At 37.4% G+C, this 52,286-nt stretch carries 40 protein-coding genes; 22 read left to right on the top strand and 18 right to left on the bottom strand.

All coding sequences use genetic code 11. The features are described 5' to 3' along the window. Positions 1-437: 437 nt before the first annotated feature. Both BM084_RS16140 and galK read right to left on the bottom strand, forming a co-directional pair. The gene (locus tag BM084_RS16140; protein WP_093306076.1) at positions 438-1,478 is read right to left on the bottom strand and encodes a UDP-glucose--hexose-1-phosphate uridylyltransferase; all 1,041 of its coding nucleotides are present in this window, start codon (positions 1,476-1,478) and stop codon (positions 438-440) included. Between the two features lie 10 nt (positions 1,479-1,488). Then, on the bottom strand, positions 1,489-2,652 hold the full coding sequence (gene galK, locus BM084_RS16135) for a galactokinase (RefSeq protein ID WP_093306079.1): 1,164 nt from the start codon (positions 2,650-2,652) through the stop codon (positions 1,489-1,491). A 175-nt stretch (positions 2,653-2,827) separates the two neighbouring features. Here galK and BM084_RS16130 point away from each other — a divergent pair, with 175 nt between their 5' ends. From BM084_RS16130 to BM084_RS16095, 8 genes are all read left to right on the top strand, one after another. Continuing rightward, entirely contained in the window at positions 2,828-5,554 is a 2,727-nt protein-coding gene (locus BM084_RS16130) for a substrate-binding domain-containing protein (protein ID WP_093306074.1), read from the top strand. A gap of 242 nt (positions 5,555-5,796) precedes the next feature. Further along, positions 5,797-7,116 carry a sugar porter family MFS transporter gene (locus BM084_RS16125; protein WP_075325003.1) on the top strand — a complete coding sequence of 440 codons (1,320 nt, stop codon included), beginning with the start codon at positions 5,797-5,799 and terminating at the stop codon, positions 7,114-7,116. Between the two features lie 33 nt (positions 7,117-7,149). Next, on the top strand, positions 7,150-8,742 hold the full coding sequence (locus BM084_RS16120) for a glycoside hydrolase family 32 protein (protein WP_093306072.1): 1,593 nt from the start codon (positions 7,150-7,152) through the stop codon (positions 8,740-8,742). A 10-nt stretch (positions 8,743-8,752) separates the two neighbouring features. Next, positions 8,753-11,851 carry a SusC/RagA family TonB-linked outer membrane protein gene (locus BM084_RS16115; protein WP_093306070.1) on the top strand — a complete coding sequence of 1,033 codons (3,099 nt, stop codon included), beginning with the start codon at positions 8,753-8,755 and terminating at the stop codon, positions 11,849-11,851. A 19-nt stretch (positions 11,852-11,870) separates the two neighbouring features. Continuing rightward, positions 11,871-13,565: a RagB/SusD family nutrient uptake outer membrane protein gene (locus tag BM084_RS16110; RefSeq protein ID WP_075325000.1), complete on the top strand. Its 1,695-nt coding sequence runs from the start codon at positions 11,871-11,873 to the stop codon at positions 13,563-13,565. 217 nt (positions 13,566-13,782) lie between these two features. Then, a complete protein-coding gene (locus BM084_RS16105; protein ID WP_075324999.1) occupies positions 13,783-14,670 on the top strand; it encodes a carbohydrate kinase family protein in 888 nt (295 codons plus the stop codon). Positions 14,671-14,779: 109 nt separating this feature from the next. Further along, complete coding sequence (locus BM084_RS16100; RefSeq protein WP_075324998.1) at positions 14,780-15,667, top strand: bile acid:sodium symporter family protein; 888 nt, start codon at positions 14,780-14,782, stop codon at positions 15,665-15,667. Positions 15,668-16,151: 484 nt separating this feature from the next. Continuing rightward, positions 16,152-16,772: a DUF4403 family protein gene (locus BM084_RS16095; protein WP_093306068.1), complete on the top strand. Its 621-nt coding sequence runs from the start codon at positions 16,152-16,154 to the stop codon at positions 16,770-16,772. Here BM084_RS16095 and BM084_RS16090 read toward each other — a convergent pair. Together BM084_RS16090 and gldJ are read right to left on the bottom strand one after the other, a co-directional pair. Continuing rightward, entirely contained in the window at positions 16,762-18,060 is a 1,299-nt protein-coding gene (locus BM084_RS16090; protein ID WP_093306066.1) for a UDP-N-acetylmuramoyl-tripeptide--D-alanyl-D-alanine ligase, read from the bottom strand. The two genes, BM084_RS16095 and BM084_RS16090, sit on opposite strands and share 11 nt — an antisense overlap. A 114-nt stretch (positions 18,061-18,174) precedes the next feature. Continuing rightward, positions 18,175-19,866 carry a gliding motility lipoprotein GldJ gene (gene gldJ, locus BM084_RS16085; protein WP_449415958.1) on the bottom strand — a complete coding sequence of 564 codons (1,692 nt, stop codon included), beginning with the start codon at positions 19,864-19,866 and terminating at the stop codon, positions 18,175-18,177. Between the two features lie 432 nt (positions 19,867-20,298). On the opposite strand from gldJ, the gene porV reads away from it, so the two are divergent. From porV to BM084_RS16040, 9 genes are all read left to right on the top strand, one after another. Continuing rightward, positions 20,299-21,453, top strand: coding sequence for a type IX secretion system outer membrane channel protein PorV (gene porV, locus BM084_RS16080; RefSeq protein WP_093306064.1), 1,155 nt, complete (start codon positions 20,299-20,301; stop codon positions 21,451-21,453). Positions 21,454-21,525: 72 nt separating this feature from the next. Further along, on the top strand, positions 21,526-22,008 hold the full coding sequence (gene cdd, locus BM084_RS16075; protein WP_093306062.1) for a cytidine deaminase: 483 nt from the start codon (positions 21,526-21,528) through the stop codon (positions 22,006-22,008). Positions 22,009-22,115: 107 nt separating this feature from the next. Further along, positions 22,116-23,117: a pyruvate dehydrogenase (acetyl-transferring) E1 component subunit alpha gene (gene pdhA / locus BM084_RS16070; protein ID WP_075324993.1), complete on the top strand. Its 1,002-nt coding sequence runs from the start codon at positions 22,116-22,118 to the stop codon at positions 23,115-23,117. A 3-nt stretch (positions 23,118-23,120) separates the two neighbouring features. Further along, entirely contained in the window at positions 23,121-24,785 is a 1,665-nt protein-coding gene (locus tag BM084_RS16065) for a pyruvate dehydrogenase complex dihydrolipoamide acetyltransferase (RefSeq protein WP_093306061.1), read from the top strand. Positions 24,786-24,855: 70 nt separating this feature from the next. Further along, positions 24,856-25,839 (top strand): M20/M25/M40 family metallo-hydrolase, encoded by a 984-nt coding sequence (locus tag BM084_RS16060; protein WP_093306059.1) that lies wholly within the window; start codon positions 24,856-24,858, stop codon positions 25,837-25,839. After that, the gene (locus tag BM084_RS16055; RefSeq protein ID WP_075324990.1) at positions 25,836-26,516 is read left to right on the top strand and encodes an SDR family NAD(P)-dependent oxidoreductase; all 681 of its coding nucleotides are present in this window, start codon (positions 25,836-25,838) and stop codon (positions 26,514-26,516) included. Before BM084_RS16060 ends, BM084_RS16055 begins: the two co-directional genes overlap by 4 nt. Positions 26,517-26,519: 3 nt before the next feature. After that, positions 26,520-27,119 carry a SprT-like domain-containing protein gene (locus BM084_RS16050; protein WP_075324989.1) on the top strand — a complete coding sequence of 200 codons (600 nt, stop codon included), beginning with the start codon at positions 26,520-26,522 and terminating at the stop codon, positions 27,117-27,119. A 10-nt stretch (positions 27,120-27,129) separates the two neighbouring features. Further along, the gene (locus tag BM084_RS16045; protein ID WP_075324988.1) at positions 27,130-28,212 is read left to right on the top strand and encodes a mannose-1-phosphate guanylyltransferase; all 1,083 of its coding nucleotides are present in this window, start codon (positions 27,130-27,132) and stop codon (positions 28,210-28,212) included. Between the two features lie 6 nt (positions 28,213-28,218). Then, positions 28,219-29,661, top strand: a complete 1,443-nt coding sequence (locus BM084_RS16040; protein ID WP_075324987.1) for a DUF389 domain-containing protein — start codon at positions 28,219-28,221, stop codon at positions 29,659-29,661. Here BM084_RS16040 and BM084_RS16035 read toward each other — a convergent pair. Both BM084_RS16035 and BM084_RS16030 read right to left on the bottom strand, forming a co-directional pair. Then, positions 29,658-30,422: an ABC transporter ATP-binding protein gene (locus BM084_RS16035; RefSeq protein WP_075324986.1), complete on the bottom strand. Its 765-nt coding sequence runs from the start codon at positions 30,420-30,422 to the stop codon at positions 29,658-29,660. The two genes, BM084_RS16040 and BM084_RS16035, sit on opposite strands and share 4 nt — an antisense overlap. Beyond that, positions 30,422-31,159, bottom strand: coding sequence for an MlaE family ABC transporter permease (locus BM084_RS16030; protein ID WP_075324985.1), 738 nt, complete (start codon positions 31,157-31,159; stop codon positions 30,422-30,424). The genes BM084_RS16035 and BM084_RS16030 overlap by 1 nt, the downstream gene beginning before the upstream one ends. Before the next feature lie 117 nt (positions 31,160-31,276). On the opposite strand from BM084_RS16030, the gene pafA reads away from it, so the two are divergent. Further along, a complete protein-coding gene (gene pafA / locus BM084_RS16025; RefSeq protein ID WP_093306058.1) occupies positions 31,277-32,932 on the top strand; it encodes an alkaline phosphatase PafA in 1,656 nt (551 codons plus the stop codon). Here pafA and BM084_RS16020 read toward each other — a convergent pair. From BM084_RS16020 to gcvP, 4 genes are all read right to left on the bottom strand, one after another. Further along, a complete protein-coding gene (locus tag BM084_RS16020; RefSeq protein ID WP_093306056.1) occupies positions 32,924-33,772 on the bottom strand; it encodes a glycosyltransferase family 2 protein in 849 nt (282 codons plus the stop codon). The genes pafA and BM084_RS16020 overlap by 9 nt on opposite strands. Positions 33,773-33,810: 38 nt before the next feature. Continuing rightward, a complete protein-coding gene (locus BM084_RS16015) occupies positions 33,811-34,332 on the bottom strand; it encodes a methyltransferase domain-containing protein (protein ID WP_075324982.1) in 522 nt (173 codons plus the stop codon). Then, on the bottom strand, positions 34,333-35,391 hold the full coding sequence (locus tag BM084_RS16010) for a 3-oxoacyl-ACP synthase III family protein (protein ID WP_093306054.1): 1,059 nt from the start codon (positions 35,389-35,391) through the stop codon (positions 34,333-34,335). It abuts the gene before it with no gap. 167 nt (positions 35,392-35,558) lie between these two features. After that, positions 35,559-38,405, bottom strand: a complete 2,847-nt coding sequence (gcvP, locus tag BM084_RS16005; RefSeq protein WP_075324980.1) for an aminomethyl-transferring glycine dehydrogenase — start codon at positions 38,403-38,405, stop codon at positions 35,559-35,561. A 130-nt stretch (positions 38,406-38,535) separates the two neighbouring features. On the opposite strand from gcvP, the gene BM084_RS16000 reads away from it, so the two are divergent. Further along, the gene (locus BM084_RS16000) at positions 38,536-39,354 is read left to right on the top strand and encodes a UbiA prenyltransferase family protein (protein ID WP_075324979.1); all 819 of its coding nucleotides are present in this window, start codon (positions 38,536-38,538) and stop codon (positions 39,352-39,354) included. A 250-nt stretch (positions 39,355-39,604) separates the two neighbouring features. Here the strand turns inward: BM084_RS16000 and BM084_RS15990 are convergent, their stop codons facing one another. From BM084_RS15990 to purK, 4 genes are all read right to left on the bottom strand, one after another. Further along, positions 39,605-40,156: a sigma-70 family RNA polymerase sigma factor gene (locus BM084_RS15990; RefSeq protein ID WP_075324977.1), complete on the bottom strand. Its 552-nt coding sequence runs from the start codon at positions 40,154-40,156 to the stop codon at positions 39,605-39,607. 240 nt (positions 40,157-40,396) lie between these two features. Then, on the bottom strand, positions 40,397-42,430 hold the full coding sequence (locus BM084_RS15985; protein ID WP_075324976.1) for a M3 family metallopeptidase: 2,034 nt from the start codon (positions 42,428-42,430) through the stop codon (positions 40,397-40,399). A 290-nt stretch (positions 42,431-42,720) separates the two neighbouring features. Next, a complete protein-coding gene (purE, locus tag BM084_RS15980; protein WP_037319155.1) occupies positions 42,721-43,206 on the bottom strand; it encodes a 5-(carboxyamino)imidazole ribonucleotide mutase in 486 nt (161 codons plus the stop codon). Positions 43,207-43,237: 31 nt separating this feature from the next. Beyond that, positions 43,238-44,395: a 5-(carboxyamino)imidazole ribonucleotide synthase gene (purK, locus tag BM084_RS15975; RefSeq protein WP_093306052.1), complete on the bottom strand. Its 1,158-nt coding sequence runs from the start codon at positions 44,393-44,395 to the stop codon at positions 43,238-43,240. 118 nt (positions 44,396-44,513) lie between these two features. Between purK and BM084_RS15970 the strand changes: the two genes are divergently transcribed. From BM084_RS15970 to BM084_RS15960, 3 genes are all read left to right on the top strand, one after another. Beyond that, entirely contained in the window at positions 44,514-45,626 is a 1,113-nt protein-coding gene (locus tag BM084_RS15970) for an adenylate kinase (protein ID WP_093306050.1), read from the top strand. Positions 45,627-45,698: 72 nt separating this feature from the next. Beyond that, positions 45,699-46,706, top strand: coding sequence for a GTPase ObgE (gene obgE / locus BM084_RS15965; protein WP_075324972.1), 1,008 nt, complete (start codon positions 45,699-45,701; stop codon positions 46,704-46,706). Positions 46,707-46,846: 140 nt separating this feature from the next. Next, positions 46,847-47,368 carry a DUF4136 domain-containing protein gene (locus tag BM084_RS15960; protein WP_093306047.1) on the top strand — a complete coding sequence of 174 codons (522 nt, stop codon included), beginning with the start codon at positions 46,847-46,849 and terminating at the stop codon, positions 47,366-47,368. Between the two features lie 117 nt (positions 47,369-47,485). Here the strand turns inward: BM084_RS15960 and BM084_RS15955 are convergent, their stop codons facing one another. The 4 genes from BM084_RS15955 to BM084_RS19225 all read right to left on the bottom strand — a co-directional run. Further along, positions 47,486-49,105 carry an OmpA family protein gene (locus BM084_RS15955; RefSeq protein WP_093306045.1) on the bottom strand — a complete coding sequence of 540 codons (1,620 nt, stop codon included), beginning with the start codon at positions 49,103-49,105 and terminating at the stop codon, positions 47,486-47,488. Between the two features lie 12 nt (positions 49,106-49,117). Beyond that, a complete protein-coding gene (locus BM084_RS15950) occupies positions 49,118-50,059 on the bottom strand; it encodes a PorP/SprF family type IX secretion system membrane protein (RefSeq protein ID WP_093306043.1) in 942 nt (313 codons plus the stop codon). A 26-nt stretch (positions 50,060-50,085) separates the two neighbouring features. Beyond that, on the bottom strand, positions 50,086-51,462 hold the full coding sequence (locus BM084_RS15945; RefSeq protein WP_093306041.1) for a T9SS type B sorting domain-containing protein: 1,377 nt from the start codon (positions 51,460-51,462) through the stop codon (positions 50,086-50,088). A 90-nt stretch (positions 51,463-51,552) separates the two neighbouring features. After that, positions 51,553-52,286, bottom strand: a 734-nt coding sequence (locus BM084_RS19225; RefSeq protein ID WP_177195724.1) for a hypothetical protein, incomplete at its 5' end; no start/stop codon positions are given.

Raw genomic sequence — 52,286 nt, 5'->3', positions numbered from 1 at the left:
AGCTGGATCAGGAGAAGGTTACGAATGATGGTGATGAAAAGCTGGAAAAGCTGGAAACCTCTTCACCGACAACTAAGGCGTATGGGTTATAAGGGGAATTTTCTGAAGATATCGGTAACCCGATGGAGAAACTCCTCCACCAATTTAATACACTATGCCCTGCCAAATAAGTACTTCTCAGAATTAGGGTTGTACGCAATGGACACAGTTGAAGGGAACACTTTGCATCAGTACTATCAAACAGTACTGAATAAGATTTAACATGAGCCGTGTACGAGACCCGTATGCACGGTTCTGGAAGAGGGATGAAGATAATAAATGCTCAAATATTTATTATCTTCACCCTACTTGATTATAGCTTAGATTTACCGGTAATTTAATTCAGGTGAACAAGAATAAATTGTTTATCAGTAAATGAAAATCAAACCCATAATTGTCTACCGCTCTAAATAATGAACATCAGGGAGTTCCTGTAAATTATGAGCTGCCTGTTCTGCGGTAATATCTCTTTGTGGGCCGGCAAACATTTCGTAACCTACCATGAATTTCTTAACCGTAGCCGATCTTAATAGTGGAGGATAAAAACTCATATGAAAATGCCATTCCGGATACTCTTTACCATCAGTTGGAGCCTGATGAATTCCTGAAGAATAAGGAAAAGAAGTTTCAAAAAGGTTATCGTATTTTATAGTGAGCTTTTTAATAATTTCAGCAAAAGCTTTTTCTTCTTCAGCATTCAACTGCCCAATATGTTGATGTTGTTTTTTGGGAATAATCATCGCCTCGTAGGGCCAAACTGCCCAGTATGGAATAAGCACAACAAAATGTTCATTTTTTGCTAAAATACGCTCATTTAATTCCAGTTCTTGCTTTAAATAATCGCCCAATAAACTGCTCTTATTTTTATTCCAGTAATCTTTAAAATGTTGCGATTTCTTTAAAATTTCTGTAGGAATAGATCTTTGAGACCAAATTTGGCCGTGAGGATGCGGATTGCTGCAACCCATCATGGCGCCTTTATTTTCAAAGATTTGAACATAATTTATATTCTCTTTGCTACCCAGTTCTTCAAATTCTTTCTTCCATAAGCCCACCACTTTTGTGATATCTTCTACCTCCATTAATGGGAGAGTGAGGGAGTGATCTGGAGAAAAGCATACCACTTTGCAAATTCCGGTTTCACTTTCTGCTTTTAAAAGTCCGTTTTCAAAATCATCAGTGGGGCCGCTGGGGAGAAGTGCGGGAAAATCATTTTCAAAAGAATGAACACCTTTATAATCGGGATTGGTTTCTCCACCCATTCTTGAATTTCCAGGACATAAATAGCAGGATGCATCGTAACTTTCCCGTTTTTCCTGGTTATTTTTTTCGGTTTTTCCCTGCCAGGGGCGCTTGGTTCGGTGGGGTGATACCAAAATCCATTCCCCGGTTAAAATATTATATCTTCTATGCGGGTGCTTGTTTAGTTCTGTGTTCATTTTTCGCTATTTAAACTTTAGTAATTTGGGTCCCTTCATCAGGTACCACCGTTATTGGCGTTGGAGTAATATTAAATTTCTCCTGGTAAGCTTTTGTTACTTCGGTGATATATTCATCAATTTTATCACTTTCAATTAAATTTATGGTACACCCGCCAAAACCACCGCCCATCATTCGGGAGCCGTAAATAAAACTTTTATCTTCAGAAAAATCAACCAGAAAATCCAGCTCGGGGCAGCTTACTTCATATTGATGTTGCAAACCGCGGTGGGAAGCATACATTAATTTCCCCAACTCTTTTAAGTTTCCGCTACTTAACGCTTTCTCGGTTTTCATAACACGTGCATTTTCTTTCAGTACGTAGCGGCAGCGTTTTAAACTTACAGGACCAATTTTTTCTTTAAATTCTTCTAGCATTTCAAAACTTACGTGCCTTAAAGCTTTTACTTTCGGATATTTTTGCTGAATAATCTGCACTGCATTTTCACATTGCTGCCGGCGGGAATTGTATTCGCTATCGGCCAGGTTATGGGACACATTGGTATTTAAAAGTAGCAATTTACAATTCTTGATTTCTGCCGGAATAAATTCTGCTTCCAAAGATTCGCAATCCAGTTTGATAAAATGATTCTTTTTGCTCATTACTGAAGCAAATTGGTCCATAATTCCGCAGTTACTGCCCACAAAATTATTTTCTGCCCGTTGGGAAAGTTTTACAATTTCCATTTGCGGCAGGTTTAAACTGAATAATGAATTTAAACCGCCTGCAAAACCACATTCTAACGCTGCTGAAGAGCTAATCCCTGCACCAATGGGTAATTCGCTCTTTAAAATACAGTCAAAACCTTTAAGAGTTTTCCCCAGTTTCTGAATTTCATCAATTACACCAAGCAAATAATTCTCCCAGGAATTTTTACTTTTTAAAATTTTATCCAGGTTAAATTCTACATAGGTTTCAAAGGTTTCACTATAAATTCGGCATAGATTATCATTATTATTTTTCCTGAATTTAAAATAGATTTTCTTGTCTATGGCCGAGGGCATAACAAAGCCCTGGTTATAATCGGTATGTTCGCCAATTAAATTAATTCTCCCAGGGGAGGCGACTTTTACTTCGGTTTTAAAATTCCTAAAATCTTCTGGAATAGTATGATTATTCTCTACTGGTTTCAATTGCAATTGCTTTTTAGAATTCAAAGATAATAAATGTAAAATTTACGTTCATTTAAAATTGAATGAAATTTACAAGTCTTAAAAGCGGTTTTTATTTATCCAAATTCATTTTCTATCTTTCATTAATTAATTTCCCGGGTTTTTTAGAGGAATTTTTCCATTCAATATTTTGTTTATGAGGTTTTTAGGTTTGGTGTTGGTTATTGCCGGATTCTTGTTTTTTGGTTCCTGTACTGACGAACCAGAGCAGGATGAATTCCAGATTGGTTTTGTACAGGCAATGACTACCGATAATTGGCGGAAAGAAATGAACAGAGCGATGGAGGTAGAAGCTTCTATGCACCCCGGTTATAAACTTCACATTAAAGATGCTCAAAATGATGTCTCAAGACAAATTAAGCAAATAGAAGAGTTTATTTCTACTGAAGTAGATGTTTTAATCGTCTCTCCCATTCAATCGGTTCCTATCACCCCGGTAATAGAAAAAGCCATGAATGCCGGGATTCCAACCATAGTGATAGACCGTAAAATTGAAGGAAGCAACTATACCGCATATGTGGGAGCAAATAATGTTGAAATAGGTAAAAATGCAGCAAATTATATTGTTTCCAATTCAAAGCCTAATCAAAACTTAGAGCTGATTGAAATAACCGGACTTCAAACTTCTTCCCCGGCTTTTGAACGTAGCCAGGGATTTAATGAAGTCGTGACCAATCAGGAGAACGTGGATATTGTGGCGTCCATTGCAGGGGATTGGGAAAAAACTTCAGTAGGTGATAATTTGAAATCTATTTTAGATTCAGTGGGAAGTATAGATTATATTTTTGCGCATAACGACCGTATGGCAATGGGTGCCTGGGAAGTGGCACGTAGCAAAAATCTTGAAGATAGCATCCAAATAATTGGAGTAGACGGGCTTTTTGGCCCTAGCGGAGGAATACAACTTGTAAAAGAAGATGTTCTCGCAGCTACCGTGCTTTACCCCACTGGTGGTGCTGAAGCCATTAAGCTTGCTGTTAAACTACTTGAGGGAGACCAGATTGACAAAAATAATATTCTGAGTACTGTAGTTATAGATAAGGTGAATGTGGAAATCATGCAGAATCAGTTCAATAAAATGAACCAGCAGCAAAATGATATCGAACAGCAACAAAGAATAATCACAGAACAGGTAGCTACTTATAACTCACAGTTCAACCTTTTAAAAATTATGGTTGGCCTAATTGTTTTACTCTTATTGCTTGGATTTTGGGCAGTTTATTTGGTATTTAAGTTAAGGAAGCGAAAACGCAGACTGGAACTAAACAATGAGAAAATAATTACCCAACGCAATCAAATAGAAAAATTTGCAGAACAATTAAAGGTCTCAAATGAAGTAAAGATCAATTTCTTTACAGCTCTTTCTCACGAATTTAAAACTCCGCTAACATTAATTACCAGCGCGATAGAAAGTATATCACAAAATCCTTATAAACAGCTTAAAGATTTTGCTTATGAAACTAACCTTATAAGCAAAAATTCGGGTAGGTTGCTTAGGCTTATCAATGAACTTCTAGATTTTAGAAAACTGGAAAGCGGGAGCTTTAGGCTTAAGCCATTAAAAACTAATTTATACGAATTTATAAGTAATATATATGAAGATTTTGAAACCGAAGCGCTAAGAAAGTCTATTGATCTTCGTCTGGAGACCAACAATAAGGAGATTATGATTTATATGGATAGAGATATGATGGACAAGGTGTTTTTTAATATGCTTTCCAACGCTTTTAAATTCACTCCTAAAAATGGACAGATTAGTATTAAGGTAGAAGAGAGAGGCGAAGATAAAGTTGAAGTGCGTTTTAAAGATTCTGGGATAGGAATTCCAAAAGAAGATTTTCAAAAAATATTTGATCCATTTAGACAGGCCGGTAATAACACCAAACCCAGTTCCGGTCTCGGACTTTATATTACCCGACAATTTGTTGAACTACATAAAGGTAATATTTCGGTTTCATCGCATCAGGGTGCGGAATTTAAAATTGAATTATTAAAGGGTAAAAATCATCTTTCTGAATATGAATTTTCAGAAGATACTTCAGAAATTAAGAAAGAAGAGTCAGAAAAGGCATTAAAAAGTACTTTTATTCCGGAAGAGCTTTCGCAGTCCTTAAATGGAAATGCTGAAACTATTTTAATTATTGAAGATAATGAAGATCTATCTTATCTCTTGAAGAAAAGATTGCTGGGAGATTACCGGGTAGAACTTTCTGATGGAACAGACGCTATTGAAAAAGCATTGGAAATTATTCCGGATGTAATTATTTGTGATATCAACCTTCCAGAAAAAAGCGGTTTTGAGATCTGCCAGGAACTTAAGAGGGATTTGCGAACTTCCCACATTCCAACTTTGATTCTTACAGCATTAGGCGATGAAGAATCTCGCATAAAGGCCTTGAAAGCGGGAGCCGACTCTTATATCACCAAACCCTTTAATTTTGAAATTTTAAAGGAATCATTACGTTCAGCGTTGTTTAACAGGGAAAAATTGCGGTATTATTATACCAACAAGATAGATCAGGTAAAAGACAATAAATTTGAAGATTCTGAACAGAACTTTCTTAAAGATCTGAATCAAATTATTGAAAAGAATTTAAAGCACGCTAATTTTAATGTAGAAGATTTAGCGCAACAAATGGGAATCTCGCGGGTGCAACTTTATCGAAAGGTAAAAGCGATAATGGGAATTAGCATAAGCGATTATATAAATTCACAAAGATTGAGTAAAGCTAAGAGTCTTCTACAGGAAACTAATTTAAATATCTCTGAAATTGCCTATGAAGTAGGTTATGCTTCTCCGGGCTATTTTTCCACCTCCTTTAAGAATAAATATGGAACTACTCCAAAAAAGTTCAGAAACTAGCTTGAATAAACTATATCGATTTCGAATAGTATTTTTATTTAGGTATCAAAATTAAACTTTTTGTATCATATGTTAAACTATAACGGTTTCGTAAATTTTTATGAATTCCTGTAAGGCCCTGTATATAAAGTACTTTACAATTTATTTCGATTTAATTAACATTTTTGTAATCATTTTAAGGATTCCTAAAATACAGGCAGGAGTTTTAAACATAGCTTAGTTTCTCACTTAGAAATTACGATATGAGTAAAATTTTTGCCTGGTCAATTAGTGCTGCATTAGCAGGTTTTCTTTTCGGATTTGACACCGTAGTTATTTCCGGAGCCGATAAACAGCTACAGGAATTATGGGGAACCTCAGATGCTTTTCACGGCTCTATCGTTATGGCGATGGCGCTTTGGGGAACTGTAGTGGGTGCTATTTTTGGAGGAATCCCCACAAATAAGTTCGGAAGAAAAAATACCCTTATAATAATAGGAGTACTATATCTCCTTTCGGCCCTGGGTTCAGCCTTCGCTAATGATCCTATTACCTTTGCTATTTTCCGGTTTCTGGGAGGATTAGGCGTTGGTGCTTCAACAATTGCCGCACCTACTTATGTTTCCGAGATCGCACCGCCTAAAGATAGAGGTAGGCTAGTATCCCTTTATCAATTCAATATCGTTTTAGGGATTTTAATCGCTTACCTTTCTAATTATTTACTTCGTGACACCGGAGCTCAACCCTGGCGATGGATGGTAGGTGTAGAAGCGATTCCTGCATTTATTTATATCCTTTTTGTGGTATTTATTCCCAGAAGTCCGCGTTGGCTTATCTCTAAATCCAGAAACGAAGAGGCAGCTAAAATACTTCAGGATATTAATCCAGAGGCCGATCTGGAAAAAAGAATGATAGAAATTAAAAAGCAATCTGAAAGTCAGATTACCGGCGAGAATATTTTTATGAAAAAGTATCGCTTTCCATTAATCCTGGCGTTCCTGGTTGCGTTTTTTAATCAGCTTTCCGGTATAAATGCTTTTCTCTATTACGCTCCGCGGATTTTTGAATCGGCCGGCTTAGAAGCCAACACAGCCTTATTAAGTAGTATTGGAATAGGCGTGGTAAATCTACTTTTCACCCTTCTTGGAGTTTTTCTAATCGATAAAGTAGGGAGGAAAAAACTTATGTTTGCGGGCTCTATAGGCTATATCATCTCCTTATCCCTGGTAGCTGCAGCATTCTTTCTAAATTGGGGCGGACTTTGGGTGCCTATTTTTCTATTCCTGTTTATCGCGGCGCACGCCATAGGACAGGGAGCGGTAATTTGGGTATTTATTTCTGAAATATTCCCGAACCACTTAAGAGCCTCGGGCCAGGCATTTGGTTCTTCTACACATTGGGTCCTGGCGGCAATCGTACCGTCTTTAGTACCTGTGCTTTTTGCTACGATAGGTCCCGGTTACGTATTTGCATTTTTTGCCTTTATGATGGTGCTACAGCTAATCTTTGTGATTTTTATGATGCCCGAAACCAAAGGAAAAACTCTCGAGGAATTAGGTGAAGAATTATCCCCCGAGTACTAACAATCAAGCTTTTCAACAATAAAATAATCTATTATGAAAAATAAATTTATATTTCTTTCTTCCTGTCTGTTAAGCGCGATGCTGATGTTTTCGTGTAAGGATAACATTAAAGAGACTAATGAGGAAACGCCGGAAGTTACCGCTCAAAACGATACCGACTTTAGACCGGCTTTTCATTTTACTCCCAATGAAAACTGGATGAACGATCCTAACGGGATGTTTTTCCTTAACGGAACTTACCATTTATTCTTTCAATATTATCCTGAAGGAAATACCTGGGGCCCTATGCATTGGGGTCACGCTACCAGTAAAGATATGATTAAGTGGGAAGAACAGCCCATAGCACTGAAGCCCGATGAACAAGGCTATATTTTCTCAGGAAGCGCGGTAGTAGATACTGAAAACACATCTGGCTTTGGGGATGGAGAAACCGCGCCGGTAATTGCGATGTTTACCTATCACGATCCTAAAGGAGAAGAAGAAGGCCGGGAAGACTACCAAACCCAGGCCATTGCTTATAGCCTGGATGAAGGAAAAACTTTTACGAAATATGAAGGAAATCCAGTAATTGAAAATCCCGGGATTCGTGATTTTCGCGATCCAAAAATAACCCGCGATGAAGTACACGATCAATGGGTTATGGTACTTTCTGCGGATGATATAACGATGTTTTATACTTCTCAAAATTTGAAGGATTGGGAATTAGCTTCTGAATTCGGCAAGGGGATAGGTGCCCATGGAGGAGTTTGGGAATGCCCCGATTTTATACAGATGAAAGTGGAAGGATCTGAAGAGAAAAAGTGGGTTTTGATCCAAAGCTTAAATCCGGGTGGTTTCAATGGAGGCTCCGGGACTCAATATTTTGTGGGTGACTTTGATGGAAAGACCTTCACTTTAGATGATTCTATGCAGGATTTGGGTGAAGATCATCATTACTGGTTGGATTTTGGAAAAGATAATTATGCCGGGGTAACCTGGGCCAATATTCCAGAAGAAGATGGCCGGCATTTGTTTATTGGCTGGATGTCTAACTGGCAATATGCAAACGAAGTTCCCACCGAAACCTGGAGAAGCGCCATGACTATTGCCAGGGAAATTAAACTTAACAAAACAGGAGATACTTACCGTATAGTTTCCACTCCTGCAGCGGAACTTCAAAATTATAAGGGTGAAAAATTCACTAAAAGTACTGTTTCAGTTGAAGGGAAAACGCAAATAGCAACTTCAGAAGAAATAGATATTTCAAATTCAGTGATCTCCTTTGAAATACAGGATTTAAAAGATCAGGAATATCATTTTAGCCTTTCCAGTGAGGGAGATGATGTTTTGAAATTTGGCTACGATCATAGTACAGAAGAATTTTATTTAGATCGAAGCAATTCTGGTCTGACCGATTTCAATGAGAATTTTGGTGATAAAGTTTCAACAGCACCACGACTTTCAAAAGATTCAAATTTAAAAGTAAAAGCGATAGTAGATAATATGTCTATAGAACTCTTTTTCGACGATGGTGAAACCGTGATGACTGAAATTTTCTTTCCGGAGCAGCCTATTAGAAACTTTAGTGCTGAAGGAAATGAATTCAATTTAAAGAATCTAAAAATTAATCAAGTAAACCTCAACTAACCCATAACCTATGAATTCCAAATTATTAATACTATTTCTTTTACCCCTTTCTATGTGGGCACAGGGAATAGACGTATCAGGAAATGTGATTTCTGATGATGATCAAATGCCATTACCCGGAGTTTCTATTCAAGTGGAAGGAACAAATGAAGGTGTGATTACAGATTTTGATGGAAACTATATAATTGAAAACATTGATCCCCAGGCTACTTTAGTCTATAGTTATTTAGGTTTTCAAACTAAAAGAGTAGCTGTAAATAATCAAATAAATATTGATGTTTCGCTAATTGTGGATGATCAGCAACTAGATGATGTGGTGGTAACGGGATACACCTCTCAAAGGAGAACAGACATTACAGGAGCAGTATCTGTAGTAGACATGGATGAATTAAATAAACAGCCCGAACCAAATCCTATTAGAGGATTACAGGGGAGGCTTCCTGGAGTTCAAATAACTTCAGATGGTTCTCCCAGTGGTGCAAATACTCAGGTAGTAATACGTGGAGTTGGTACTCTTAACAATACAGACCCTTTATATGTGATTGATGGAGTTCCTACAAAGGCCGGCATGCATGAATTGAATCCGAACGACATTGAATCTATACAAGTATTAAAAGATGCTTCTTCTGCAAGTATTTACGGTTCCAGGGCTTCCAACGGGGTAATTATTGTGACTACCAAAAAAGGTAAAGAAGGTAGAATGCAGGTTAACCTTAATACTTATGTTTCAGCCTCGAATTATGCTAACAGACAGGATGTGCTTAATGCAGAGCAATATGGTCGTGTTCTATGGCAGGCACAGGTTAATGACGGTATTGATCCTAATTCTAATAACCTGAGATACCAATTTGATTGGAATAATAATGAAAATGGTGGGGCGGTTCTAAACAATATTATTGTACCTGAATATCTAGATGAGGAACAAACTTTACTATCAGCGGATACGGATTGGTTTGACGAAATTTCTCAAACAGGCTTCGCACAATCTTATGATTTATCTGTCTCGAATGGAACAGAAAAAGGGAACTATCTTTTTTCCCTTGGATATTATGATAACCAGGGAATTGTAAAAACTACTGAATTTAACAGGATTTCCGCGAGGATGAATAGTAGCTATAAATTATTTAATGACCGACTGGAAATAGGGGAAAACTTCACCTTTAATAAAACTAATGAGATCGAAAATCCAGGAGTTTTGGACCTGGCATTGAAAGCATCTCCTATTATTCCTGTTCGAACCGCAGATGGAAAAGGATGGGGAGGACCAGTTGGCGGGATGAACGATAGGCAGAATCCTGTACGTTTGTTGGAATACAATAAGGATAACGGTTATGAATATCACCGAATATTCGGGAATGCCTACGCCGATCTTGAAATTATTGAAAATTTGCATGTAAGAACAAACCTGGGAATTGATTACAGCAACTTTTATCGTCGTTCACTTCAGAGAAGTTATAAATCGGGTTATTTGCAAAACGATGAAACTGCAGTGAATATCGAAGATTGGAAAAGCTTAAAATGGACCTGGACTAACACGGCTACTTACGAGTTAGATATGGAGAAGCATAACTTGAATTTGCTCGCCGGAACAGAGATGTTTAGAGACGACTATAAAAATATAAATTTAAGAAGAGAAGGTTTTATTCTTGAAACTCCAGAATATATGTATCCAGATGCGGGAAGTGGAGAAGCCTATAATGGTGGTTCTGCCACTTCATACAGTTTACTTTCTTTCTTCGGGAAAATAGATTACACTTTTGATAGAAAATATCTGCTTTCGGGTACCATACGTCGGGATGGCTCTTCAAGATTTGGGGAAAACAATCGTTTTGGAACTTTTCCCGCTTTTTCTGCCGGTTGGCGTATTAGTGAGGAAGATTTCATTCCGGATAACTATTCATTCCTATCAGATTTAAAACTTCGTCTTGGATGGGGACAAACAGGGAATCAGGAAATAGATAACAACGCTATTTACTCATTATATGTTTCAGATTATGCCGGAGGTGATCCCACCTGGGGAACTTCTTATGGAACTGCTTACGATCTCTCTGGAGCCGGTTCTGGTTTATTGCGTTCAGGTTTCAGAGGAATTCAGTTAGGAAATGACAATTTGAAATGGGAAACTACTACCCAAACCAATGTTGGGCTTGATTTCGGCTTCTTCGGGTATAAATTATTTGGAAACATTGATTACTACTTCAAAGAAACTGAAGATATCCTGGTATTACCTCCATATCTTGGGACAATAGGTGAAGGTGGAAATAGATGGGTGAACGGAGCTTCTATGGAGAATGAAGGCTGGGAATTTGCACTAACTTATCGTGATAAAACCGAGGGAGATTTCAGCTATGAGATTTCTGCTAACATTGCTACTAATAGAAATGAAATAACTTATCTGCCAGAGGAAGTACAGAACAATTATGGCGGAGATGGTGGTGAAGATAATATTCTCGGGAGACCTATTAACTCAATGTATGGTTATGTTACTGATGGTTTGTTCACTTCTGAGGAAGAAGTAATGAACTCTGCGGAACAGGCAGGGAAAGGTCTTGGCCGTATCCGTTACAGAGATTTGGATGGCGATGGTGTGATTACCGATGATGACCGTACCTGGATAGGAATACCACATCCAGACTTTAGTTATGGATTTAATATTACACTTGGATACAAAAATTTCGATTTTACATCTTTCTGGCAAGGGGTTGGAAATGTAGATGTGATCAATAACCGAAAATTTCAAACAGATTTTTGGAGTGTGGATGACGTAGGATCGAATAAAGGAACCCGGCTTCTTAACGCATGGTCTCCAGAAAACGTGAACTCTTCTGTTCCGGCTCTAACAACTATTGATGATAACGCCGAATCGAGATTTTCAACTTATTATGTTGAGAATGGAAGATATCTGAAATTGAGAAACTTACAAGTTGGATATAGTCTATCGGAAGAACTTCTGGAAAGAATGAATTTCACCAATGCAAGATTATACGTGAGTGGCCAGAATTTACTAATGATAACTTCTTCAGATTTTACCGGAGTTGATCCTGAAAACGCAGGATGGGGTTATCCTCAACCACTTACACTAACTCTTGGCTTAAACCTATCACTTTAATAACATCAAACTCTTTATTATGAAGAAAATAAAATATTTACTAGGCATAGTTCTTCTAACTATTTCTACTGCCTGTTCAGATTTTCTAGAGGAAGAACCTTATGGAGTATTATCTGAAGAACAATTAACAACTCCAGAAAATGTAGATGGTTTTGTGACCTCAGCTTATGCTGCATTGGGTAATGATCATTATGACATACCCTTTAGTCTTTGGCCTTATGGAAATGTCCGCTCTGATGATGCTTACAAGGGGGGAAGTGGTACAAATGATATACAGGTTTTTCATTTTTTTGAAGTATCAGAGAACATAAGAACAGATTTTGGTGAACTGGATGCTTTCTGGTATAACAGTTTTATTGCTATTTCCAGGGTAAACAAAGCTTTGGCTGCATTAAATCAAATCGACGAGGTAGAATTTCCTGAGAAATCCACAAGAATCGCAGAAATGAAGTTTTTAAGAGGACATTTCTATTTTATGTTAAAAATAATGTACAAATATGTTCCATATGTGACAGAAGATATCCCAGTGGAAGAATATGGAACAATCTCTAACCGGGCTCTTAGTAATGACGACTTATGGAGTGCTATTGCAGGTGATTTTGAGGCCGCAGCACAGGTTCTTCCTTCTTCTCAGCCTCAAGTTGGGCGTGCAGATAAAACAGCAGCATATGCATATTTGGCAAAAACACGACTTTATCAGGCTTATGAACAGGATGAAAACCATAATGTAGTAAATATTAACCAGGAAAGATTGCAGCAGGTTTTAGATGCAACAGAGCAGGTAATGGGAATGCACCAACTTGAAGAAGATTTTGCCTATAATTTTCTTCCCGGTAGTTTTGAAAATGGGCAGGAAGCAGTTTTCTCCATTCAGTTCTCCAATAACGATGGTACCCTACATGGAAGACTAAATTATTCTGATGTGCTTGCTACTCCACAGGGAATTGGATGTTGCGATTTCCATAAACCAAGCCAGAACCTTGTAAATGCCTACAAGGTTGATGAACAGGGATTACCTCTTTTTTCAAATTATAACCAATCTAACCTTGACTTCAACAGTCTGGAGAATTACAGGGTTGACCCTCGATTATACCACACTGTAGCAATACCTGGTCTACCCTGGAAATACGATCAGGAAAATATTTACCAGGAAAACTGGGTTAGGTCTCCTAGTACGTATGGCTATACAGCCTCCTTAAAAGAGAATGTAACTGAAGATTCGGAATACCTTGTGAATATTGATCCTTTTTATGGAAATTCTAAAAACAGGATTGAGATTCGATATGCTGATGTATTGTTGATGAGGGCGGAAGCTTTAATTGAACTTGGAAGACAAAATGAAGCTCTTCCTCTGATTAATGAAGTTCGGGAAAGAGCTAATCAAAGTACGACTTTAATATCTTCATATGCTACTAATACTGGGATAAGTCCTTATTTAGACGGAGAAAACATCAACTGGACTCAGGATGTAGCCCGTGAAGCCTTACGTTGGGAACGCAGGTTAGAACTTGCCATGGAAGGAAACCGTTTCTTTGACCTTGTAAGATGGGGTATTGCAGAAGAAACTTTAAATAAATATTATAGTGAAGAAGCAGAAGAGGCTACGTACTACGAAGGCGCCTCTTTTGATGAAGGTCGGGAAGAATATTTACCCATCCCACAGGCCCAAATAAACTTTAGTCAGGACGTATATGTACAAAACACAGGCTACTAAAACATTATAATTATGATGCACTTTAATAAAATAAAAGCTACATCATAATTTATTCAGTAGAAAACCGGCGAGTAAAACTGGTGGGGCATACTGCAGTGGTTGGTAGGGATAATCTTTTCTACGTAGTTTGTATACCAATAATATTGATGGGCTACCGGGGCCAAAGAATTAAGTCTGGACTTTATAGTCCTTTTCAGAAAAAAATAAGTTTAATAAGATGGTAAATAGAAAAGCCGTTTGCTTCGGCGAAATATTATACGATGTATTCCCAGACCGGGAGAGAATTGGCGGTGCACCGCTTAATGTGGCTTCAAGGTTATCGGGATTAGGAATTTTAACAGAAATGATTAGTAAAGTGGGAGACGATGAAAAAGGCGAAAAGCTAATCTCTTATCTGGAATCAAAGAATATTAAAACTGAAAATATCTCCAAAGATCCTAATTTCACTACCGGTGTTGTAAACGTAAAACTTTCAGAAAGCGGTTCGGCTACTTACGAGATTGCACATCCTGTGGCCTGGGATAAAATTGAAATTTCAGAAGCGATAAAAAATTCGGTGAAAAATGCTGATGCTTTTATCTTCGGAAGTTTAATTTGCCGCGATGAGGTTAGTCGTAAAACACTTTTTGAACTTCTGCCGGAAGCAAAGTACAGAATATTTGATATTAATTTACGTCCGCCGTATTATGAAAAGGAAGTTTTGGAAAAACTAATGGAGCAGGCAGATTTTATAAAATTCAATGACGACGAATTATTTGAAATTGCTGAAATGATGGGTTCTAAGCACAATTCGTTAGAACAAAACCTGCATTTTATTTCTGAAAAAACCAATACCAAAACTATTTGTGTAACTAAAGGTAGACACGGTGCAGTTTTGCTAAAGGATGGGGTGCGCTATTATAATAGTGGTTTTAAGGTTAAGGTAAAAGACACGGTAGGCGCGGGAGATTCATTTCTTGCCAGTTTAATCGCCGGATTATTAAAAGAAGAAGAATCGCAAAACACCCTGGATTTTGCCTGTGCAGTAGGTGCTCTGGTAGCTGGGAAGGAAGGTGCGAATCCCGAAATTTCCGGGGATATTATTAAAAAATTTATGTTTCCTTAAAAACAGTCGTATTTGATTTTTAAAGAGATGGCCAAAAATTAATTTCGAAATTCTTAACGGTTCCTGCCTTTTAAAAAAAATACTATCTTGAGTTTCTTTTTAAAAGAATATGCAGCAATTTGCCGATATTTTTATGCCCCTCTCTATCGCTCTAATTATGTTTGGGATAGGCCTGGAATTATGTTTAAAAGATTTTAGAAGGGTTTTTGCTCATCCCAGAGCTATTATTACCGGTCTTGTTTCCCAAATATTTTTATTGCCGCTTATTGCTTTTCTATTAATTTTTTTCTGGCCCATAGATCCTATATATAAAATTGGAATTATGTTGCTTGCCGGCTGTCCCGGGGGTACCGCTTCAAATCTCGTGACAAAAATGCTGAAAGGAAGAGTGGCACTTTCGGTTTCACTTACGGCTTTTAATAGTTTGATTATATTGTTTAGTATTCCGCTGGTAATTGAGTTGAGTTATGCGGTGTTTGGAAATAATGGAGCTAAAGTCCAACTGAGTTTTGGGCAAACCATGGGAGACGTTCTCTTAACTGTAGTTTTACCTGTAATGAGCGGGATTCTAATAAACGAATTATACGGGCATAAGTTCGGAGAAAGTTTTCATAAGGCTTTACGCTATATTTTACCGGGGATAATGCTACTCGCTTTTATTGTAGTTATTTTCTTTGACGAAAATCAAAAAGGGGTGGAATATCTAAAACATTTAAACCTTCTAATTCCCCTAATTATTTTGAATTTCGCAACAATTATAGCCGGTTATTTCGCAGCCAGGCGTATGAAATTAAAACATAGCGCTGCTTACACAATTGCGGTAGAAATGGGCTTGCAAAATAGTGTGTTGGCGCTATTTATAGCCAATCAGTTATTAAAGGATCAGGATATTAGCCTGGTGGCTATTTTATATGGTAGTTTTTCGCTAATTATAACTTTCCTGGGAGGATGGATTCTTAAACATTACTTTGGAAAAGAGAACATTGAGAAAATTTAAATAAAAATGCCGGCCACATAAAGCTCAAACAGACCCTACTCAGTTTTATGCTTTTGCAGCCGACATGTTTTAATTGCCAAATTAAAATAAGTTCAAATACAGATCTATTTGTACTTATGTGTCCCGAATTTAGAGCTTTTGTTACTTAGTATTTTACGGATTTCCGTAATTACAAGTTAACCTTCTGAGAGTGAGAAGTATAAAAATTTATTTTTTCTGAAGTAAATATTTCGATTTCATTTGATTCCCTTAAGCTGAATGAAAATTAAAATGAAATTTGAAGGAATTTTATACGGAATATGGTTTTTTATTTCTTCGGTTTCTCTTACTTCTTAAGCAAGTTTTAAATACTCCGCGGTGCGCTATTTTTAATTGAAAGATCTTTCCTGTATTTAAATTTAACTGCGTTTTCAGAATATTTCAGCAGAAAAAACTTAAGTTGTATCTATGGTAAGACCATACTAACTAAACTGAAAATTTACTCATGAATAAGCTTTTTGATGACGATAATATTAAACTCAATTTGCCGGTAAAAATTAGCTACCGGGTTTTAGAAGATGTACTTCAGGAAAAATTAGTGGGAGAGCAAATAGGAATGGAAGATTCTAAAGGCACGGTAAAAAATTATGCCGAGGTATTGGGCGCCAATCTAGGTAAAAGTCAGGAACCCAATTTTGATCTTTCCCTCACTTTAAGACTGAAAACACTCACCACACTTTTTAAAAATAAGGAGGTTACTTTGTTAGTCCATTTAAGACTGGGATTTGATGAAGTAGAGCAGGTGGTAGATGTAGAAGAGTACGAACTGGAAGGTCAAAGTAAAAGTTGGCTTATGGATAATTCTCTTGAAACCCTGGCCAATACTTTAATTTATAAAAAGATTAAAAATAAAATGAAGCTGGATCTCAAGCCACATATTAATGAACATTTGGGAAAAGCAAATAGAAAGCTGGGAGACGAAATGGAAGCTGCCCCGGGAGTATTCCTCTCAGGAAATGTAAACACGCTAAAAGTTGCCGAAATAATCCCCGGAGATAGTTTGTTATTAATCCTTTTGGAAATTAGTGCCTATGGTTTTGTGAACGTAAAAGAGATTAAGCTTTAGGTTCAAAAACTTCAAGAATTTCTTCTAGCGCCATAGATCTGGATCCTTTTACTAAGATGCTGCAATTCTTTAATTCAGCCAGTTGTAGGTGCTTTTTAATATTTTCGGTATTCTCAAATTTTATAATGTTTGGCCTATTGGTAGTCGTTTTTTTGAACTGTTTACCCACAAGGTAGATTTCAGAAATATCAGCATTTTCAAGGTAATTTACCACAACCTGGTGTTCGGTTTCTGAAGCCGCACCAAGTTCTCCCATATCACCCAAAACAGCAATTTTAGTAGTATTGGTTTTTGAATAATTAAAGTGCTGTAATGCTGCCATCATACTGGTAGGATTAGCATTGTAAGCATCTAAATAGATCTTATTTGAATTTCGTTCTATTAATTGCGAACGGTTGTTGGAAGGAACATAATTTTCTATTGCCTCTTTTATCTCGTTAAAGGGAACTTTAAAATATAGACCAACACAGAGCGCAGCCGCCATATTCTTTGCGTTGTAACTTCCGCTTAATTGACTTTTAAACTTAGTATCGTTAAAGATTAACTCAGCAGAATCAGAGGTGTCGGGATAATCTACTTTTACCTGGGCTTTTCTATTATTTCCGAAGCTAAAAGTATGTTTATAATTTATTTCTAACCTTTGCACTTCATCGTCAAGGTTTAAAAATATCAGTTTTTTGTTATCTTTTAGGTGTCGGTATAATTCGGTTTTTGCCTGTATCACACCAGCTAAGCTTCCAAAACCTTCAAGATGTGCTTTTCCAAAGTTGGTGATAAGTCCATAATCTGGCATCGCAATATTTGAGAGAAATTCTATTTCGCCGGGATGGTTAGCCCCCATTTCAATTAATCCAATCTCCGTTTCTTCATCCATTGCCAGTAGACTAAGTGGCACTCCAATATGATTATTTAAATTCCCCTGGGTTGCGGTAACAGCATATTTTTTTGAAAGCACATTATATATAAGTTCTTTGGTGGTAGTTTTTCCGTTACTTCCCGTAATACCTATAATTGGAATACTTAAAAATTTTCGGTGAAATTTAGCGAGGTTTTGGAGCGCTTCCAGAGTATTTTTTACAACGATGTACTCTTTATCATTTAGCGCGGCTTCCTTATTATCTACAATGGCGCAAATAGCTCCTTTAGCAATTGCCTGTGCTGCAAATTCGTTGCCGTTAAAATTTGCTCCTTTTAAAGCGAAGAAAATGCTTCCTGGTTCAATATTTCGGGTATCGGTAGAAATTCCTGTACTTACCAGGAATCTTTGATGAATTAATGCTGTTTTCATATTTAGCGTTTTCTAAGTCTGAAATTAAGTTATTCCAGGGCTTTAAAATTAAAGCTATAAAAAAAGCCCTAAACAAATAGGGCTTTTATCATAATTTTTAGAAGATTAGAATTTCTAATTTCTTGCTTTTTTATTGTCATCTAAAGATTTTGAACCAACTCTGGACATTGCATTTCTAAATCCAATATAGTCGGTTGCCATATCTTGTGGGAAATATCTACGTTGTGCCGGGTCTAGCCAGTAAGCACGATCTCTCCATGAACCACCTTTGTAAACTCTAACTTCGTCACTAATAAGGGTAGTTCTGTCTGCAGTGTCATATCCACGTCTTGTTCCCGTAGTATCTGTAGTATTTGCTACATTATAAGTTGGGGAGTTATACATACGTTCCGATTCTTCGTCTGCTTGCTGAAATGATTGATAATAACGGCTAGAGCTCTTATCACCATCTCTAAAGTTGCGTTGATCACTATCGGTGTAGTTGGTACGCATATAAGTATCTTCTTCGGTAACTGGTATTTGAGCAATGTCTCCCGGGTAAGATCTGGCAACCAGTCTACCGGTGGCGAGAGTATCAAATTCAATTTCATCTACACCAACTACTTTTACAGAACCGTCTTCGTTAATAGCGTGTTTTGTATAAACATTCCCTCTATAGTAGTTGAAATCGTTAAATTCATCATCAACTATTGGTCGGTATACATCGGCAACCCATTCGGCTACGTTACCGGCCATATCATAAAGACCAAAATCGTTAGGCTCGTAAGATTTTACTTCAGCGGTAATATCGGCGCCATCATCACTCCAACCTGCAATTCCTCCGTAATCTCCGGCACCTTGCTTAAAGTTAGCTAATTGGTCTCCCTGTCTTTTTACATCACCAGAACGAGTATATTGACCATCCCACGGATATTTTTTTCTTCCTCTGTAAACATTATAATCTCTAATTCCTACTAAAGCAGAGGCGGCATATTCCCACTCAACTTCAGTTGGTAATCGATACTCGGGAAGTAGAATTCCGTCTTTACGTTGTACATAAGTTTGCCCACCAAGAGCATTTCCTTCTGCATCAGTATTTTGATTATCTATCATGTCCTGAGATGCGTCTCCTCCCTGGCTTATTTCGGTATTTCCACCGTATGCCTGGCTTGGTGCGTTTAAGTAGGTTTCGGTATTAAATGTAGTACCGGCTTGAACATCGGTATAACGGGCTCCTTCTTTAGTGTAGCCGGCTTCCTCCAGTAATAATTCGTTTACCCTATCGGTTCTCCATTTACTAAATTCAACAGCTTGTACCCAACTTACTCCAACTACAGGATAATTTCCATAAGCAGGATGACGTAAATAGTTGTTTACCATTGTTTCGTTGAATCCTAATCTATTTCTCCAAACAAGGGTATCTGGTACTGCACCATTATAAATATTTCTGAAATTTTCCTGGGTAGGAGGGAAAACTTTTTTCAACCAGTCCAGGTATTCCATATACATCATATTGGTAACCTCTGTCTCATCCATATAGAAGGACTGTACATGTTGCTGGGTAGGAGTATTGTTCCAATCGTGCATAACATCGTCCTGCACCTGCCCCATAGTAAAGGTTCCTCCTTCAACAAAAACCAGCCCCGGGCCGGCTTCCTGTTCCTTATAATCTGTGTTATATTGAAATCCGCCTTCATCTGAATTAATGTCCCATCCAGTAGCTCTGGAGTTGTCTTCATAGTCCCGGGAATTATTACAGCTTAGTAAACCAACGCCAAGAACGAGGGTTAAAAAGGCTCTAAAAGCAATATTGATTCTCATATTCATCATCTCTTTTGGTAGAAATATTAGGCTTTGCAATATAGTAATTAACGCTAAAAGTACAAGTTTATTTTATGTTCTCTCAAAGGCTTTGGTTTTCTTTAAAACCCTGATGTCCTTAGCACTTAGGCTAGACAAAGCTCTTTTTGATTTCCTGTGTACCGTTAATTTTTGCTCCCGGTAAAGCAGGAAGCAGCAAAATTAATTGTTTTTTATTTAACTGAAGGTTACTGTACTTAAAAAAGTAGCTAAAATTCAAAACGTACAATATTACACCTATTTTAAAGTTGTGATAGACCTACTCTATTTACTTTTATAAGTTTTATTATTCCAGATAAACTTCTGGCCTTGTTTTAATCTGCCTTTAGAATTATTTAAACTTAAGGTCTTTTCTTAACAAGATTATTAGTATATATTTGTTAATCATTAATTAATATGATGAAAAAAATTACAATCTTATTGCTCGGGTTAATTTTAAGCTCTCAATTTAAAATGACAGCCCAAGAAGAAAGGGATAGAGTTATAACAACCGCAGTCCCTTTTTTACTAGTAGCTGCTGATGCACGGGCAGCTGGAATGGGAGACCAGGGAGTAGCAACATCGGCTGATGTTTTTTCCCAGCAATGGAACCCAGCGAAATATGCTTTCGCTACCAGTGAACACGGGATAGGGGTTTCTTATACACCATACTTAAGTGATATTGTTAGTGATATCTTTCTTGGGAATATTAGTTATTACCATAGAATTAATGAAAGGAGTGCCGTTGCTTCAAGCTTAAGATATTTTAGCCTGGGTAGTATAGAACGTAGGGCAAGTTTTGAACAGGCTCCTTTAGTGGTTAATCCAAATGAACTTACCTTTGATGTTTCTTATTCTTTGCGCCTAAGTGATAATATTTCTATGGCAGTAGCCGGGCGTTACTTGCATTCAGATCTTGGCTTGCAGGACGAAGAAGATTTAGGTGCGGCCAATAGCTTTGGGGTAGATGTGGCAGCATACTACCAGAGTAATCAAATGGTTTTTTCAAATTTTAACGGAGTTTGGAAAGCTGGCGCAAATATTTCTAATATTGGCCCTAAGATGAAATATGAAGATGCAGGGCAGGAAAATTTTATCCCAACAAATTTTAAAGTAGGAACTGGTTTCGACTTTATTTTTGATATAGAAAATCGTTTAGGTGCTTATGTTGAATTCAATAAACTTTTAGTACCAACGCCAAGAGATTTTAATGATGATGGAGAAATTGATGCTGAAGATGATGCCGAATATAATGATATTGGTGCTATAGAAGGAATTTTCACTTCCTGGGGAGATGCGCCGGGTGGTTTTGGAGAGGAACTTCGTGAAGTAACCTGGGCGCTTGGCGCCGAATATATGTATCGCGAGGCTTTTGCATTTAGAGCCGGGTATTTTAGTGAAAGTCTTACCAAAGGTTCCAGGAGATTTGCTTCTTTTGGCGCAGGTTTTAAATATGAGCAGGTAAACATAGATATTTCTTATTTATTCTCTACCTCGCCGGTACCAAGTCCGTTGGAGGGAACCCTTCGTTTTGGTTTAACTTTTAATTTTGGAGGCCAATTCCCTGTTTATTAAATTATATTTCAGTTAATTTAATATTTGCAGCTTAGCAGGTTTCTATTATCTTTCCCTTCCAATAATTTTTATATGAAGCCATTAAAAGTTACCTCAAACTTTGAGGTCTATGATTCTGTTGAAGAACTTCCGCAGGCCATTCAGAGTTTGATGAAAACCGCCGTAGAAGCCCGGGGTAAAGCCTATGCGCCTTATTCGCAATTTAAGGTAGGCGCTGCTATAGCATTAAATAATAATGAAGTTGTTACCGGAAGCAACCAGGAAAATGCTTCGTATCCTTCAGGTTTATGTGCCGAACGTACCGCAATTTACTACTCAGGTGCCGCGTTTCCCAAAGCTCAAATTCAAAACATTGCCATTTCAGCTAAATCTATGAAGCACTTGGTAGAAGCTCCTGTGCCACCTTGCGGGGCTTGCAGGCAGGCGCTGGTAGAATATGAAGTTAAACAGGAAACCGATATTGCGGTCTATTTTATGGGTGAGACCGGTAAGGTGATGAAAGCAAATTCTATAAAAGATTTACTACCTTTAATCTTTGAGAATTCGGTCTTATAACGTTTTCGTTATTTTTGCTTAAAAACTGTTTTCCATTCTTATTGAAAATAGTATTTTTGTTATCCGCTTGGCAAACCCATCTGTCTGGCCTAAAATTAATAAGTTAAATGAAGAAAGTAACAAAAGCCACGTATTTAAAGTGGTACGAGGATATGCTGTTTTGGCGTAAATTTGAAGATAAACTTGCGCAGGTTTACATTCAGCAGAAAGTAAGAGGTTTTTTGCATTTGTATAATGGGCAGGAAGCTATCCTGGCTGGTGCCCTTCATGTAATGGACCTGGAAAAGGATAAAATGATTACCGCTTATCGTAACCACGTGCAGCCAATTGGTTTGGGAGTAGATCCTAAACGAGTAATGGCGGAACTTTACGGAAAAGCTACAGGAACTTCTCAAGGTCTTGGTGGTTCTATGCATATTTTCTCTAAAGAACATAACTTTTATGGAGGTCACGGTATTGTTGGAGGTCAAATTCCACTTGGTGCCGGTCTTGCATTTGCAGATAAATACTTTAAGCGTGATGCAGTAACTCTTACCTTTTTAGGAGATGGTGCTGCAAGACAGGGGTCTCTTCATGAAACTTTAAATATGGCCGTAAAATGGAATTTACCGGTTGTATTTTGTGTAGAGAATAACGGGTATGCAATGGGGACTTCTGTAGCCAGAACTTCTAAGGGAACAGATATCTGGAAGCTTGGTAATGGTTACGAAATGCCTTGTGGACCTGTAGATGCTATGGATCCTGTTAAGGTTGCAGAAGCTTTAGACGAAGCAATAAAAAGAGCTAGAAAAGGTGACGGACCAACATTTTTAGAAATGAAAACTTACCGTTACCGTGGTCACTCTATGAGTGATGCTCAAAAATATAGAACAAAAGAAGAAGTTGCAGAATATCAGGAATTAGATCCAATCACTACGGTGTTGAATATAATTAAAGATAAAAAGTATGCTTCGGAAGATGAAATAAAAAAGATCAACAAACGCGTTAAAGATAAAGTGTCTGAATGTGAGAAATTTGCTGAAGAGTCAGATTTCCCAGAAAAGAACGTGATGTATGATGTTGTTTACGAACAGAAAGATTATCCGTTTTTAGCACATAAACCTCAGTAAATTATGGCAGAAGTAATTAATATGCCGCGTTTGAGCGATACCATGGAAGAAGGTGTTGTTGCGAAGTGGCTAAAACAAAAAGGTGATAAAGTTGAAGAAGGAGATATCCTTGCAGAGATAGAAACCGATAAAGCTACCATGGAGTTTGAATCTTTTTACGAAGGGACCCTGCTTCATATTGGTATCGAAGAGGGCGAAACTGCACCTGTAGATACTTTGCTTGCTATTATTGGTGAGGAAGGTGAAGATATTTCTGATTTACTAAAAGGTGACGGAGATTCTAAAAAGGACGAGAAAAAAGATAAAGAAGAAGATAAGTCAGATTCTGATGAAGATGAAGACGAGGGCGAAGACGAAGCTGAAAGTGATGGCGATAGCGATGACGGGGGGATTCCTGAAGGTGTAGAAATTATTACTATGCCTCGTTTAAGCGATACCATGGAAGAAGGTACTGTTGCTTCCTGGTTGAAAAAGGAAGGCGATAAAGTAGAAGAAGGAGATATTCTTGCCGAAATCGAAACCGATAAGGCTACCATGGAATTCGAATCTTTTTACGAAGGAACTTTGCTTAAAATAGGTCTTGAAGAAGGCGAAACAGCAAAAGTAGATAGTCTTCTTGCTATTATAGGACCAGAAGGAACAGATGTTTCTAATGTTTCAGTAGACGGGAAGTCTAAAAAGAAATCTTCAGGAAAATCAGAGAAGAAAGAAGATAAATCTGAAGAAAAAGAAGAAATCAAATCTTCTGAAAAGAAATCTTCAGATTCTACAAAAGACGGTGGAAGAATTTTTGCTTCTCCATTGGCCAAAAAAATGGCAGAAGATAAAGGTATAGATCTTTCAGATGTCAAAGGTAGCGGCGGCAATGGTCGTATCGTGAAAAAAGACATTGAGGATTACAAACCTTCAGACAAACCTGCTGCTGCAAAAGAAAAAAGTAAAGGAGACGCAGCTGCTGCACCACAACCTTATGTGCCTGCAGGAGAAGAAAGCTTTGAAGAGATTAAAAACTCTCAAATGCGTAAAACCATTGCCAAACGACTTGGGGAATCTAAGTTTAACGCACCGCATTACTATCTAACTATAGAGGTAGATATGAGTAATGCAATGGCTTCACGTAAGCAAATTAATGAAATGCCAGATGTTAAAGTATCTTTTAACGATATGGTAATTAAGGCAAGTGCGATGGCACTTCGTAAGCACCCACAGGTAAATAGCCAATGGACAGGAGAATCTATGAAAATTGCTAAGCACATTCATATGGGTGTTGCAGTGGCCGTAGAAGAAGGTCTTGTGGTTCCTGTTTTAAAATTTGCCGATCAAATGTCTATGACCCAAATTGGGAATAATGTAAAAGACGTTGCCGGTAAAGCCAGAAACAAGAAATTACAGCCAAAAGATATGGAAGGTAGTACCTTTACCGTGTCTAACCTGGGAATGTTTGGGATAGTTGAATTCACCAGTATTATTAACCAACCAAACTCGGCAATCCTTTCTGTAGGAACTATTGTTGAAAAACCGGTGGTTAAAAATGGTGAAATTGTAGTAGGAAATACTATGAAATTAACCCTTGCCTGCGATCATAGAACAGTAGACGGTGCAACCGGTGCTGCTTTCTTAAAAACGCTTAAAACTTATATGGAAAACCCGGTAACTATGTTAGCATAATCCCGGTTTTTTAAAAATAACTAATTATTAAAATCCCGCAGCTTTGCGGGATTTTTTTATCTTTAACAGTATGAGAAAAATTACACTTAGTTTCACTTTGTTAGCCGCAATTCTGCTAATTTCTTCCTGCGGAAATTCACAATCTGCTACAACTTCAAAAAAAGTAAAAACCAGTTTAAATACTAATGTTCAACAAGCTGAAGTTGAAGAATTACTAAAATATTTATCTTCAAATGAATTAAAAGGAAGGGAAACCGGGACAGAAGGAATTGAACTGGCCGCGCAAAAAATTGAAAGCATTTTTGAAGAAAATGGGATTCAAAAATATTTCGACACATATCGGCACAATTTTGAAATAAAGGGTGTTGAAGGATTTAATGTGGTTGGAATGTTGGAAGGAAACGATCCTAAGCTTAAAGATCAATTTATTATTCTGGGAGCACATTACGATCATATAGGGATCCAGGAATCCGTAGAAGGAGATTCTATAGCTAATGGCGCCAACGATAATGCTGCAGGGACCGTTGCGGTTGTAGAGTTGGCTAAGAAATTTGCCAAAATAGATGATAATAAGCGAAGCATTATGTTCGTATTATTTTCTGCGGAAGAAATGGGGCTTGTAGGAGCAAGAAAAATAGCGCAACAACTTAAGGAAGATAAGCTTGATCTTTATACTTTATTCAATTTTGAAATGATTGGTATACCTATGCACAATAAAGATTATATAGGTTATCTCACCGGTTACGAAAACTCTAATTTTGCCGAAAAATTCAATGAATATTCTGGCAAAAAAGTTCTTGGATTTCTCCCACAGGCCAAAGAATATAATTTATTTAAACGAAGCGATAATTATCCGTTTTTTGAGGAATTTAATGTTCCTGCGCAAACAATTTCAACTTTCGATTTTACCAATTACAATTACTATCATCACGTAGCCGATGAAGCAGAAAAGCTTGATGTAGTACATATGACCAATGTAATTGAAAGCGTAATTCCCGGAATTTTGAAAATGGCGAATACGCCTCAAAAAGAAATAAAACTATTAAAAAAATGAAACATATTGTCATAACAGGAACCAGCCGGGGAATGGGCTACGAAATGGTAAAATTTTTTGCCGAAAAAGGGCATAAAATACTGGCACTTTCCCGAAACGACAAGCCGGTTTCTGAATTAAATCTGGACAACGTAACTACTTTTTCCTGCGATATTTCAAAGCCGGAAGATATTGAAAAAGTTTCAGCATTTATCGATGCAAAATGGGAAAAAGTTGACGTTGTTATTAACAACGCGGGGGCGCTTATCAATAAACCTTTTGAAGAAATTTCAGCAGAAGAATTTCAGAAAATATATAGTACAAATGTTTTTGGGGTTGTCGGTTTAACTCAAAAATTATTGACCTTTATGAAGAAAGATTCGCACGTGGTAAATATTAGTACCATGGGTGGCGTACAGGGCAGTGTTAAATTTCCGGGGCTTTCAGCTTATAGTTCCAGTAAAGCCGCAATAATTACTTTAACCGAGCTTTTAGCTGAAGAATATAAAGAAAACGGACCTTCTTTTAATGTTTTAGCATTAGGAGCTGTACAAACCGAAATGCTGGAAGAGGCATTTCCCGGGTTGGAAGTTCCACTTTCAGCCAGAGATATGGCAGAATACATTGCCAATTTTAGCCTCACCGGGCATAAATATTATAATGGTAAATTGCTCCAGGTATCTAACAGTACTCCGTAGCCAATGAGAGAAATTCTTGAAAGATATATTCCTGAACGAGCGGTTCCCCCGGTTTTTGAAATGATTAAAGCCAATAATGTTCATTTAAAAATTGTAAATGAACGTAAAACAAGGCACGGCGATTACCGCAGAATGCCCAATGGTGCTCCGCAAATTACGGTAAATGCCAATTTAAATAAATACCGGTTTTTAATCACTTTGGTTCATGAAATTGCCCATTTACTGGCTTTTGAGAAATTTGGCAGACAAATAAAACCACACGGGCAGGAATGGAAATTTACTTTCAGGGAGTTAATGTTGCCATTTATAAGACCGGAAATTTTCCCGTCAGGATTGCTTCCGGTAATTGCGCAGCATTTTAGAAATCCTAAAGCCAGTAGTGATACCGATGCAAAATTATCGGTAGCGCTTAAAAGTTTTGATCCTGAGAACGATAAAAACTATATTTTTGAAATTCCGTTTGGAGGAATTTTCCGAATATATAACGGGAAAACTTTTAAAAAAGGGGAAAGAAGAATAAAACGCTACGAATGTCTGGAAGTAGATACGGGTAAAGTTTATTTGTTTCAGCCCAATGCAGAAGTGGAGTTGCTAAAAAATTAATTCCTTTTTTATGAAAAACACAAATCACTACGCAATATTAATGGCCGGCGGGATTGGTTCCCGTTTCTGGCCGGTAAGTACTTCCAAATACCCTAAACAATTTCAGGATATTTTAGGTGTTGGTTCAACGCTTATTCAAACTACTTTTCATCGTTTAGTGAAGCTTATGCCTGTAGAGAATATAATTATTCTAACGCATAAGGAATATAAAGATGTTGTAAAAGAACAGTTGCCACGAGTTAAAGAAGAGCAAATTGTTCTGGAGCCAAAGATGAGAAATACAGCTCCAAGTATTTTACTTGGTGCTTTAAAAATTAAAAAGAAGAATAAAGATGCGCTGATTTTGGTTGCGCCCAGTGATCACTGGATTCAGGGTGATTTAGAGTTTCAGGAAAATATAGAAGAAGCTTTTCAAATTGTTGCTGAGAATGATAAATTAATAACACTGGGAATTGAGCCTACTTTCCCTAATACCGGTTACGGTTATATTAAGTATAACGAGGAAGAAGGAAATGGCGCTAAACCGGTTTTAAAGTTTACCGAAAAGCCTACTTTTAAAAAGGCTGAAACATTTCTCAAAGAAGGAAATTACGCCTGGAATGCCGGCATTTTTATATGGAGCGCCGAATTTATTTTAAAAAGTTTTAAAGAACATCAACCAGAAACTTTTAGGCTTTTTGAGGCGGGGAACGATGTTTATAACACTAATGAAGAGCAGAAGTTTTTGGATGAAAATTATCACAAAGCACAAAATGTTTCTATAGATTACGCTATTATGGAGAAATCTGATAGCGTATTTGTGATTCCTGCCAAATTTAAATGGAACGATTTAGGCACCTGGAAATCCCTGGAAGATGAATTACCGCAAGATGAGTATAATAATACCATTGTGAACGGCCGACTATTACCATTTGAGTCCACCGGAAATATTATTAAAACTCAGAATAATAAGGCAGTAGTTTTGGAAGGCCTTAATGACTATGTGGTGGTAGAAAATGATGCCGTTTTATTAATCTTCCCAAAGGAAAAAATACAGGATATTAAGGAAATTAGAGAAAAGGCTATAGAGAAATTTGGAGAAGATTTAGGTTAAGTATATATGGAGAATAATCAGAAACCTGAAAATAATCAAAACCTTGCTTCACAGGAAAACTCTGAAGATTTGGGTAAAAGTGCCAAGGGGATTTGGCAAAATATAAAAGCGCTTGTAAAAGAACTTCTTGAAATTCGGCACGATACCGATAGGGAATCTACTGTTGAAGCGGTAAAAAAAGATATTTCTTTTAAAGGTCACAATGCCTGGATTCTTATATTTTCAATATTTGTGGCTTCTGTAGGCCTTAATGTAAGTAGTACGGCGGTTGTTATTGGAGCGATGCTTATCTCTCCTCTAATGGGTCCTATTGTGGGCGTGGGAATGTCTGTAGCCATAAACGATGTACTTACCCTTAGAAAATCTTTTATCAACCTTGGTTTAATGGTTGGCTTAAGTGTACTTACCGCCTATATTTATTTTCTTGTTTCTCCCGTTAAAACCGAGACTCCTGAACTTATTGCGAGAACTTACCCTACAATTCTGGACGTCCTGGTGGCAATCTTTGGTGGTTTGGCGTTAATTGTAGCTAAAACCAAAAAAGGAACTATTGCAAGTGTAATTCTAGGGGTTGCTATAGCCACAGCACTTATGCCGCCACTTTGCACCGTAGGTTATGGGTTGGCTATTGGTAACTGGTCTTATGCCGGTGGTGCTTTGTACCTATTCTCAATTAACGCGGTATTTATTGCGCTTTCCACCTTTGTAGTAACTAAAGTGCTTGGTTTTCCTTTAGTAAAATATGTAAATAGTAAAAAACGCCGAAGAACGGCGCAAATAGCTTCTACTATTGCTGTAATTGTTATGATTCCCAGTGTGATTTTGTTTGTTTTCTTACTTCAGGAACAATTATTTGAAACCAAAGCTAAAGAGTTTATCGCTACTGTTATGAGATATGATGGTACTGAAACTATTAAATCTTCGTACGATTATAATGAAAAAAGTATTGAAGTTTATCTTATTGGAAACCGGGTGCCGCAGGCTACAATTTCTACCTGGCAGCAGCAAATAGACGATATTGAGGCTTTAAAAGAAACTGAATTAATAGTACACCAGGGAGCAGATCCCACTGGTAATATAGATCAGCTTTCTACTCAGGTTAGGAGCGGAATCCTGGAAGATCTTTATATTAAAAACCAGGAGTTAATTGAAGATAAAGATGAAAAAATAGCACTTTTAGAAAAAGAAATTTCCAGGTATCGGGGCGACGGATTTTCATTTAGTGATTTAAGTCAGGAAGCAAAAATAAATTATGACGGAATAGACGAGTTAGGCTATTCTAATTTGATTACTACTAATTTTGCAAAAACCGATACAATTCCCACTTTTACAGTAGGCTGGAAAGATAATTTAAATAACCGACAAATCACCGAGCAAAAGCAACGTTTTGAAAAGTGGTTAAAAGTGCGTTTAAAACTGGATACGCTGCAGGTAAAATCTGTTAATTAAAGGCCTTGTTGTTGTGCTTCTCTTACCTTCTGAAAAAGGTTAGAAGAATAAACAAAATCGGTGACGGTTTCATCATCGGTTTTAAATATTTGAGATTTATCACCTTTCCAGGCTAAAACCCCATCTTTTAGAAAGGCAATTTTTTCGCCTATTTCTAAAACCGAATTCATATCGTGAGTAATAATTATAGTGGTGATATTATATTCGTGCGTAATTTCCTGAATAAGATTATCTATTACCGTAGCAGTTTTGGGATCCAGCCCAGAGTTTGGTTCATCACAGAATAAATATTTTGGTCGGTTTACAATGGCCCGGGCAATAGAAACCCTTTTTTGCATTCCTCCACTAATTTCTGAAGGCATTTTTTTCTCAGACCCATCTAAATTTACACGTTTTAAAACCTCTCTTACACGCTCCAGGTTTTCTTTCTTTTTCTTTTTAGTAAACATTCTCAGCGGAAACATTACATTTTCTTCAACCGTCATAGAATCAAATAGTGCCCCGCCTTGAAAAACCATTCCTATTTGCTTACTAAGGTCTTTCTTTTCGTCTTCAGTAAATTCAGTATAAGGTTTCCCGTCGTATTTAATCACTCCTTTTTCAGGTGTAAATAAGCCTAGCATACATTTTAGAAGTACACTTTTTCCTGATCCAGATTCACCAATTATAAGGTTTGTTTTACTTTTATCGAAAGTAAAGTCTATCCCTTTTAAAACTTCCTCGCCATCAAATGCTTTATGTAAATTTTCAACTTCTATCATTAACTTAGTAATAATTGGGTTACTGCGTAATTTGTGATAATTATAACTACACTTGTCCACACAAAAGATGTGGTACTGGCTTCGCCAACTTCCAGCGCGCCACCTTTCATATAATAGCCATGATAAGCGGGAACTGTTGCCAAAATAAAGGCAAATAAGAATGTTTTAATAAATGCATACACCAGGTGAAACGGAATAAAGTCTTCCTGAAGTCCCTGTACAAACTGATCTGGTGGTACAAAACCACCAAAAACCGCTGCCGCATAAGCTCCAAAAACTCCTAAGAACATGGAAATAGCGATTACAAAAGGGTAAAAAAGCATTGCTATTATCTTAGGGAAAATAAGATAGTTTAAAGAATTAATACCCATTACTTCCAACGCATCAATTTGTTCGGTAACGTTCATAGAACCTATACTGGATGTAATATAAGAACCCACTTTCCCCGCCATAATTATAGAAATAAAGGTAGGTGCGAATTCCAGGATTATAGATTGCCTGGCCGCGTAGGCAATAAGCGTTTTGGGAATTAAAGGATTATTTAGATTTAAAGCAGTTTGCAAAGCAACTACAGCTCCAATAAAAAAGGATAAAAAGGCTACAATTCCCATGGAGCCAATAATCAGGTCATCTAATTCTTTAAGGATTAAACCTCTTAAAACCGAACCTTTTGTCATTCGGTGAAAAGTTCCTTTCAGCATTAAAAAATATTCCCCAATGGAGTGTAGATAGTTCATTAAGCAATTTTTGTAAAGCTAAAATACTAAAAAATTACTCCAAAGTATTTAACGTAGAATTAATCTTTAGCCTAATAAGTTTAGTATTTTTGGGCTACTTCTATAAAACAAAATATGATGAAGCGATTTACATTTTTATTATTGGCCACATTTTTGGCATTTCAGGGTTTTTCCCAGGAAAATGAAGAAGAAAAACCTAAACTGGTTGTAGGAATTGTGGTAGACCAAATGCGCTACGATTATCTTACGAGATTTTGGGACAGGTTTGGTGAAGACGGTTTCAAAAAGTTGATAAATGGCGGTTATAATTTTAAGAATAATCATTTTAATTATGTGCCTACCTATACCGGGCCGGGACACGCTTCGGTTTATACTGGTACCAGCCCTATGAATCACGGCATTATTGGTAACGGCTGGTATGATAAATTTATACACGAATCGGTTTATTGCGCAGGAGACGATTCTGTAGAGCCGGTTGGAACTAAAGATGATGCCGGGAAAATGTCTCCGCATAGAATGAAAACCACTACGGTAGCCGATGAAAACCGCTTGCATACTCAAATGCGCGGAAAAACAATTGGGGTTTCTATTAAAGATAGAGGGTCTATTCTTCCGGCAGGTCATACTGCGAATGCAGCATACTGGTTTCACGGTGACGACGAAGGGAAATGGATTACCAGTTCATTTTATATGGAAGAATTACCACAATGGGTTAAAGATTTTAATGATTCAGATAAAGTAGAAGCTTATCTAAAGCCGTGGACTACTTTATATGATATTGAAAGCTATAACGAAAGCGGAAGTGATAAGAATAATTTTGAAGGTGGTTTTAGAGGAAAAGAAGATGCTACTTTTCCATACGACCTTGAAGAGTTGAGTAAGGAAAATGGTGGGTTTGATATCATTGAAAATTCAGCTTATGGAAATGATATTACCCTGGAATTTGCTTTGGCGGCAATTGAAGCTGAAGAGTTGGGACAGGATGTAGATACCGATTTCCTTACGTTAAGCTTCTCCAGTACCGATAAGGTAGGTCATAATTTTGGAGTGAATTCTAAAGAAGTTCAGGATACTTATCTTCGGCTTGATAAAAATATAGCTCAACTTTTAAAAGAATTAGACGCGAAAGTTGGCGAAGGTAATTACACTATTTTTTTAACGGCAGATCACGGTGGAGTTGACGTCCCTTCTTATCTTGAATCTGTAAATATTCCGGCCGGGTATTTCGAGTCTGATGAATTTAGAGAAAAGATTGAAGAATTTGTTTCAGAAGAATTTGATGAAGATAAGCTAATAGAAAGCGTTTATAACAGTCAGATTTTCTTTAATTATGAAGTGATGGAAGAAGCGGGAATCAGCTCTTCAGACTTACAATCAAAATTGGCACATTATATTCTTCAATTAGATCAAATAGATAAAGTATACACCCGAGATCAGCTTAGCAGCGGTAGTTTTGTATCTGGTGCAGGCGCAGCTATTCAAAATGGATTTAATCAAAAAAGGAGTGGAGATTTGGTGTATGTTTTAGATCCTGCAACTATTGTATATTCTGAAACTGGTTCTACCCACGGTAGCGGATTGATGTATGATACCCATGCGCCTTTAATTTTCTATGGAAACGGAGTGAAAAAAGGCAGTACCACCCAAAGAACAGAAATTGTAGATATCGCACCAACGGTCTCAGCACTTTTAGGAATCTCATTTCCTAACGGAACTACCGGAAAACCACTATATATGATGCTGGATGCTGAAGAAACCGAAATTTCAGAATAGTTTCTCCTGTATTTTTTTCCAGCGTAAATTCTTTATAAAACGACCTTCATCTTTATTTACAAGATAAGGTCGTTTTTCATTTTTAGCATATAAGAATCCGGTGATACAGTTTAGGAAAAAGCCCAAATCTTTCTTTTTAAGGGCGAGTTTAGCTGAAGCTATAAAAGTGATCACAAAGCCATATCTCAAGCTGTAAAAAGCTTCTCCCTGCTTATATTTTGAAGTTTTAGTATAATTTTTCCCGGTAGGTTTAAGATGTTTTACCCTTAGGTTTTCATCGGTTTTTATTTCCCAACCGTGATACTGTGCAAGTAGTTCATCTGCGGTATCCCAACCCATAGCCGGTTTAAGACCACCAATATCCTTAAAACAGGCCTTTCGATAGGCTTTTAACGCACCGCGAATATGATCTTTCCCCGTTAGATTTTCCAGGATCCAGTCTCCATTTTTTTGAATTTCACAAAATCCACCGACCATACCGATTTTAGAGTTTTCCTTAAAATGAAGGCTAATTTTCTCTAAATAATTCTTCGGAAAAATTAGATCGGCATCAAATTTACAAACGATATCAAAATCTTCGTCAAGTGTTTTAAAACCTAAATTAAAAGCTTTCACTACTTTGCTGCCGGGCAAATGCTTGCCTTTTGAAAAATTCTTTATCAGCGAGATTTCAGGATGTTTTTCAATAAATTCTGAAACGATTTCTGGAGTATTGTCGGTAGAGCCGTCATCTACCACTACAATTTTATCAGCCGGTTGACTTTGGTCGATTAAAGCCTGAAGAGTTTCGCTAATAAATTCAGCTTCATTATATGCCGGAATAATAATATAGGTCCTCAAGTGGCGAAATTTAAAGGTTCTGCAAAGATTAATTTCGCTTAAATCCTTTCGGCATAAACCGCGTAATATCTAGGCGTGAAATATCTTAAAATTGGTCTAATTCCCAATTTGTTGACAGGATTGGTCCACTTTTTTCTGCTAATAATTTTCCAACCTGCTTTTTCTAAAAGCCAATCAAATTGCCAGTCTTCAAACTCGTGGTAATGCCGGTCGCGCATATCTGTTTTGCTGCGATATGCGCTGGAAAACCACAATTTAAGCGGAACGGTGGCTACTAGTTTATCGGCTTTAATATTTGATAAAACGTTATAAGGAGAAACCAGGTGCTCAAAAATTTCGAAAGCGGTTACCACATTATAAGCGGTAGTTTCTACGGCTGTAGTGTTTATGTCCAGATCTTCCCCTTCAGTATTTTGCACCTTGTAATTATGTTTTTCCATAATTTCTGAAAAAGGGTTTTTTACACCTAAATCAAGAATTTTTTCAGGGGCGGGTACATTTGCTTCTAAAAACTCTAAAGTTTCCTTATATCGTTTATTGGGGAAGCTATTTTCGTACATCTAGTATTGGTAAACTATCGCATTCACATTCATCCCAGCACCAACGCTAGCGAACATCACCACATCTCCTTTTTTAAGTTGTTGATCTGCGATTTTATTTTTTACCACAAGATCATAAAGTGTAGGGACTGTAGCAACACTGCTGTTGCCTAACTCCTGAATGGTCATAGGCATTACCTTATCTGGCACTTCTTGTTTATGAAGTTTGTAAAAGCGTTTTATAATCGCTTCGTCCATCTTTTCGTTAGCCTGGTGAATAAAGATCTTTTTAAGGTCTTTAATATCTTTTCCGCTATTTTCCAGGCATGTTTTCATCGCCCCGGGAACGTGCATCAGTGCAAATTCGTAGATTTTACGGCCGTTCATTTTAATATATCGTAAATCGTCTGGTGCTTCCGTTCGGTTAGATTTTCCAAAGTAAATATAGTTAGCTTCGTTAAAAGCATAAGTACCAGATTCGTGCGCGAGGATTCCACCTTCTTCTTCGGTTTCTTCTAAAACCACTGCCCCAGCACCATCAGAAAAAATCATAGAGTCACGGTCGTGTTTATCTACAACTCGAGATAGGGCTTCGGCACCAATAACAAGGCATTTTTTTGCCATTCCGGCTTTCATAAATGCCTGTGCCTGTATCAATCCTTCAATCCAGCCGGGACATCCAAAAAGTACATCGTAGCCAACACATTTTGGATTTTTAATTCGTAAATGATATTTCACGCGAGTAGCCATACTTGGTACGGTATCGCTCTGAATGCTTTCGTGTTTAACATCGCCATAATTATGGGCAACAATAATATAATCTAAGGTTTCGGGATCTGTATTAGAAGTTTCTAAAGCTTGCTGAGCCGCGATAACTGCCATATCTGAAGTGTTCAAATTCTCTTCAAGATACCGCCGTTCTTCAATTCCCGTTATGGCTTTAAATTTGGCAATTGTTGTTTTATTGTCTTGTGGAAATCCTGTTCCATCAAGATTGAAAAATTCATGATTGTCAAAGTCAGCATTTGCGGTTATAACTTTAGGGATATAACTACCTGTGCCGGTAATTTTAATATTCATCTGACTTTTAATTAAGATTAAACTCCGAATGTACTAATTACAAATATAGTGAGCTTTAAAGAAAAAGGAAAAATATACTAAAATGTGATGAAAGTCACAAAATAAAAAATGCCTGAAAATAGTGTCGGAATTATTTCCGAAGAAAATTTTCAGGCATTTTTAAAAACTTATGCATCCATATACTCCTCAATAGGAGGGCAGGTGCACATTAGATTTCTGTCTCCAAATGCTTCGTCTACACGTCTTACGCTCGGCCAGAATTTATTTTCTGACACATAATTTAACGGGTAAGCCGCCTTTTCTCTTGAATAAGAGAATTTCCATTCATCTGAAGTTAGCATAGTAATAGTATGCGGTGCGTTTTTAAGCACGTTATCTTCTTCGCTATCCAACTCTTCAATTTCCTGCCTAATAGAAATTAATGCATCACAGAATCTATCCAGTTCAGCTTTGCTTTCACTTTCGGTAGGTTCTATCATCATTGTTCCTGCCACAGGAAAAGAAACAGTAGGAGCGTGGAACCCATAATCTATCAATCGCTTGGCGATATCCACTACTTCAATTCCATTCTCTTTAAATGGTCGGCAATCTAAGATCATCTCGTGAGCTGCGCGGCCACGTTCTCCAGAATATAATGTTTTGTAATGTTCGTTTAAACGCTCTTTTACGTAATTGGCATTAAGAATTGCATATTCTGTAGCTTTTTGAAGTCCTTTGCTGCCTAACATGGTTATGTAACCATAAGAAATAAGGCATACTAAAGAAGAACCCCATGGTGCTGAAGAAATTGCGCCAATAGCATTTTCTCCACCAGTTTTTATTACTGGGTTTCCTGGTAAAAATGGTTTTAATTGTTCTGCGACGCAAATTGGTCCAACTCCCGGGCCACCGCCTCCGTGAGGAATTGCAAAAGTTTTATGTAGGTTTAAGTGACAAACATCGGCACCAATTACGCCAGGATTGGTTAAACCAACCTGGGCATTCATATTTGCACCATCCATATAAACCTGCCCGCCATTATTGTGAATAATTTGCGTGATTTCTTTAATAGCCGATTCAAAAACCCCGTGGGTAGAAGGATAGGTTACCATTAAAGCAGCAAGATTATCTTTATGTTTTATCGCTTTTTCGCGAAGATCGTCTACATCTATATTTCCGTTTTCTGAAGCTTTAGTTACCACCACTTTCATTCCCGCCATTACTGCAGAAGCTGGGTTGGTACCGTGAGCTGAAGAAGGAATTAAACATATATTTCTATGACCTTCCCCTTTAGATTCATGGTAAGCTCTAATAGTCATCAAGCCGGCATATTCACCCTGCGCACCAGAATTTGGCTGAAGTGAAGTTGCAGAAAATCCGGTGATCTCGGTTAATTGATCTTCCAGTCTTTTTAATACGATCTGGTAGCCTTCAGCTTGTTCTACCGGTACAAATGGGTGAATATTCCCCCATTGAGGATTGCTTAAAGGAAGCATTTCTGAAGCTGCGTTTAATTTCATGGTACAGCTTCCAAGCGAAATCATAGACTGGTTCAAAGAAAGATCTTTGCGTTCCAGTTTTTTAATGTAACGCATCAATTCAGTTTCTGAATGGTAAAGGTTGAAAACTTTATGCGTTAAAAAATCGGTTTTTCTCTGTAATGCTGAAGGAATTGCAGATGCCTCTTTTAAGCTTTCAATTTCAGTAGATTTTTCACCTGAAACTTTAGCGAAAACCTTCAAAATATTATTGATGTCTTCCTGGGTTGTAGTTTCATTTAAAGAAATACAAACCGTTTCAGCATCTGGGTAATAGAAATTGATTTCGTTCTTTTCGGCTTCAGCTTTAATTTTTTGAGCATCAGCTTTCACCTGAAGCGTATCAAAATAAGCTGAATTAAGCTGCTTAACACCCATTTTATCAAGTTCTTCAGCTAAAGTAACTGTAGAAAAATGAACGGTATCAGCAATATATTTTAGACCATCAGGTCCATGATAAACTGCATACATTCCCGCCATCACAGCCAGTAAAACCTGCGCGGTACAAATGTTAGAAGTAGCGCGGTCACGTTTAATATGCTGCTCGCGGGTTTGGAGTGCCATTCTTAAGGCGTGGTTCCCATCAAGATCTTTGGTTACCCCAATAATTCTTCCGGGAAGATTTCTTTTATATTCTTCTTTAGTAGCAAAATAAGCAGCGTGAGGACCACCATATCCTAATGGAATTCCAAAACGCTGAGTGGTGCCAACAACCACATCTACACCAAGTTCTCCCGGTGCCTGTAGTTTAACCAAACTCAAAATATCGGCAGCAACAGCTACTTTTATATCAGCATCTTTACATTTTGATACAAAATCGGCATAGTCAAAAACCTGTCCGTATTTCCCTGGATATTGTACTAAAGCTCCAAAGAATTTATCACTAAAATCAAATTCTTCGTGATTACCAACCACTAGCTCTATGCCCATAAAATCTGCACGCGTTTTAATAAGATCTATGGTTTGTGGTAAGGCCTGTTCAGAAACAAAGAATTTATTTACTTCGTTTTTCTTCTGCTTACGATCGCGAACAGCGAATAAAAGTCCCATAGCTTCTGCCGCAGCAGTAGATTCATCTAAAAGCGAGGCATTGGCAATTTCCATTCCGGTAAGATCGCTTACCATAGTTTGGAAATTTAATAAAGCTTCCAGTCTTCCCTGGGCAATTTCTGCCTGGTAAGGCGTGTAGGCTGTGTACCAACCCGGGTTTTCCAAAATATTTCGCTGTATCACAGCCGGTAATATTCCCTGGTGGTAACCAAGACCTATATAAGTCTTAAAAACCTTGTTTTTTGCAGCTAGTTTGCCAATATGCTCGGTATATTGATTTTCGCTAAGTGCAGCAGGTAAATTTAAGGGTGATTTTAAACGAATATCGTCGGGGATGGTTTCGTATATTAACTGTTCTAACGAATCTACACCAATGGTGTCCAACATTGCCTGGAGATTACTTTCTCTGGGGCCAATATGGCGTAGGGCAAAAGAATCTGTTCTCATTAAAATAAAGTTGTGTTTTGTGCTGCAAAAGTACATATTTTAAACGTAATTTTTTAGTGATTAGACGTATACACTTGTTAAGATTTATGACGTCAGTTTTGGTTGCGAGAAGAATGATTAATTTAGCAGGATGCAGTGTTTTAAAAATATATTAGATTTCTATATAAATAGCAGTCTGCACGTGGCTTTGGCCGTGGTTTCATTAAGCTTACTAAGCTTCCTGGAATTCAATATTGAAATTAATAAAAACCTGCTGTTTTTTATTTTCTTCGGAAGCATTACCGGCTATAATTTTGTGAAGTATGCCGGCATCGCTAAACTGCATCACGCCAGCCTTGCCCGAAACCTAAAACTTATACAGATTTTCTCCTTTTTTTGCTTCGTGGCTTTGCTGTATTTTGCTTTTCAGCAGGAATTAAAAATACTTTTAGCTTCTGCTATTTTGGGAGTTTTTACTTTACTGTATGCTATTCCTCTAGGTAAAAACAGGCAAAATCTTAGAAATATTGGTGGGATTAAAATTTTTATTATTGCCGTGGTTTGGGCCGGAGTGACTGTTATTTTACCCTTGATGGATCAGGTTAATTTAAAGGAAATCGGTCTCACTTTTTTTCAGCGTTTTTTCTTTGTTATTGCTATAACGCTTCCGTTTGAGATAAGGGACTTGAAGTTTGATTCTGGGAATTTAAATACAATTCCGCAGCAAATAGGAATAGCGAATACTAAGAAAATCGGTTATATATTATTAGGAATTATACTGTTCCTGGAGTTTCTGAAATCTTATTTTTCTGTAATCAACTTAATTGCTTTAAGTCTTATCTTATTGGTTTCGGCGTATTTTATAAAAGCAGCGCGGATAGATCAGGGAAGTTATTATTCGGCTTTTTGGGTGGAAGGAATTCCGGTGTTTTGGCTTTTAGTTTGGCTGCTAGCTAAGATTCTCCTTTAGCCATTTCTTTTTCAATGCTGTTTTTCCAGGCTTTTTTTTCTTTTTCAGAACAAGTTTTAAGTTTAGATTTTTTTATTAAATGGGTGAGTTTAGTGTTTTTGGAGGTGTACTTGCGGCAGGGTTTGCATAAAAGCAAATGCATAAGCATTGATAGTTTTTCGCGTGTTCCAGCCTCGTTATATTGGCTTTTGTCGCAGCAATTTTCTGCTTTTGAACAGTCAAAAATGAAAAATTTTCTTTTCGGCATAATTTAGAACCAGTTTTTTTCAAGGCATGCGGCCAATGCGGTGCGCGCCCTGTGAATGATTACCCAAAGGTTAGACGGACTAATATTGAATTCTTTACATACGGCCTCAGTATCAGCCTCATCAATGGTTTTCATCTTAAAGATGGCGGCGTGTTTTTCGTTGATTTGATCGAGACACTCTAAAATAGCCATTCCCAATTCGTTGTTTTCCATCTCATCCTCGGCAGTGCGATCAAAAGCATCGGCTACCTGTTCCTCCATCCAATCGCCATTATTTTCAGAATCTGAATAATTGATGCGAACTTCAGCCTGACCTTTTATGGAGTTTATCTTTCGGTAATAATCTATGATTTTTCGCTTCAGAATAGAAATAAGCCATGTGCGTTCTGTGGCCCTTCCTTCAAAGTTATCTTTAGAATTTAGGCCTGCAAGAAAGGTTTCAGAAATTAAATCGTTTGCCACCTCGCGATCGTTCACCCTAACAATTGCGTAGTTAAATAGGTAATCGGAATATTTATCCACCCATTTTGTAGGATCGAGTTTATGAGTTGGCATAGGCTTGCTTCAAGGTCGAATCAAAATTAGCAAAAGTATTTGACATTATAAGTTATAGATCTTATAAGGTTTTTAAGGTGGAAATTGGATTAGTAAAGAAAAGAGGTTGTTGAAAAAGTCTAATTTCATCAAGCTGAACTTGTTTCAGCTTCTAACACGTTTTACTTACCAAAGTCTTAGATTCTGAAATAAATTGAGAATGACTATTTGAAAATTTTTCAGACAGCCTCTTTAGTTTAATCATTTCTCAATTAATCCGGCACGTTTTAATAAAGCATCGGGTTTTGGTTCTTTTCCGCGGAATTTCTTATAAAGCGTCATTGGGTGATCTGTGCCACCTTGTGAGAGGATATTTGTTTTAAATTTATTGGCGACTTCCCGGCTAAATATCCCGTTCTGCTGAAAATATTCAAAGGTATCGGCATCTAATACTTCTGCCCATTTATAGGAATAATAACCTGCAGAATATCCGCCCTGGAAAATATGAGAAAAAGCAGTACTCATGCAGTTTTCAGCAACATTTGGAAATAATTTTGTACGTTCAAAAGCTTTGTCTTCGTTTGCTTTAACGTTAGTAATTGCTGAAGGATCTACACCGTGCCAGCTTAGGTCTAACATCCCGAAGCTTAATTGTCTTACCGTGGCCATTCCTTCCTGGAAATTAGCAGATTCTTTTATTTTCTGAATCAACTCCATAGGAATTACTTCTCCGGTTTCGTAATGCTTCGCGAACAACTGAAGCGCTTCCTTTTCATAACACCAGTTTTCTAATAACTGACTTGGAAGTTCTACAAAATCCCAATAGACATTTGCACCAGAAAGACTTGGATATTCAGTATCGCCCAACATCCCGTGAAGCGCGTGGCCAAATTCGTGGAAAAGCGTTGTGACCTCGTTAAAAGTTAATAATGAAGGTTGTTTTTTAGAAGGTTTTGTGAAGTTGCAAACAATAGAAATATGTGGGCGTTCTTCCTCGCCATCTTTCTTGTATTGTGATTTGTAACCCGTCATCCAGGCGCCATCTCTTTTTCCCGGCCTTGGGTGGAAATCGGCATAAAACAGGGCCATCTCTTTGTTGTTCTCATCAAGTACCTGGTAGGTTTTTACATCTTCATGATATTTATCTACATCAAAAACTTCTTTAAAACTAAGGCCATAAAGTTTTTGGGCTACCGTGAAAACTCCGTCTATTACATTCTCAAGTTTGAAATAAGGTTTCAGTTTTTCGTCATCGAGATTGAATAATTTCTGTTTTAGTTTTTCGCTGTAAAAAGCGGCATCCCATTTTTGTAACTGGTCAATTCCATCCAGATCTTTTGCGAAATTTTCTAATTCTTTGAATTCGCGCTCAGCAGCAGGTTTTGCTTTTTCAAGAATTTCGTCTAAAAAACTATTCACTTTTTCGGGAGTTTCAGCCATACGCTCTTCCAATACAAAATGTGCGTGCGTTTTATAACCTAGAAGCTGAGCGCGCTGGTATCTTAACTTAGCAATTTGCAGCACATTCTCCTGATTGTCTAACTCATCACAATGAAATCCTTTAGAGCCAAAAGCAAGTGCCATTTTCTTGCGCAGTTCCCTGTTTTCAGCATATTTCATAAAAGGAAGGTAGCTTGGATATTCAAGGGTGAAGATCCAGCCTTCTTTTTCTTTAGAAGCTGCTGCTTGTGCAGCTTCTTCATTAAAACTTTCCGGTAGGCCTTTTAGATCATTTTCATCAGTAAGATGTAATTCAAATTTATTGGTTTCGGCAAGTACATTTTGGCCAAAATCAAGGCTTAATTTTGAAAGTTTCTTGTCTATATCTCTAAGTTCGTTTTGCTTTTCTATTGGCAAATTGGCTCCGTTTCGCGAAAAAGCCTTGTATTTTCGGTCTAAAAGCGTTTTTTGCTCCGTATTCAGGTCAAGCTGGTCTTTCTTATTATAAACCGATTTCACTTTTTCAAAAAGTGCTTTATTTAGAATAATATCATTTCTGAATTCTGATAAAAGTGGGGAAACTTCCTGTGCGATTTGCTGAATATCTTCATTGGTTTCCGCAGAATTAAGATTGAAAAATATGCTGGTTACTCTATCTAATTTTTCTCCTGAAAATTCTAAAGTTTCAATGGTATTTGGAAAAGTAGCTTCATCGGCATTTGTTGCAATCGCATTAATTTCTTCCCGAGCCATTTCTATGGCTTTTATTATGGCGGGTTTAAAATGCTTATTCTCAATTTTTGAAAATGGAGCGTGATCAAATTCCTGTAAAAGTGGATTATTTTGAGTCGTCATTATCTCTTTTCTTTTAATTATAATTTCAAATTTATCTATTAAACATTTCCTGAGCTATACAGGTAATGTACTTAACCTAAATTTGACGTTTTTAGTAACTTTTTTTAACACAAAACGTTGTTTTTCTTTAAAAAACTGTATATTTCGGCTTTAAAATATTGAACGTTTTAAAATTGTAGTAGCTTTTAAAGTTTTTTCTGGTTTAAATATTTAGAATGGTTAATAAATAATTTGTACAGATTTAGGTGAGTTTACTACAAAGAAAGCCACGTCGCAAGACGTGGCTTTTGTTATTTTTTCACCTTTTTGGCGCCTTCAATAACTTTCTCTTTGAGTCCTTCTTTATAGACTAATATCTTATCTAAAGTACATTTATCTGAAGTTCCAATAATTTGAGCGGCAAGGATTCCTGCGTTTTTTGCTCCGTTTAATGCTACGGTGGCAACCGGAACTCCGCCTGGCATTTGTAAAATAGATAAAACCGAATCCCACCCATCTATAGAATTGCTGGATTTTACCGGCACACCAATTACTGGAAGGGGGGAGAGCGATGCTATCATTCCCGGCAGGTGAGCTGCGCCTCCGGCACCGGCTATAATTACTTTAATTCCACGTTCGTGTGCGGTTTTTCCGTATTCAAATAATTTTTCCGGGGTGCGGTGAGCAGAAACAATATCTACTTCTACTTCCAGGTCAAAACCTTCCAGGATATCTATTGCATCTTGCATTACCGGTAAATCGCTGGTACTTCCCATTATTACTGCTACTTTGCTCATAATTTTATGTTCAAAAACTTCGAAAAGTTTATTATTTGGAAATAACTTTAATTGAATTCTTAACCTGTTCGGCTATTTTTCTTGCTTCCGCCAGGTCTTTATTTACTATAGTTACGTGGCCCATTTTTCTAAAAGGACGGGTGATTTTTTTACCGTAAATATGCGGTGTCACGCCCGGCATTTTCATTATCTTCTCAATATTCTCATAAACCACTTCACCTTCGTGAGCTGCATCACCCACTAAATTTACCATAATTCCGCCCACTTTACTATCGGTATTTCCTAAAGGCAAATCTAAAATTGCGCGAATATGTTGTTCAAATTGGTTGGTGTAACTAGCTTCAATACTGTAATGCCCGCTGTTGTGAGGTCTTGGAGCGACTTCGTTTACCAGGATTTCATCATTATCTGTCTGGAACATTTCTACCGCCAGTAAGCCTACGTGCTCAAATGCTTCGGAAACTTTAACCGCCAGTTCCCTGGCTTTTTGCGCGACGGAATCTTCAATTCTGGCCGGGCAGATTACATATTCTACCTGGTTTGCCGTAGGGTGAAATTCCATCTCAACTACCGGATAGGTTTTTACTTCTCCTGAAGCCGATCTCGCCACGATCACCGCTAATTCATTTTTAAAAGGAACGAGGTTTTCGGCAATACATTCAGCATCGGGAAGATCGTTTAAAGCTTTTTTATTTTTTATAACCGAAACTCCTTTGCCATCATAACCGCCAGTAGTACTTTTCCAAACAAATGGAAGATTAATTTTACTGTTTTCAAGCGCAGAAATTAATTCCTTTTTATTTGAAAAAACTTTAAAATCAGCGGTTGGGATTTCATGTTTTTTATAGAAATTCTTCTGAATTCCTTTATTCTGTATTTTCTCTAAAGTTTCAGCTGAAGGATAGGTTTTTACGCCTTCTTTTTGCAATTGTTTTAAAGCTTCAACATTTACGCCTTCAATTTCAAACGTGAGCACGTCAACTTTTCTTCCAAAGTTAACCACAGTATCAAAATTCATAAGATCGCCGGTTTCAAAATAATCACAGGCAATTTTACAGGGTGCTTCAGGATTTGGGTCTACAACGTTGGTTTGGATATCGTATTTGCGGGTTTCGTAAAGCATCATTTTACCCAACTGGCCCCCGCCGAGAATTCCCAGTTTAAAATCTGAAGAAAAATAATTGATCATACCTTAAAAGTTTCAGCAAAAATAATTTTTTAGGGTAAGCTGTGCTATTATTCTTATGGAAATCTGGCAGTTTGGGTTGTTAAGAATCCTTATCTTTGCCCTTTAAAATTTTTGAGATTTGATAAAACTGCACGATTTAGAGTTTGAGCCTTATATTTCAGAAGAAGAAATCAATGCCGCTATAGATAAAGTGGCCAATAAGCTTAATGAAGATTATAGGGATGCCAATCCCATATTTTTAGGAGTACTTAACGGTTCCTTTATGTTTGCAAGTGAAGTTATAAAGAGATTTAATGCAGATTGCGAGGTTAGTTTTGTAAAACTTGGTTCTTACGAGGGCACCAAAACAACCGGAAATGTAAAAACGCTTCTGGGATTAAACCAATCTTTAAAAGACCGGCATGTAATTTTACTGGAGGATATTGTAGATACCGGTAATACGTTAGAAGAAATCAATAAAATTCTTTTAAAAGAGGAAGTGGCGAACTATGAGGTGGCAACTTTATTTTACAAACCTGAAGCTTATAAAAAGGAATTCAATATTAAATATAGGGGAATTGAAATTCCCAATAAATTTATTGTAGGTTATGGCCTGGACTATGACGGTTTAGGTAGAAATCTTACTCAAATCTATAAACTTAAAGAAAACAACATGACAAATTTAGTTTTGTTTGGCCCTCCCGGCGCCGGCAAAGGAACACAGGCAGACATTCTAAAGGAAAAATATAAACTAATTCACATTTCTACGGGAGATGTTTTTAGACATAATATTAAAGGCGAAACCGAATTAGGCTTGCACGCTAAATCTTTTATGGATAAAGGGCAGTTAGTTCCAGATGAGGTTACAATAAAAATGTTGAATGCTGAAGTTGATAAGAACGAAGGCGCTAATGGTTTTATCTTTGACGGTTTTCCAAGAACTGCAGCCCAGGCTGATGCTTTAGCTGAATTGCTGAAGTTGAAAAATACCGAAGTAACCGCAATGATTGCTTTAGAGGTAGATGATGAGGTTTTGGTTAATAGACTATTGGAACGAGGAAAAACTTCGGGAAGAAAAGACGATGCCGACGAAGCTGTGATAAGAAATAGGATTAAGGTTTACTATGACGAAACAGCAATCTTAAAGGAATATTATAAAAAACAAGACAAATATTACGGAGTGGACGGAGTTGGTTCTATTGAAGAAATCACCCAACGTCTTAGCGCCGTAATTGATAAGCTACAAGCTTAATACCTCTTAGAGGCTTGTTACGATTTAAACCTTCTGGGCTTTTCTAGAGGTTTTTGATTTAATTTTTAAACTATGACTGAAGGGAATTTTGTTGATTATGTAAAGATTCACGTAGCTTCCGGAAAAGGAGGTAGCGGATCTTCACACCTGCACCGCGAAAAATACGTAGCGAAAGGCGGACCCGATGGTGGTGATGGTGGCCGTGGTGGCCATGTGATTGTGAAGGGAAACAAAAACCTTTGGACGCTTTATCATTTAAAGTTTAAAAGGCATATTCGTGCCGAACACGGTAGCAATGGTAGTAAACAACGCAGTACTGGGGCAGAAGGAGCCGATGAGTACATTGAAGTGCCTTTAGGAACTGTAATTCGCGACACCGAAACCCAAAAAATTATTCACGAAATTACCGAAGACGGCAAAGAATATCTGGTTGCCGAAGGTGGTATGGGTGGCCGCGGAAACTGGCATTTTAAAAGTTCTACGAACCAAACGCCAAGATATTCACAACCGGGAATTGATGGTACGGAGGTAGATATTACGCTAGAGTTAAAAATTCTTGCCGATGTTGGATTGGTTGGATTTCCAAATGCAGGGAAATCTACTTTACTTTCTGTAATTACAGCAGCAAAACCTAAGATTGCCGATTACGAATTTACTACTTTAAAACCTAATTTGGGTATTGTAGAATATCGTGATTTTAAAACTTTTATAGTTGCTGATATTCCTGGGATTATTGAAGGTGCCGCGGAAGGAAAAGGAATTGGCCATAGATTTCTAAGGCATATAGAGCGAAATTCTACGCTCTTATTTTTAATTCCGGCAGATGCTCCCAATATTTCTGAACAATATGAAATTCTCTTAGATGAATTGCGAAGGTATAATCCAGAGATGTTGGATAAAGATCGCCTTATTGCAATTTCAAAAAGTGATATGCTGGATGCCGAATTAAAACTGGAGATGAAGCACGAATTAGATAAAAATTTAGGTGCGCCTTATTTGTTTATTTCTTCAGTAGCTCAACAGGGATTAACCGAGCTAAAGGACAGGTTATGGGAAATGCTAAATAAGGAGACTTCTTAAATCATAAAGTTGAAACACGTAGAGATATCTTGGATTTGTGTTAATCTTTAGATCTTCTGAACGGTTTTTGATTAAATTTAAGCAGCGTGGATTAATTTCAACGCTGCATTTTTTTGTAAAAAAGTCAAAAATTGATTCTTATGAAATTTATAAAGTTACTATTTGTTTGTGCCTTTGTTTCATCCTGTAATACTCCAAAGGCGGTTTATGATTATGATGACACGGTAAGTTTTAATAATTACAAAACCTATCAGCTTTTCCCCGATTTTCAGTCTGGACTTTCGCAATTGGACGAGACCAGGTTAATTAACAGTTTAAGAAACAAGATGGAGAAAGAGGGTTTTTCAACTTCTGAAGAACCTGGCATATATGTAAATGCTTATTCCCGGGAATTTATGGACCGGAACCGAAGCAGTATTGGCGTTGGTATTGGTGGAGGTGGCAGAAGCGGGGGAGTAGGAGTTTCGGGAGGAATTCCTATTGAGAATAATTCTGTAATTCTTGAAGTTACTATAGACTTTATAGATGTAACCGAAGATTCTTTAATTTGGCAGGCGGTTGTAGAATCTAAATTCAATGCAAATGCTTCTCCAGAGCAACGCAGGGCGATGTTTGATAAGATCGTGGATAAGGCTTTAGAAGGTTATCCTCCAAATGATTAATTGTTATTTATTAAATCAATTTCCTGAATTTTGATCAATAAAAAAGCCCCGGAATTTTCCGGGGCTTTTCACATTTGGTTGGTTAGTTACTAGTTAACTATAAACTTTCGTCAGTATTTAATTCATAATAGTGAATTCACTACGACGGTTTTTAGCATACTGCTCGTTTGTACATCCTGTTGGTTCAGTACAATCGTTAAGCGGCATGCTTTCTCCATAACCTTTAGAAGTTAATCTGCTGCGGTCTATGCCGTTTTCAACAAGATACTCTAAAGTAGAGGCTGCACGTCTTTCAGATAAGCCCATATTGTATTTATCAGATCCTCTTGCATCAGCGTGAGAACCAATTTCAATTTTAAGCTCAGGATATTTGTTCATAATATTTACCACCTTATCTAAAGTTGGTTTAGACTCAGCTTTGATAGTTGCTTTATCAAAATCGAAATAAATATTTCCAACATCTCTTAATTGCTGTCTTCCTGTTTCAAGGTTTGTTTCTCTATCATCGTAATCAACTACAGGAGGAACATAATTTTCCCTGGTGAATACATAAAGGTTATCTGATCCTCTTCTGTTAGAAGCAAGATATCCTTTTTGATTTTCTTCATTTATAATGAATGCGAAATCGTCGTGACCACTGTTTACCGTGTTACCAAGATTTTGAACTTCAGCGAAATCTCCTTCAGCTCTAAAAACATCTAAGTTACCAAATCCCTGGTGACCATCTGAAGCGAAGTAAAGTACTCCCTCTTCACTAATGTAAGGAAATTGCTCACGGTGAGGCGTGTTAACCCCAGTACCAAGATTTTCTGGTTCACCGTAAGTACCATCTTCATTTACATCTACAACATAAATGTCAAAAGAACCTTCAGTACCTGGCATATCGCTGGCAAAATAAAGTTTGCTGCCATCTGCGCTTAAGCTTGGATGCTCAGTAGAGTATTCGTCACTTGTAAAAGGTAGAGCTTCAATATTGTCCCATTTACCATCTACCATTTCTGCACGGAAGATTTTAATGTGACCAACTCTAATTCCCTCTTCATTCTTCACTCTTTTCTCGCTGTTACGATCAAAGTACATTACCTGACCATCTTCACTGAAAGTAGCTGAACTTTCGTGCTCATCGGTATTAATTTCATCAGAAAATAAAACGATGTCACTTAGTTCACCGTCTTCAGACATTTCAGCAGAATAAAGATCTAAGGTTGGTTTTTTGTTCCAGGGATAAACCGGACGCTCCTGATTTCTTGTGGAAGCAAAAGTAATTCGGTCTCCATAAAACGCGATACCAAAGTCAGCTGAAGCACTATTGTTCATGATTTGGTTCGTAGTATAAACGTGAGGAGCAATGGTGTCTAATTCACGCGAAAATTCCTCGTAGCTTATATCCTCACCGGTATAATCACTCATATTCTTATCGGCTTCTTCCTGTTCTCCAATAGCACGTAAAGAATGTGCAAATCGGAATTTGTACTCAGGTTCAGTGATATCTTCATGTCTAAGGAAAAGTGTGCGGTAAACTTCCGCAGCACTTTCCATTTGGTTTGTGTAGAAATAAGCATCTCCAAGGTTTTGTAGCACCTCCTGATTTTTATCTACAACTTTTTCATAAGCTTCTGCAGCATCAATGTAGGCTCTTTGAGCAAACAATTTATCTGCTTTCTTTATTTCGGCGTTTTGCCCAAAAGCGGCAAGGCCTATAAAAAGAATAAAAAGGGTACTATATAAATTTTTCATATTATTCGTTTTTTAGAAGAATCTAGGTGATTTGTCATATCCTTTGGTAAGGCCAAACAGGTCAAGATCAAACAACAACATTACCTCGTGAGTTCCACCTAAATTGTAATTAGCGAATTCTGAAGTAAAGTGATCGTAAGCATACCCTACACGTAGTGAAGGAGTGATCTTGAAGTTTACAAGTCCTGTGATAGTTTCATTAAACCTGTAACCAACACCGGCTTCTAACCTATCGTATAACAAAACGTTTGCAGTAACATCTACTGCCAACGGCGCACCTTGAACACCTCTTGCCATAAAAGCAGGCTTCAATTTAAGATCTGGGTTTAGTTGAAAAACGTATCCACCGGTTAAATAGTAGTGGATTTCTTCTTCTCCTAATGCTGCGATCTCTTGTTCGTTCTCAATGTATTTTGAAGTAAACAGGTTAGGAGCCGAAGCACCCAAATAGTAGTTATCTCCAAACCAAAAAGCACCAACTCCAAATACCGGGAAAACTTCATTTACATTTTCCAAAGCAGGATCTCCCGGTTGATTTACTTGCAATCCTGAAAGGTTTGCATCAAAAGTGGTAAGACCACCTTTAAGACCAAAAGAGATTTTACTGTTTTCTCCTGCTGGAAGTACATAAGCGAAATCGGCAGTAATATTGTTTTCTTTTACAATACCACCAATTTCATCATGAACTACGGTTAAACCAAGTTCTACCCTTTCACTTATAGGAGTATGGGCAAAGAAGTTGGCGGTGCTTGGAGCACCGTCAACATTCTGCCATTGAGATCTGTATATACCCCCCAGGTTAAGCATACCAGGATCATCGGTAGCGTAGGCCGGGTTTATTACACTCATATTATACATATACTGAGTGAACAGCGGGTCCTGCTGAGCCATTCCCTTTACTGAGAAAAGGATAACGACTGCGAATATTAAATATTTTGTGATTGTTTTTTTCATTTCTTTCTAATGTTTATCCTTTTATATTATCTGTTCAAGTATACTTTACCCTGACGAGGCTCTGTGCTTCCGTCGTTAAAGTCTATCACATAGAAATATACACCAACAGGCAATACATCGTCTCCAAGACTGCCGGATTGGTTAGAAGTTCCATCCCATTCAGGAGTAGAAGCGTTTCCTTTATATACTGCATTACCCCATCTATTAAATATTGTTACATTAAAGTTAGGATAATCATTCTCTAGGAAACCTATAGAAAATGTGTCATTTTTATTATCATCATTTGGTGTGATCGCTTCTGGAATAATAGCACACTGTTCTAAAGTAACTGTAACAGCTAATCTTTCTGAACTTTCACAACCATTATCGGAAATAAGAGTAGCATAGTAAGTAGTTCCATCAGTTAAAGTAGCATTGTTGCTTAAAGCAGTCATACTATCTGCTGAATCATACCAGGTTACTTCTCCACTTTCATTGATTTCTGCGGTAAGGGCTGCAATTGTTGGATTGTCAAACTCACATAGTTCGTAATTAGAACTAATAGTAGGAGCAGGAGAATCTACAATATTAACAGTAAGCACTGCGGCTTCAGATTCGCATCCTTCATCTGATGATTGGGTTACATAGTAATCTCCATCTACCAACAGGTCTTCTTCGCTAACCATCATAGTTAGGTCTGCGTCAGAATACCAGGTTAAGTTAGTTCCATCTGCCTCAAGTCTTGCTGCAGTTTCACCGTCTATTGCACAGAATGCAATCGCTTCACCAGTTGTTGGAGCTTCTGGAGCTTCACCAAGAGTAATAGTGATTGTAGACATATCGTCTTCACCACACTCATCACCTTCAGCTATTACCGTGTAGATAACTTCATATGTTCCAACTTCAAAAGCAGCTGGGTCCATAATTCCGTCTGCTATAACTTCACCATCTAAAGTGAATTCACCATCCGTATCTGCATCTGCAGAAATTAATGATAAAAGATCTTGTTGACCGTCGTTACTACAAACTGTTACAGCCATATCTTCACCTGCGTTAGCACCTTGTTCTACTGTAATAGTAAAGGTAGTGCTAGCTTCTCCTTCAACACAAGGAGCATCTTCGTTAACGGTATAGGTTACATCGTAACTTCCAGCACCCATCATAGAAGGGCTAAAGATTCCGTCATCATAACCTTCGAAAGTACCACCTGTAGTAGTATCATCTGTTAAGTAAGAGAAAAGGTCTATATCTTCATCACTTGAACAAACTGTTTGAGGTGCTATTTCGCCTACTTCGGCTTCGATTGCATCAGTAACTACTACTGTTAGTTCAACAGAATCTGCACAGGTTCCATTTCCTACAGTATAGGTTGAGGTGAAAGTTCCAATTTGTTCGGCAGTATAAGCTTCACGAATTTCTTCCATTCTAGGAGAGAAAGTTCCGTTTTGAGGAATACCGTTTTCAAGTAAGTTTAGAAAGTAATTCCTAACTTCAGTAAGTGTTGGTGTAGGGTCTTACCCAACCGAACAAACGGTAAAAGTAACATCGTCACCTGCATCAAAAGTTTCTGAAGTAACATTGATTGTAAAATCAGTTGTAGCACTTCCTTCAATACACTCTGAATCTTCTGAGCTCACAGTATAAGTGAACGAATATTCACCAGTTTCTACTGAAGTTGCGTCAAAAGTGTTTCCATTGAACTCTTCTCCATCAAGAAAGAAAGTACCACCTGGGGTGCTATCATCTGAAAGAGCATCGTTTAAGTTATAAGAAGTTTCACTAGAACAAACATCGATTTCCTGATTAGTTGCTTCTGCAGTTGCTTCTTGTGCATCTATCACATTTATTGTGAAGCTTTTCGATGCTTCTCCAAGAACACATTCTGAAGTTTCTTCACTAATAGAATAAGTGATTTCGAATTCTCCAATTCCAGCGGTTGTGGCATCAAATATATTAGCGTCAATGAATTCTGAACCTGTGAAAATTCCCCCTTCAGGTGTGTTTTCACTTAATAAGGTATTTAAATTAAATTCATTCTCGGTGATACAAATAATCGGATTTTCATCATTAACTTCCACAATAGCTTGTTCGGGAGCAAGTACTTCTACAGAAAGTTCTACAGAATCTTGACATTCTCCAGATCCAACAGTATAAGTTGTGGAAAAGATGCCAATCTCAGCCTCGTTGTTGTACCAGTTTACGATTTCGTTAATAGTAGGTTCGAAAGTTCCGTTTCTACTTACACCTT

Source organism: Salegentibacter agarivorans (genome assembly GCF_900113135.1).
GTDB classification, from domain to species: Bacteria; Bacteroidota; Bacteroidia; order Flavobacteriales; family Flavobacteriaceae; genus Salegentibacter; species Salegentibacter agarivorans.
Note: the sequence above shows the minus strand (reverse complement) of the source record. Positions and strands in the feature narration are given on the sequence as shown.

What these genes read in the sequence shown, in the direction of transcription:
- BM084_RS15955 (WP_093306045.1), bottom strand. Translation starts at nt 49,105, where the DNA reads ATGAAAAATTTATATAGTACCCTTTTTATTCTTTTTATAGGCCTTGCC.
- obgE (WP_075324972.1), top strand. Translation starts at nt 45,699, where the DNA reads ATGACTGAAGGGAATTTTGTTGATTATGTAAAGATTCACGTAGCTTCC.
- gldJ (WP_449415958.1), bottom strand. Translation starts at nt 19,866, where the DNA reads ATGAATATGAGAATCAATATTGCTTTTAGAGCCTTTTTAACCCTCGTT.
- gcvP (WP_075324980.1), bottom strand. Translation starts at nt 38,405, where the DNA reads ATGAGAACAGATTCTTTTGCCCTACGCCATATTGGCCCCAGAGAAAGT.
- BM084_RS16055 (WP_075324990.1), top strand. Translation starts at nt 25,836, where the DNA reads ATGAAACATATTGTCATAACAGGAACCAGCCGGGGAATGGGCTACGAA.
- BM084_RS16105 (WP_075324999.1), top strand. Translation starts at nt 13,783, where the DNA reads ATGGTAAATAGAAAAGCCGTTTGCTTCGGCGAAATATTATACGATGTA.
- porV (WP_093306064.1), top strand. Translation starts at nt 20,299, where the DNA reads ATGAAAAAAATTACAATCTTATTGCTCGGGTTAATTTTAAGCTCTCAA.
- BM084_RS15945 (WP_093306041.1), bottom strand. Translation starts at nt 51,462, where the DNA reads ATGGAAGAAATTCGTGAAGCTTATACTGCCGAACAAATTGGAACTTTC.
- BM084_RS16095 (WP_093306068.1), top strand. Translation starts at nt 16,152, where the DNA reads ATGAATAAGCTTTTTGATGACGATAATATTAAACTCAATTTGCCGGTA.
- BM084_RS16045 (WP_075324988.1), top strand. Translation starts at nt 27,130, where the DNA reads ATGAAAAACACAAATCACTACGCAATATTAATGGCCGGCGGGATTGGT.
- cdd (WP_093306062.1), top strand. Translation starts at nt 21,526, where the DNA reads ATGAAGCCATTAAAAGTTACCTCAAACTTTGAGGTCTATGATTCTGTT.
- BM084_RS16130 (WP_093306074.1), top strand. Translation starts at nt 2,828, where the DNA reads ATGAGGTTTTTAGGTTTGGTGTTGGTTATTGCCGGATTCTTGTTTTTT.
- BM084_RS16035 (WP_075324986.1), bottom strand. Translation starts at nt 30,422, where the DNA reads ATGATAGAAGTTGAAAATTTACATAAAGCATTTGATGGCGAGGAAGTT.
- BM084_RS16115 (WP_093306070.1), top strand. Translation starts at nt 8,753, where the DNA reads ATGAATTCCAAATTATTAATACTATTTCTTTTACCCCTTTCTATGTGG.
- BM084_RS15990 (WP_075324977.1), bottom strand. Translation starts at nt 40,156, where the DNA reads ATGCCAACTCATAAACTCGATCCTACAAAATGGGTGGATAAATATTCC.
- BM084_RS16065 (WP_093306061.1), top strand. Translation starts at nt 23,121, where the DNA reads ATGGCAGAAGTAATTAATATGCCGCGTTTGAGCGATACCATGGAAGAA.
- BM084_RS16140 (WP_093306076.1), bottom strand. Translation starts at nt 1,478, where the DNA reads ATGAACACAGAACTAAACAAGCACCCGCATAGAAGATATAATATTTTA.
- BM084_RS16040 (WP_075324987.1), top strand. Translation starts at nt 28,219, where the DNA reads ATGGAGAATAATCAGAAACCTGAAAATAATCAAAACCTTGCTTCACAG.
- BM084_RS16100 (WP_075324998.1), top strand. Translation starts at nt 14,780, where the DNA reads ATGCAGCAATTTGCCGATATTTTTATGCCCCTCTCTATCGCTCTAATT.
- BM084_RS16060 (WP_093306059.1), top strand. Translation starts at nt 24,856, where the DNA reads ATGAGAAAAATTACACTTAGTTTCACTTTGTTAGCCGCAATTCTGCTA.
- BM084_RS16030 (WP_075324985.1), bottom strand. Translation starts at nt 31,159, where the DNA reads ATGAACTATCTACACTCCATTGGGGAATATTTTTTAATGCTGAAAGGA.
- BM084_RS15985 (WP_075324976.1), bottom strand. Translation starts at nt 42,430, where the DNA reads ATGACGACTCAAAATAATCCACTTTTACAGGAATTTGATCACGCTCCA.
- BM084_RS15950 (WP_093306043.1), bottom strand. Translation starts at nt 50,059, where the DNA reads ATGAAAAAAACAATCACAAAATATTTAATATTCGCAGTCGTTATCCTT.
- BM084_RS16050 (WP_075324989.1), top strand. Translation starts at nt 26,520, where the DNA reads ATGAGAGAAATTCTTGAAAGATATATTCCTGAACGAGCGGTTCCCCCG.
- BM084_RS16000 (WP_075324979.1), top strand. Translation starts at nt 38,536, where the DNA reads ATGCAGTGTTTTAAAAATATATTAGATTTCTATATAAATAGCAGTCTG.
- pdhA (WP_075324993.1), top strand. Translation starts at nt 22,116, where the DNA reads ATGAAGAAAGTAACAAAAGCCACGTATTTAAAGTGGTACGAGGATATG.
- purK (WP_093306052.1), bottom strand. Translation starts at nt 44,395, where the DNA reads ATGATCAATTATTTTTCTTCAGATTTTAAACTGGGAATTCTCGGCGGG.
- purE (WP_037319155.1), bottom strand. Translation starts at nt 43,206, where the DNA reads ATGAGCAAAGTAGCAGTAATAATGGGAAGTACCAGCGATTTACCGGTA.
- BM084_RS16090 (WP_093306066.1), bottom strand. Translation starts at nt 18,060, where the DNA reads ATGAAAACAGCATTAATTCATCAAAGATTCCTGGTAAGTACAGGAATT.
- BM084_RS16015 (WP_075324982.1), bottom strand. Translation starts at nt 34,332, where the DNA reads ATGTACGAAAATAGCTTCCCCAATAAACGATATAAGGAAACTTTAGAG.
- BM084_RS15960 (WP_093306047.1), top strand. Translation starts at nt 46,847, where the DNA reads ATGAAATTTATAAAGTTACTATTTGTTTGTGCCTTTGTTTCATCCTGT.
- pafA (WP_093306058.1), top strand. Translation starts at nt 31,277, where the DNA reads ATGAAGCGATTTACATTTTTATTATTGGCCACATTTTTGGCATTTCAG.
- BM084_RS16010 (WP_093306054.1), bottom strand. Translation starts at nt 35,391, where the DNA reads ATGAATATTAAAATTACCGGCACAGGTAGTTATATCCCTAAAGTTATA.
- BM084_RS16110 (WP_075325000.1), top strand. Translation starts at nt 11,871, where the DNA reads ATGAAGAAAATAAAATATTTACTAGGCATAGTTCTTCTAACTATTTCT.
- BM084_RS16125 (WP_075325003.1), top strand. Translation starts at nt 5,797, where the DNA reads ATGAGTAAAATTTTTGCCTGGTCAATTAGTGCTGCATTAGCAGGTTTT.
- BM084_RS16120 (WP_093306072.1), top strand. Translation starts at nt 7,150, where the DNA reads ATGAAAAATAAATTTATATTTCTTTCTTCCTGTCTGTTAAGCGCGATG.